Genomic DNA, 57,671 nt, shown 5'->3' with positions numbered 1-57,671 from the left:
ACTCGGAATAAGTGAAGATAAAAAAATGGTTCTTTGCTATGGTGGTAGTGGTGGATCAGAAGAAATTAATGATGCAATGAGACTTGTAATAAAAAATATGGTAAAAGAAGACATTGCATTTATATTTGCAACTGGAAAACTATATTATGATGAGTTTATAGGGTCTTTAGGAGAAATTTCTTTAAAACCTTATCAAAGAGTAATGCCTTATTTGGATAATATGGCTGATGGACTTTCTGCAAGTGATATAGTAATAGGAAGTGCCGGGGCAATATCTTTGGCAGAGATAACAGCTCTTGGAAAACCATCTATTATAATACCGAAGGCTTATACTGCTGAAAATCATCAAGAATATAATGCTAAGAGTATAGAATCTCAAGGTGCAGGAATTGCCATATTAGAAAAAGATTTAACTCCTGAAAAATTAAATGAAGTAGTATTTAAATTGCTGGGAGATAGGGAATTACTAATAGATATGGCAAACGCAAGTAAATCTATTGGAAAACCTCAAGCAATAGATTTAATATACGATGAAATTATGAAAGCATATAATGAAAAACAACAAAATAATATTCATAAAAAAGAAAAGAAAGAATCAAAGGAAATAGCTAAAGAAACAAATGCTACAGATGAAACTAAGGAAATAAAAACAATAGGAATAAAGAAAAAGTAACATATACCCCCTCTAACTCATAATATCTAATAATAAGGGATTTAATATTATGATTAGGGGGGGTTCATTTTGTCTAAATATCTAATAACTGGTGGAAACAAAATACACGGAACCTTAAGTATAAAAGGGGCGAAAAACTCCATTTTACCATTAATGGCTGCATCTTTATTGAATGAAAATATTAATATTATTCATAACGTTCCATTAATAGCTGACGTATATACAATGATAGATATATTAAAAAGCATAGGGTGTAAAATTGATTTTAACGACCATGTATTAGTAATAGATAGCTCTAGTCTGACATCAAACGAAATAGATGAAGGATATGTTAAGAAAATGAGATCTTCTATTATTGTACTTGGGGCTATGATTAGTAGATTAGAACATGTTAAAATATATGAGCCAGGGGGTTGTGCAATAGGTAAAAGACCCATAGATTTACATCTAAACTCTTTGAGAAAACTAGGAGTGAAAATAGAAGAAGGTTTGATTATAAACTGCGAAAGAAAAGAAATTATAGGCAGCGATATAATTCTTGATAGTCCTAGTGTAGGTGCTACTGAAAATATTATTTTAGCGGCAGTTAAAGCTAAAGGAATAACTAGAATATATAATGCAGCAAAAGAGCCGGAAATTGAAGATCTTCAAGATTATGTGAATAAAATGGGAGGCAAGGTTAGTGGAGCTGGAAGTGATTTTATAGAAATACAAGGTGTGGATAAATTAGATAAAGTAGAACATACGGTTATTCCTGATAGGATTGCAATAGGAACTTATATGGTAGCTAGTGCAATTACAGGGGGATGTTTACAAGTAGATAAAATAGTAAGAAGGCATATGGAGCCTATAAATAACACTTTAATAAAGGCGGGGTGTAATATTGAATATACTGATAATGGGCTTATTTTAATCCCACCAAACAGAATTAAAGCAATAAATTTTTTAAAAACAGATACCCATCCTAATTTTCCAACAGATATGCAGGCCCAAATGATGACTCTTATGACATTGAGTGATGGAAATAATATTTTTTATGAGACGATTTTTGAAAATCGTTTTATGCATTGTAGTGAACTTAATAAAATGAGAGCAGATACGGAGATAATAAGTACTCATTTATGCAAAGTAAAAGGAGTTAATAAATTATATGGTGCTAAAACTAAATCACCTGATTTGAGAGGTGGAGCAGCTTTGATTTTAGCAGCACTTGCTGCTGAGGGAGAGAGTGAAATTAGTAATATATATCATGTGGAAAGAGGATATGAAGATATAGAAGGAATATTAAACAACTTAGGAGCAGATATTAGGAAAATATAAAGGGTCTTTTAGACCTTTTATATTTTTTTGTAGTAATTTGCTAATTAAAATGAAAAACTTTTGTAGGAGTTTTAAGAATGAAAGAAGTATTTTATATATAATATAATAATAAAAATTAAGGAGGGGTGTGTTTGAAAAAAAGAAGAAAGATAAATACTAATAAACTTATGGGGATTTTATTTTTTTCTTTGCTATTAACATTAGGAACATGTTTCTTCTTAAAGAGTGACTTCTTTTTTTTAAAACAAGTTTTGATAAATAATAATAAATATTTATCAAAAGAGGATGTTAATAAACTGCTAAATCTAGAAGAAAATAAGAATATTTTTTTCTATGATTTAACAAAATTAGAGAACAAAGTTAAAGAAAGTGCCTATGTTAAAGATTGCGAAATTAAAAGAAAGATACCAAACAAGCTTATAGTTAATGTGAAAGAAAAGAATATTATTGGACCTTTGTATAACGGCAAGTCTTATTGCTATATAGATGATCAAGGAAAACTTGTAGATGAATTAAAAGACATAAAAAATAATGACGTGGTTATTGCTATTTCTTATACGCTAAATAATGAAACATTAAAATTTGATAATGAAAACGATAAGGATAAACTTATAACATTATATAAAAAGCTAGATGAAGAAAATATATTATTACAAATCAAAACAGTTAATTTTACAAAAGAAAAAGAAATTATTATGAATGGTAAAACGGGTCTTACTATATGTCTTAATAAAGACAATAATATAGAAAAAAATATAGTAAAGCTTAGTAAAGTAATGATAGATTTACAGAATAGAAAAGAACTTTATGGCAAGGTAGATTTTACTTATGACAATTATTTACTATATAGTCCATATTCAAATTAATAAAATTATTTAAAAAATAGAAAAAATGCATTAATATTGTGAAAAAATCACTTGAATATTACTATAGTTTCACAGTAAAATTTAAAGTAGGTAAATGTTGTAAATTAACGACAAAAAATGTTTTCACAAGCATAATAGATAAATATTTGAAATTTTTCATAAAATTAGGAAATATCTATTTTCAAATCGTTGCTATTAAGAGTATAATAATATAGAGAATAAGACGCTTTTATATTATATTATTTTAAGGAATATTTATCCATATTATTTGATAATATACAGAAGAGATTGTTAAATATCTATTATACATGTTTAAAAACAAGAGTGAAATTGGTATTTTTATGGAATAAGATAGTAATTTAACAAAAAATACAAGTAAAATGGTATAATCATAATACATGACTGTTTAATTCAGAAGATAGGGAGGTTAAAAAATAATGAATAATAATAGAATTGATATAGAAACTGACAACAATGATGCTGTTATAAAAGTTATTGGTGTTGGTGGCGGTGGAAACAACGCTGTTAACAGAATGATAAGAGAAGAAGTAAAAGGAGTAGAGTTTATTTCTATAAATACAGATAAGCAAGCACTATTATCGTCTATGGCAGAAAACCAAATTCAAATCGGAGAAAAGTTGACTAGAGGATTAGGTGCGGGGGCTAAGCCAGAGGTAGGAAAAAAAGCTGCTGAAGAAAGTAGAGAACAAATAGTAGGATTACTTGACGGAACAGATATGGTATTTGTTACTGCAGGTATGGGTGGAGGAACTGGAACAGGTGCTGCGCCAATAGTTGCAAAATTAGCTAAGGAAATGGGGATACTTACTGTAGGTGTTGTAACAAAGCCTTTTGGATTTGAAGGTAAAATAAGAATGAAAAATGCTGAAGAAGGTATAAAAGATTTAAAAGCTAATGTGGATACATTAATAACAATACCTAATGATAGACTTTTACAAATAGTACAAAAGAATACATCAATGGTGGATGCGTTCTCTATAGCAGATAACGTATTAAAACAAGGTATACAATCTATATCTGACTTAATAAAAATGCCAGGTCTTATAAACTTAGACTTTGCCGATGTTACTTCTATAATGAAGGACAAAGGATTAGCTCACATGGGTATAGGTACTGCTAGTGGAGAAAATAGAGCTATAGAAGCTGCTAAAGAAGCTATTCAATCTCCATTGCTAGAAACTTCTATAAAAGGAGCTAAAGGAGTATTACTAAATGTCGCTGGTGGAGCTAATTTAACATTATTTGAAGCTAATGCAGCGTCAAGTTTAGTTACTGAATCATGTGACCCAGAAGCAAATATAATTTTTGGTACATCTATAAGAGAAGATTTAGGAGAAGATATCACTATAACTGTAATAGCTACAGGATTTGAAACTAATCCATCTCAAGGATTTGAAGATTCATTTAAAAACAGAGGTACTAATAGACCTTCAGAAATAGCAACTAAGAAAGTTACTGTAGAAGAAGTTGCTGTAACAAAAGAAGAAAAAGTAGAGGAAAAAGTGGAAGCTAAAAAGCCAACTCATGATATGGATGATGATTTACCACCAATTCCAGTTTTCTTAAGAAGAAATAGAAAATAATTTATATACATAATTGAATAAGAGGCTCAGGCTTCTTATTTTTTTGTTATAATATTTGTTCATGTTGCATATTATTAACTATAAAGAAAGTTGTTAATTATAACAAAATATGAACAATATATGTTTTTTTATACTAATTAAAAAGAAGTAAAATATTATTTAAAAAAGGAAAAAGAAGAATTTTTCCTTTTTTTGTGTTTTTTTATATTAAAGTAATTGAGTTTCGACTGTTAAAAGTGACATATTATTTTTTTATACTAGCTTATAATATAAACATAAAAAGGGGGAGTAATTAATGTATTTAGACCTTTACATTATTGAAAACCTATTAATAAATTATATTATTATAAGTTGTACTTCTATACTTACAAAAAATACAAACTCTTATAAGAGAAAAATAATAGGAGCAATAGTTGGAACTATTTATTCTGTAATTTACTTACTTCCAAGGTTTTATTTATTATATACATTACCCTCAAAAGTAATATTTATTGTAATTATAGGATTAATTTCATTCGTTTATACAGATAAAAAAGAATTTATAAGAATACTTATTATATTTTTTTTAGCGAATTTTTTTATCTGTGGAAGTACATATTTTATAATTTATTTTACAGGTATAGAACATATAAAAATTTCATTTGTGATAGCCTCAGTATATATTAGTTGTCTTATATTAAAAAAAATATATTCGGATATTACGTTAATAAATCATATTAAAGAATTTACTAAAGAAGTAACTATTTCGCTTCTTGGAGAAGAACTTAAGTGTATCGCGCTTTTAGATAGTGGAAATCTACTAAAAGATCCGTTAAGTAAAAGTGATGTAATTATGGTGAATTCTTCTTTGCTAGAAAAATATTTGCCTGAAAATTATAATTATGAATATGTTGATGTACTCTTAGCAGAGGACATCATCAATAATTTAAGTGAAGATATATCATCTAGGGTAAGGCTAATTCCTTATAACCACGCTACTAGTAATAAGACTAACATGATACTAGGATTTAAAGCCGACTATTTACAAATTGATAATAAAAAGATAGGAAACATTGTACTTGGTATATCTAATTTTAAAGACGACAATTATAATGCCATACTAAATCCAAGTATACTTTCTTAGATCTAAAAAACGGGGAGGGTTATAATTGAAATTAACATTAATGAAAATGAAGTGGAAAATAAACTCTTGGGTAGTGAAGATAGGATCTAAATTAGGTATAATTAAACCTAATGGCATGTATTACATGGGCGGTGTAAATATACTGCCTCCACCTTTAAAGCCAGACGAGGAAAGATTGTTAATAGACAGACTTGAAAAGGACGATAATGTAAAAACTATTTTAATAGAAAGAAATCTTCGATTAGTAGTTTATATTTCTAGAAAATTTGAAAATACAGGTATAGATGTTGAAGATTTGATATCAATAGGAACAATTGGGCTTATAAAAGCTGTTAATACATTTAAATCTAATAAAAATATTAAATTAGCAACTTATGCATCTAGATGTATAGAAAATGAGATATTAATGTATCTTAGAAAAAATAATAAGAAAAAGGCGGAAGTTTCATTTGATGAACCTTTAAACACTGATTTAGATGGTAATGAATTGTTGCTATCAGATGTACTTGGAACAGAAAATGATGAAATATATAAAATTATTGAAGAGGAAATAGATAAAAATTTATTATTTATGGCTTTGGATAAATTATCAGATAGAGAAAAGCAAATTATGGAATTAAGATTTGGTTTAAGTACAAGAGGAAATGAAAAAACGCAAAAGGAAGTGGCTAATATCCTTGGTATATCTCAATCCTATATTTCAAGACTTGAAAAGAAAATTATTAGTAGGTTAAAAAAGGAAATGAAAAAATTTGTATAAAATAAATAAAATCTCGATAAAAGTATAAAAATATATGATATGTAAATAATTTCATATAAAGAATCTTTTAAGAGAGGACTGAAACTTATGCAAATTAATAAGGTTGAAATCTGTGGTGTAAATACATCGGAATTGCCAGTTCTTAAAAATGCTCAAATGATGGACCTTCTAGTTAAAATTAAGGCAGGCGATGAAGAAGCTAGACAACAGTTTGTTAGGGGTAATTTAAGGCTAGTTCTAAGTATCATTCAAAAGTTTAACAATAGAGGAGAAAATATTGACGACTTATTTCAAATTGGTTGTATCGGTCTTATAAAAGCTATAGATAATTTTGATTTAAGTCAAAATGTTAGGTTTTCAACTTATGCGGTTCCAATGATAATAGGTGAAATAAGAAGATATTTAAGAGATAATAATCCTATAAGAGTTAGTAGATCATTAAAGGATATTGCTTATAAGGCTCTTCAAGTTAGAGAAAGATTAATTAGAAGCAATTCAAAGGAACCAACAGTTTCAGAGATAGCAAAGGAGCTAGAGCTGGATGTTGAATCTGTTGTTATGGCATTAGATGCTATACAAGATCCAATATCTTTATTTGACCCTGTATACCAAGATAATGGTGATGCCATATTTGTGATGGATCAAGTTCAGGATAAAAAAGATACTGATGAGCACTGGCTTCAAGAAATAGCATTGAAAGAAGCAATAAAAAAACTTAATAACAGGGAAAAACTTGTATTGGACTTGAGATTTTATAAGGGCCGTACACAAATTGAAGTGGCAGATGAAATAGGAATATCTCAAGCGCAAGTCTCAAGAATTGAAAAAAATGCACTAAAAAATATGAGAAAGTACATTTAATTATAATTAAATATGAAGAATAAATCCTTAGTAGAAGAATACTAAGGATTTTTTTGCATAAAAATTATTAAGAGAGAAATATATTTTTTTTGTATTTTTAAGGAGGATGTTATAATATGATAAGAGTATCTGATATAATGGATAAAGAAATTATCAATGTAAAAAATGGAAAGAAGATGGGATTTATAACGGACATAGATATAGATGTTAATGAAGGCAAAGTTATATCTTTTTCAACTACAGGAGAAGGTAGTGGAGGATTTTTTTCTAGAGGAATGGATTTAGATGTGATATTTTGGAATGATATATTAAAAATAGGTTGTGACACCATAATAGTAGATATAGGCTCAGAAAGAAAATTAGACATTGATGAAATAAAAATTTAAACTAACTTAACTAAGGAGGAAGATTATGCAATGCCCTTATTGTAACTATAAGGAGTCTAAGGTTGTAGACTCAAGACATACAGATAGTAATTCTATTAGAAGAAGGAGAGAGTGTGAATCTTGCAAGAAAAGATATACAACTTACGAAACTATAGAAACAACACCTGTTATGGTGGTGAAAAAAGATAATACAAGAGAATATTTTGATAGAGAAAAAATAAAAAATGGTCTGATAAAATCTTGTGAAAAGAGGCCAGTTTCTATTGATCAAATTGAAGGGGTAGTATCTTACATAGAAAATGAAATAAATAAAAACTATATGACTGAGATAGAAACAAAAATAATTGGCGAAATGATTATGGACAAACTAAAAGATATAGATGAAGTATCTTATGTTAGATTTGCGTCTGTTTATAGACAATTTAAAGATATAAATACTTTTGTTAATGAATTAAAAACAATACTAATGGAGAAGGATAAATAATATGAAAAACTATATAACTGTAGATAGAATAGAAAAAGAATTGGATTTTGTTAACTTAGCTATAACAACTACTGATATAGATGCAAAAAATGAAGATGATTTATTTAAGTCATTTACACAAGACGAATTTAAGTTAATAAATTTAACAAGAAATTCTCAAATTCACTCTAGTATCGTTAATAAAATTGATGAAAATAATATAGGACAAAGGCTTGAAGGAGATGCTTTAATTACTAATGTTCCTAAAGTTCCGTTATTAATATTAACAGCAGATTGTGTGCCTGTTGTAATTGTTGACCCAGTTAATAAAGCTATAGGGTTAGCTCATGCAGGATGGAGAGGTACTTATGATAATATAAGTGAAAAAACTATAAAAGAAATGAGTAAGAATTATAATTCTAATCCAGAAGACTTAATATGTGTAATTGGTCCATCAATAGGGCCATGCTGTTATGAAGTTTCAAAAGATCTAATTGAAAAATTTAACACAAATTTAGCAAATTATGCAGGAAAATTCGATATAATAAAAGATAATAAATATTATTTGGATTTATGGAAAATTAACGAACTTATGTTAAAAGATTGTAAAGTTAAAGAAGAAAATATAATAAATCTTCAAATATGTACTAATTGTAATTATGATAAGTTCTATTCTTACAGAAAGCATAATAAAACATCAAAGAGAATAGGAACAATGATTCAAATTAGATAGGGAGGAATAATAATGAGTACTAAGATTCTTGTAATTGATGATGAAGAGCATATAGTAGAGCTACTACAATTTAATTTGGAGACATCAGATTATATTGTGGACTATTCTTATGATGGATTTGATGGTTTTTTAAAAGCAAAGGAAAATAAACCAGACCTAATACTACTTGATTGGATGTTACCAAATATAAGTGGCATAGACGTATTAAAGAAAATAAGGGGAGATAAGGATCTTAAGAGCATACCTGTTATTATGCTTACAGCTAAAAATATGGAAAGTGATAAAGTTGAAGGTTTAGTAGGTGGTGCAGATGATTATATTACAAAACCTTTCAGCATTAAAGAACTATTAGCTAGAATAAGTTCTGTTTTAAGAAGATATAATATGAGTTCGCCAAGAGAAGAAGAAATATTAACGGTAAAAGATATAAAACTAGATTTAATTAAACATGAAGCAACTAAAAATGGAGAAAAACTAGACTTAACTCTTAAGGAATTTGATTTATTAAAAATTTTACTTCAAAACAAAGGAAAAGTTTTATCTAGAAACTTTTTATTAGATAAAATTTGGGGATATGAGTTTTATGGTGAAACTAGAACAGTAGATGTTCATATTAGATATTTAAGAAAAAAGATAGAAAGCTCAGATAGTAATGAGAAATATATTGAGACTATTAGAGGTATAGGATATAAAATAGAGTAAGAAATGGAGATAATATATGGAACCTATTGGTGGTATTTACTTTTTTATTATGTTACTAGCTTGTAGTGTGGCAATACTTTTATACAGATATACAATAACTATAAGAAGATTTTTAAAAAGTTTCATTAAATTATCTAAGAAAGTAAGTAATAAAGAATTTCACTCAAGACTACAAACTTCGGCTAGAGGTGAACTTGGTGAGCTTACTAGAAACTTTAATTTTATGATGGAGACGATGGAAAATACAATTGAAGAAGTTGAGTATAAACATCTTCAACTTACCTCAGTGCTTAAAAGTATTTCTCATGGAATTATAGTTATAGATATTGATGGTAATATTATTTTAATTAATGATGAAGCTCGTAGAATGATAAAAAGTAAATGTAATGGAAAAGAAGACGGGAAAAATTTAAAACAAGTTATTAATGTAGATGATATTCTAAGAGGGGTAGAACGATATATTGGAAGTAAAGAAAATCATAGTAATAATATAACCTTAGATGATGAAATTGTTTATAGAATAAAAATTGATCCTGTATATCTGCAAAACTCTAAAAATGCTATTATAGGTTCTATAATTAATATAGAAGATATAACAGAAATTGTAAAATTAGAAAATATGCGTAGGGATTTTGTGGCAAATGTTAGTCACGAACTAAAAACGCCTCTAACATCAATAAATGGATTTGTAGAGACCTTAATTATGAATGAAGACTTGCCGGTAAATAAAAGAAATAGATTTTTAGCTATAATCCAGAAAGAGTCTGATAGATTAAAAAGGTTAATAGAAGATATCCTTTTATTGTCATCAATAGAAAGCAAAAATAATTTAGTAATGGAAAATATAATTCTTTATGATGTTTTTAAAGAAGTATATGAGATGATAAATTATATAGCTAGTTCAAAAAAAATTGATTTACAATATAATTTTGAGGATAAAGAAGTAGTAGCTCAGGCCTATGGAGATTACCTTAAACAGTTACTTCTTAACTTAATAGACAATGCTATAAAATATACTCCAGAAGGAGGAAGAGTAACTGTAAACCAATTTACAAAAAATGATGAAATAGTAATAGAAGTTATAGACAACGGAGTTGGTATTCCAAAAGAAGACCAGAGTAAAATATTCCAAAGATTTTATAGAGTAGATAAGGCTAGAAGTAGATCTGTAGGTGGTACAGGTTTAGGTCTAGCTATAACAAAACATATTGTTCACTCACTGAAGGGGAGCATTGGCTTAGAAAGCGAGCTTGGAGAGGGTAGCAAATTCATAGTAAAATTACCGAAAAAAATTTCCTAGATTAGTAGGAAATTTTTTTTATTTTTTGCACAAACTAAATTTATAGATTTTTAGTAAGGAATTTTGAATTTACTATAAAAGTATTAAATTATTAGGAGGATTTAGTTTTATGAATGATAGTCAAATAAATGATGCTCTATTTAGACATGCTTTTATTACAGCTATGGTAATAGGAACTTTATGTAGATTTTTTGTACTAAGGGTTAAAGATAAACAATATCCATCAAGACCACAGGATTATATAGAACAAATAATAGTGGCAGCGCTGGCTGCATCTCTTGGTTCTGTAGCCTTGCCTGCATTAATTGATAAAGAGTTTTCGGCTTTAACTTTTTTAGCAGTAGGAATACAACAATTTCAAGGTTTATCACAACAAGAACAAATTACTTTAGAAAATATTGATAATGATGACTTGATAGATAAAGGACAGCCATATATTGATGAAATTGCATCTACTTATGAAGTGAGAAGTTATGTAAGTCTATTCTCGGCTTTAATAGCTTCTTTGATATACATATTTACATCTAGAATATATAACGATAGTGTGCTTGTTTGTACAGTTACTTCAACTGTAGGAGGTATAGTATTAGCGCTTATATTTAGAAGATTACTAAGAAGAAAAAGTGTTAATGATTTAGCAGATGTATATCTAGGAAAAATAACATTTGATGGACCACTTTTAAAGGTTAATGATGTCATTATGGGTAATATTGGTTTAAAAGACAGCAGAAAGAAATATTTAGAAAAGGGTGTTGCCATAGAAATAGTACCTAAAGATATGGGAAGCTTTGGAACAATAAATGATATAGGGCAACAAAAAGCTATAATGCATAATATTTATATTCAACTTGGTATGGATAAAGATGTGGATGACAGAGATTTACTAGCAATTTCAGAAACAGATTTAAAAAAGAAATCTGTAGTAATTGTTATAATACCTTTATTAAAAGATGAAATAACACTTATGAAAGCAGCAGGAAGTACACCAATTTTAGATACATCAAAAGGCAAACAAAGTGCCTATAAGAAAAAATCATTACTTTTTAAATAAAAGTGATAATAAGAGGTGAGTAAATGGACAACATATTTTTTATAGGGTTAACAATAGGGGTAACTTCAAGATTGATTATGTTGAATCTTGATAACAAACAATATCCAACACAACCCAATATATTAACTTCACAAATAGTATTAGCTTTTGTGGCATCTGCATTAGGGTCATTATTAATTCCAGCATTAATAAATAGGTCTTATACATCAATTACATTTTTATCTTTAGCAGCTGAACAATTTAGACAAGTAAGAAGTAGTAGGAGAAATACTTTGCAAGACTTGGAACCTACTCAGCTAGTTCCTAGAGGAAATTCATTTATTGAAGAAATAGCAAGAACTTATGAAATAAGAAATTACATGTGTATTGTAACATCTTTTATAACTGTAGCATGTTTTTATGGTTTAAATAATGAAACTAATATAAGCAATAATTCATCGACAATAATAAGTACAGTAGTTGGTCTATCAATAGCTCTTCTTCTTAGAAAAGCCCTATCAAGACAATGTATTGATGATATAGCTGAAGTATCTATTGTAGATATTAGTTTTGTAGATGGTACTTTGTTAAAGGTTGGTAATTTGAAAGGAATAACAAATGTTGGTTTAAAAAGGGATAGAGAGAGGTATTTAAAAGATGGTATAGGTATTGAAATAAGACCTAAAAATAATAGTTATACTAATGCAGGTATTCTAAGTTATCCCGGACAGAGACAGGCGATATGTTACAACCTATATTCGAGACTTGGAGTACTTAAAGAAAGTGATGAACCTGCTTTTACTCCAATACCGAGAAAAGATCCAGTCAGCCAAGCTATATATATAGCATTTATACCAATGGAAAAAGATGAGAGAAAAGTAATAGAGGCAGTTAAATCTTGTCCAATACTAGACAGTGCTAGAGGTAAACACTTAGCATTAAAAAAACTAAGAATTGAAGGAAAGGAAAGTAGATAGATGGGAAATGATATAGGCATTAATTCGTATACAATGGCAGTAATAACTACAGATAAAAATATGAGTATATCAGGAGGATGTCCTCTATTTTATGCAAATGATGATGACGATATGCAAAAGAAAGCTTTACTAGTAGCAAAATGTGTGGATGGTATGGTTCATCAAATAACTGAGGAAATTCTTATAGTAGTAAGACATTAAGGTACCTTAGAGGTACCTTTTGTTAACTTATAGGGTATAAAGCTAGATACAAGTTGACTAATTTTTTTAAATCATGTATGATTAAATGATGTATTTACATCTAAAATTAGAGAATACATTTATGTGGAAAAGTGGTGATATGCAAAATGGAAGTAAACGTAAAAAATATTAATAATATAGTAAGTAAAGTTTATAAAAATAGTATTGCAGATGAAATAGGTATTGAAGTCGGAGACATACTTTTATCTGTAAATAAAGAGAGAGTTGAAGATATAATTCAATATAGATTTTTAATAAGTGAAGAATATATTGAGTTGGAAATTCAAAAACAAAAAAATGGAAAGATATATTTATACGAAATTGAAAAAGATTATGATGAAGAATTGGGCATAGAATTTACTAATCCTATAATAGATAAAGCAAAAAGTTGTAGAAATAAATGTGTATTTTGCTTTATAGATCAGTTACCAGAAGGCATGAGAGAAACACTTTATTTTAAAGATGATGATTCAAGGCTATCTTTCTTACAAGGAAACTTCGTTACTTTAACTAATATGAGTGAGGATGATATTAATAATATAATAAGATATAGGATTAGTCCAATAAATATTTCTGTACATACTACAAATCCTGAACTAAGAAGAAAAATGATAAACAATAAATTCGCAGGAAAGCTAATAGATATAATGAGGAGACTTGCAGAAGCAGGAATTGAAATGAATGCTCAAATAGTACTTTGTCCAGGATATAATGATAAAGAAGAATTAGAAAGGACACTGGAAGATTTGTCAAGTTTACATCCTTATGTAAAAAGTGCTGCTATAGTTCCAGTAGGAATTACAAGATATAGAGATAATCTTGCTAGACTTGACATATTTGATGAAAAAAGTGCAGGACGTACAATTGATCAAATTAATAAATTACAAGAAAAATATTTGGATAAATTAAATACTAGATTTGCATTTTTATCAGATGAGTTTTATATTCTTGCAAAAAGGCCATTATTAAAATATGATGAGTATGAGGGATTTGACCAATTTGAAGATGGTGTTGGAATGATAACGAAAATGGGAACAGAAATTGTACAATATTTAGATACAATATCTGGTTCACGATTAAACAAATCAAAAAAAGTATCTATTGCTACAGGGAAATCCGCTTATGAATTTATGTGCAATATGGCTAATAAAATAATGGAAAAATTTAATAATATAGAAATTAATGTATATAGAATTAAAAATAACTTCTTTGGAGAGACAATAACAGTTAGCGGTCTTTTAACAGCTACTGATTTAATCGATCAATTGAGAAGTGAAGACTTAGGTGAAACATTGTATATTACTAGGTCTATGATGAAAGCTGATGAAGAAATTTTCTTAGACAATATAACTTTAAAAGAATTAGAAGAAAAATTGAATTTAGAAGTAGTACCATGCGAAAATAGAGGTACTGATGTAGTAGACAAGATAACTAAATAGGAAGGAGAATAAATATGGATAACAGACCCATAGTTGCAGTAGTAGGTAGACCAAATGTTGGAAAATCTACATTGTTTAATAAATTAGCAGGAAAGAGAATATCAATAGTAGAGGATACGCCAGGGGTTACTAGAGATAGAATATTTACAGAGGTAGAGTGGTTAAATAAATACTTTACTTTAATAGATACAGGAGGAATAGAGCCTGAAAATGATGATATAATATTAACTCAAATGAGAAACCAAGCTATGCTTGCCATGGATATGGCACATGTAATAGTATTCGTTGTTGATGGTAAAGGTGGAATAACTTCTGCAGATAGAGAAGTAGGTTTAATGCTAAGAAAAACAAATAAACCGGTTATCTTAGCAGTGAATAAAATTGATAATATAAACCTAGAAGATAATATATATGATTTCTATGAATTAGGACTTGGGCAACCACATCCAATATCAAGTGCAAATGCCATGGGACTTGGAGATTTATTAGATGAAATAGTGGAAAACTTCCCAGAAGGATTAAACACTGAGTATAACGAAGATATAATAAGAGTTGCTATAACAGGTAAACCAAATGCAGGTAAATCTTCTATACTTAACAAAATATTAGGAGAAGAGAGAGTTATAGTAAGTCCAATTGCAGGAACAACAAGGGATGCAGTTGATACATACTTTGAAAAAGGTGATCAACAATATTTATTAATAGATACAGCAGGTATAAGAAGAAAAAGTAAAGTATATGAAAGAGTTGAAAAATTCTCGGTACTTAGATCTATGTCTGCAGTATCTAGAGCTGATGTAGTGTTAATAGTTATAGACGCTACGGAAGGTGTTACAGAACAAGATACAAAGGTAGCAGGTATAGCTCATGATGAAGGTAAAGCTTGCATATTTGTAGTAAACAAATGGGATTTAATAGAAAAAGACAATAAAACACTTGGAAATTATACAAATGAAATAAGAGATATGTTCCCATTCATGAAGTATGCTCCAATAATATTCGTATCAGCAGTAACTAATCAAAGAATGAGTAAAATATTAGATACAGTTGATAAAGTAGCTGAGGAGCACTCTAAGCGAGTAAGTACTTCTCAATTGAATGATGTAATTGGTGAAGCTGTAATGCTTAATCAACCACCATCAGATAAAGGTAAGAGACTTAAAATATACTATGGTGCTCAAACGGGAACCAAGCCACCAAAGATTACTTTATATATAAACAGTAAAGATTTAACTCATTTTTCATACCAAAGATACTTAGAAAATAAAATAAGGGAAAACTTTGGATTTGAAGGGACATCAATGCAATTTGAATATAAAGAAAAGGATAGAAAAAGATAGAAACTTTAGGGGGTTAATATGTTAATTTATTTAATTATAATTATAATTGCCTACCTTCTTGGGAATATATCAACTTCTTATATAGTAGCAAAGAGACTTGCTGGAGTTGATATAAGAACTCAGGGTTCCGGTAATGCAGGCTCTACAAATGTACTTAGAACATTAGGTAAAAAAGCAGGAGCATTAACTTTTATAGGAGATGTTCTAAAAGGATTAGTTGCAGTATTAATAGCAAGGTTGATTGCTTATGGAGTTCATATGGACCAAAGTATTTGTGCCTATTTTGCAGTCGTTGCTGTTGTTCTTGGTCACAATTATCCTGCTTTTCTGGGGTTCAAAGGAGGTAAAGGAGTTGCCACTTCTTTAGGTTCTATGCTAGGAATGAATCCACTAGTTGCACTAATGTGTTTAGGATTTTTTATAATAATAGTAGCTATAACTAAGTATGTTTCCTTAGGCTCTATACTGGGTATTGGTTTATCTCCTATAATCATGCTTATAAATCATAATACGAAAGGTGTTTTAGTTACATTATTTTTAACCATATCAGTAGCAATAACCCATAAAGAAAATATTAAACGCTTACTAAGCGGCACAGAAAGAAAAATAGGACAAAAGAAAAATTAAATTACTATACTAGGTGGTGTTTATTATGAAGAAGATGTGTGTTATAGGTGCTGGAAGCTGGGGTAGTGCATTAGCACTTAGCTTACATAAAAATAATCATAAAGTTTTCATGTGGACAAGAGATAATGAGCAAGTTAAAGAAATAAATGATACGAGAAAAAATAGTAGGTTCTTACCAGAGGTTGTTTTCCCAGAAGACTTAATAGTTTCTAATGATTTAGGGAAAGTTATAAAAGATAGCGAAATTGTTGTACTTGCAGTGCCATCTCAAGCTGTAAGAAGTGTATGCAAGCAAATTAGACCTCTACTTAGAAAAGAGCAGATTTTAGTTGATGTGGCAAAAGGTTTAGAAAAAGGAACTGGTCTTAGACTTTCTGATGTGGCAAAAGAAGAGTTGCCAAATAATCCTTATGTAGCATTATCTGGACCTTCACATGCAGAAGAAGTTTCTAAATATATGCCAACAACTTTAGTTGCAGCTTGTGAAGAAATAAAATATGCACAGGAAGTTCAAGATGCTTTTATGAGTCGCTACCTTAGAGTTTATACTAATCCTGATATAATAGGAGTAGAACTTGGTGGAGCATTAAAAAATATTATAGCTTTTGGTGCAGGAATGTGTGATGGTTTAGGTTATGGAGATAACACAAAAGCAGCTTTAATGACAAGAGGAATTGCAGAAATCGGAAGACTTGGAGTTGCTATGGGAGCCAATGTAAACACTTTTACAGGGCTTGCAGGTATAGGTGATTTAATTGTTACTTGCACAAGCATGCATAGTAGAAATAGAAGAGCTGGTATACTTATGGGTCAAGGTAAATCTTTACAAGAAACATTAGATGAAGTAAAAATGGTAGTTGAAGGAATAACTGCCACAGAAGTAGCATATAAAGTTTCTAGAGATTTAAATATTGATATGCCAATAACAGAAGCTATATACTCAGTCTTGTATGAAGGTGCTAATCCTAATGAAGCTGTGCTAGAACTAATGACTAGGTCAAAAAAACATGAAATGGAAGAAGTAGTTAATAATGGCTTATTTAAATAATGAATATTTATTGAATAAGGTATAAATATATATGTAATAAAAAATTCCCTCCTGAAATATAATTAACTAAGAAATTATATGCAGGAGGGAATTATTATGAACAATATATATGAAGACATTGCTAAAAGAACTCAAGGCGACATATATATAGGTGTTGTTGGACCTGTTAGAACAGGAAAATCAACGTTTATTAGAAGATTTATGGAAACCCTTGTGTTACCTAACATAGAAAATGACTTCAAAAGAGAAAGAACTAAAGATGAGATACCTCAAAGTGGTTCAGGTAAAACCATAATGACAGTTGAGCCTAAATTTGTTCCAGCTGATGGAGTTGAAATAAAAATTAAAGACACTGTATCTCTAAAAGTCAGAATGGTAGACTGCGTAGGATACATAGTTGATGGAGCTTTAGGTCATGAAGAAGACGGAAAGCAAAGACTAGTATCTACACCATGGTCAAAAGAAGCTATGACTTTTGAAAAAGCTGCAGAAATAGGAACAAAAAAAGTTATTAAAGATCACTCTACAATTGGAATTGTAATAATTACAGATGGTTCTGTTACAGGAATCGATAGAAGTAGCTATATAATTCCAGAAGAAAGAGTTATAAAAGAATTAAAGACATTAAAGAAACCATTTGCAATAGTATTGAATACCAAATATCCAAATAGTGAGGAAACAGGATTTTTAAGACATGATTTGGAACAAAAATATGCAGTTCCTGTAGTGCCTATGGATGTGGATCAAATGGATGAAAAAGATATAGAGGAAGTTATGGAAACAGTTCTATATGATTTCCCATTAGCTGAAATAAGAATTAATTTACCTGATTGGGTAGAAGGATTACCTAATAATCACTGGATTAAGACTAATATAATTAATACTTTAAAACAATCAATAGAATCTATTGATAAAATAAGAGATATTGATTCTGTAGTACATGGATTTAATGAATTACCTTTCTTAGAAGATTGTGAAGTTGATGATGTAAGCCTTGGAGAAGGAGTAATAAACATTGATGTATGTACAAAACAAGAATTATTCTACGAAATATTAGAAGAACAAAGTGGATTCAAAATTGAAGGCAACTGTCAATTACTTAATTTAATTACAAAATTATCAAAGGTTAAAGTAGAGTATGATAAAATCGAAAGTGCTTTATGTGATGCAAAAACTTTAGGATATGGAGTAGTTGCACCATCTCTTGATGAACTTAGTTTAGAAGAACCTGAAATTACAAAACAAGGAAAGCAATATGGAATTAAACTAAAAGCAAATGCACCTTCTCTTCATATAATAAAAGCAGATATTTCAACAGAAGTATCTCCTATAGTTGGAAATCAAAATCAAGGAGAAGAAATGATTAAATATCTACTTGAAGAATTTGAACAAAATCCAGCTGAAATTTGGGAATCAAATATGTTTGGTAAATCATTGAATGATTTAGTTAAAGAGCAGTTACAAAGTAAATTATATACTATGCCAGAAGAGATAAGATATAAGATTCAAAAAACATTACAAAAAATTATTAATGAAGGTAGTAGTAATATAATAACTATTTTGCTATAAAAACAAATTTAATACTAAAATTAAATATTGATGTAATAAAAAGAGCTAAATTTAAAATGTGATAAATTTAGCTCTTTTTTTATTTGCAAAATATAATGATTTCATATATTTTTATTTTTTATTCCAATTTAGAATATATAGTCAAATCAGAATAGTCATACTGTAAAAAAAATTCAGAAAATTGAAAATAAAAAGAGGAAATTTGGAGTAAATATAGAATTAATCTAAATACGAGTATAAAGGTATGTGTTTTTGCATTCTTTTCAGTTATAAAACGAAGTGTCAAAAATATAATTTAATAAATATATCTTTTGCTCGCAGGTATATTAATTTTTTTAGGGATAAATTTTATTATTAGGAGGGGTTTTATGGAAACCATTGTTAATGCAGTCAACAATGTGGTATGGAGTAATTGGCTAGTTTATTTATGTCTAGGTGCAGGTATTTATTTTTCTTTTAGAACAAGATTCTCTCAAATTAGAAATATCAAAGAAATGGTACATTTATTATTCGCAGGTGAAAAATCTGAACAAGGTATTTCGTCTTTCCAAGGTTTCTGTACTGCACTAGCAGGACGTATAGGAACAGGTAATATAGCAGGTGTTGCTACTGCTATTGCTTGGGGTGGTCCAGGAGCATTATTTTGGATGTGGGCAATAGCATTCTTAGGAGCAGGTTCAGCATTTGCAGAATCTACATTAGGTCAGTTATATAAAGAAGAGCATGAAGGTGAATACTGTGGTGGTCCAGCTTACTATATAGAAAAAGGCTTTGGCAAAAAAGGATGGACAAAAGTGTATGGTATGGCTTTTGCCATAGTTACACTTTTAGCAATGGGAATATTAATGCCAGGTGTTCAATCTAACTCAATAGCAGTATCTGTTGAAAATGCATTTGGATTGAGTACATCAGTTACAGGTATAGCATTAGTTATTTTAGTTGGTATAGTTATATTTGGTGGAATTAAAAGAATAGGTGCTGCTGCAGAATTTATAGTTCCTTTCATGGGTGGAGCATATATATTAATGTCAATAATAATAATAATAGTTAATATAGGACATTTACCAGGAGTTATAGCTACAATATTTAAATCAGCATTTGGTTTTGAACAAACTTTTGCAGGTATATTAGGATCTACTATAGCTTGGGGTGTTAAACGTGGAGTTTATTCAAATGAAGCTGGTCAAGGTACTGGGCCACAAGCATCTTCAGCAGCTGAAGTATCTCACCCTGCAAAACAAGGTTTTGTTCAAGCTTTCTCAGTATATGTTGATACATTATTCGTTTGTTCTGCTACTGGATTTATGATATTAATAACTGATAACTATACTACTTTCAATGCTACTGGTGAAGTTATATACAATGCGGGACCTCAATATACTGTTGAACAAATAGGGCCTGCTTATACACAAGGTGCAGTTAATACATTAATAAGTGGATTTGGTGCAGCATTTGTTGCTATAGCATTATTTTTCTTTGCATTTACAACTTTGATGGCTTATTACTATATAGCTGAGGTTAACTTAAACTATATGATTAAGAGACTTACTGGTAAAGGAAATAAGATGGCAACTCATGTATTAAAAATTGTAATGTTGCTAATGATATTCTTTGGATGTGTGAAGAGTGCAGGACTTGCATGGACAATGGGTGATATAGGTGTTGGACTTATGGCTTGGCTGAATATAGTAGCGATACTTCTGCTATCAAATATAGTAATGAAGTGTTTTAACGACTACGAATCCCAATTGAAATCTGGTAAGTCTAGTGAAGAAATTTCATTTGACCCAGTATCACTGGGAATTAAAAATGCTGATTTCTGGGAAAATAGAAACAAGCAAAAAGTAGACTAATATGAATTGAATTTTATTAATTATAAATGTAAATAAATAATAAAAAAGATGGTTCTTTATTTATAAAGAACCATTTTTTTATATTAATACAAATTTTTTATATTTTTTAGAATAATATGTGAAATAATTAATATTATTGGTTATAATCTTATATATAATAAAGTAATAATATTGAAATTCATTATATAGAAGTTAAATTATTTGACAATATAATTTATAATGCTTAAAATATAGTTAAAATGGATTGATTATACTTTATGTTTTATATTTCTCAGGGAATATACATAATTCAATTTGTACATAAAATGTAGGAGGAAAGAAAATGTTAGATATCAAAAGGATAAGAGAAAATCTAGAAGATATTAAAAAAGCAATGGATAGAAGGGGCGAAAAAGAATTCGACCTTGATGCTGTTGTTGAACTAGACGATCAAAGAAGAGAATTATTAAAAGAAGTTGAGACTTTAAAAAGCGAAATGAACGTTGAACAAAAGAAAATACCTCAACTAATGAAAGAAGGAAAAAAAGAGGAAGCTGAAGCAGAAAAAGTTAAGCTTAAAGAATTGTCTGAAAACATAAAAGTTTTAGATGAAAAAGTTAAAAAAGTTCAAGATGAATTACAATATAGATTACTTAGAATACCAAATGTTCCAAATGCAAACGTTCCTCAAGGGGATACTGATGATGATAACGTAGAAGTTAGAAAATGGGGAGAGCCAAGAAAGTTTGATTTTGATTTCAAAGCTCACTGGGATATAGGTACTGACTTAGGAATATTAGATTTTGAAACTGGAGCTAAAATAACTGGTTCAAGATTTACATTATATAGAGACAAAGGTGCAAGATTAGAAAGATCCGTAGCTAACTTCTTCTTAAATACAAATACAGAAGAACAAGGATATACAGAGTTTATACCACCATTTATGGCTAATACAAACTCATTTATAGGAACTGGACAGCTTCCAAAATTCGGAGAAGATATGTTCAAAGTTGAAGATACTGATTACTACTTAATACCAACTTCAGAAGTACCATTAACAAACATAGTTGCAAATGAAATACTATCATATGATGAATTACCTTTAAATTACACTGCTTATACTCCATGCTTTAGATCAGAAGCTGGTTCTGCAGGTAGAGATACTAGAGGTCTTGTTAGACAACATCAATTCAACAAAGTTGAAATGGTTAAAATAGTTGCACCAGAAACTTCATATGATGAATTAGAAAAGTTAACTGCTAATGCAGAATATTTATTACAAAAATTAAACATACCATATAGAGTTGTTAGAATATGTACAGGAGATTTAGGATTTACTGCTGCGTATAAATATGACTTAGAAGTATGGATGCCATCATACAATAGATACGTTGAAATATCTTCTTGCTCAAATTGTGAAGATTTCCAAGCTAGAAGAGCAGGTATAAGATTTAAAAGAGATAAAAACTCTAAAGCAGAATATTGCCATACATTAAATGGTTCAGGTCTTGCTGTAGGTAGAACAGTTGCAGCTATACTTGAGAACTATCAGCAAGCTGATGGCTCAGTAGTAGTACCAGAAGCATTAAGACCATATATGGGTATAGATGTTATAAAATAATTTTAATTTACATAATAAAAAAAGAGAGATTAATATCTCTCTTTTTTTATTATTCGCACTTAAATGTTTCACATGATGAAAAATGAGAATTAATCATAACATTATTTGCGGTACAACGTGTGTCCTTATTGTAAATACAATTATAAGCTTCGCAAATTATATTTTCTGGTGTTGTATATCCACCTACTTCTATAGCACTAGTAAAAAAACCAACACTATCTGCAAAATATGTTGAACAAGTAGTTTCAGATGTTTTTACTGCAGAATTACCTCTTACATTTATGTAACCAGCGCGACAATATTCATCGTAATTATGAGTACAATTGGTTGCTTTACAATATAGTTTTTTTTCAGACATATTATTTCCTCCTAATAAACACTTCGTTATCTTATTTTTATCCAAAGAAAATAAAGTATGTATAAAGATATATAATTTTTTTGAAATATATTTAAATGATATATTATAAGAATGGTTTAATTACTAGGTAAAGTTTTGATTTGAAAAGTACTTATTCACATCTATGATTAGCAGCATTTATATTAAGTTTGGAAGCTTACTTTGGAGTTATGTTATTTATTATAGTTTATAATGAACAAATTATAACAAAACCTGCCACAGGATTTGTTTTTATATCTATTATAGTTGTGATTTCTGAAACAAAGTTTAGTTTTTGTAAGAAAAAAGAAGAAATTTGCATAGAAGATAAGGATTAAAAAGTAAATCTATTTATATATTAAGAAGGATTTAAATAATATTTAAAGAAATTATAAATTAATTACTTTTAAAGAAGAATATTATTTAAATACTGGGGTGAATCCATTGAAGAAAATAAAATGTTCGAGACTTTTTATACTAGGAGTATTTATATACTTAATATTTAAAGGAATATCTTTAATAATAGGATTAAATACATCTGTACTAGTATTAAAAGATGATTTTTATACTATGAAAACAAAAGAAAAAGCTATTGTTATAAGAGATGAATATTTAATAAAAAGTGATACTAATGGAACTTTATCTTTGTTAGTGAACAGGGATGAAAAAGTTCAAAAATCTCAGAGTATAGCTAATGTATATAATAACAATATAGATGAGGATATTAATGAAGACTTAAAAAAATTAAAAGAAGAAATAAAAGATTTAGAAGGTGAAAATAATTCATTGAAAATTGGAATATTATCTGTAAAAAAAGAAGAATTAAATATATTAGAAGAAAAAATTAGATCTAATTCTACTAACTACTCTGCAAGTGAATCAGGGGTTATATCTTACAAGTATGATAACAATGAAAATAAATATGGAAGCGATTATTTAGCTAATATTACTAGAGAAGATATAGATAACGCAAGCAATAATTATATGCCAACTGCAACTGATCATGAAAAAGTAAAACAAGGCAGTATTATAGCCAGAGTAATAAATAATAATGATTGTTATATGGCGTTTGTAAGAGAAGATAATAAGTTGTTTAATGAAGGTGATAGTGTTAAAATTGAAATTAAGGACGATGAAATAAATGGTGAAATATATAAAATATGTAAGAAGGATAATTATTCTATTGTAATAGTTAAATTTACGCAACAAAATATTGGAATTTATGATACAAGAGTGGAAGAATTTGATATAATATATAAACAAATGGAAGCTTTAAGAATACCAAAAAAATCTTTAGTGAAAAAAGATAATAAAACAGGTGTATATGTAATAAATGAAGAAAATAATAAACCTGAATTTATAGAAGTTAAAGGAATTTCTTTTGAAGACGATACTTACATATATGTAGACTTTAGAAGTAATGAAGCTAGTGGAATAAATACGGTTAAATTACATGACAGAATCATTTTAAAGCCAAATTTTATTAATAAAAGAATTGCAAAGATTAACTAGTATAACTAATAAGAAGGTGGTAATTATGTCAATTAAAGATAATATAATATCCATTAAACAAAATATTGATAATATAAGAAAAGAAAGTAATAGACAAGAATATGTGAATTTAATGGCAGTTACTAAAACTGTGGATGTAGATAAGGTTTTAGAGGCTATAGATGCAGGAATTACAGATATAGGTGAAAATAAACCTCAAGAATTAGCTAGAAAATATGAAGTTATTGGTGATAGGGTTAGATATCATCTAATAGGGACTCTACAAACTAATAAGGTAAAGTATATAATTGATAAAGCTTATATGATTCACTCCTTAGATAGAATATCTTTATGTGAAGAAATTCAAAAAAGAGCTGAAAAAATAGACAAAGAGATTAGTTGCTTAGTTCAAGTTAACATATCAAAAGAAGAAAGTAAACATGGACTTGCAGAAGAATTCGTAATAGATTTTGTTAAGAATGTATCTACTAATTATAAAAATATACACATTAAAGGTTTAATGACTATGGCTCCTTTTATAGATGCTGAAGAAGAAATAAGAAAAGTATTTAAAAGTTTAAAGAATTTATCATTGAAAATTAATGACTTAAACTTACCAAATGTAGAAATGGATACTTTATCTATGGGAATGAGCCATGACTACAAAATAGCTATAGAAGAAGGGGCTACGATTGTAAGAGTAGGAACTTCAATATTTGGTCAAAGAAATTATAATAAATAGAAAATATTAGGGAGGAATATAAAATGAGTGAAGGATTTATAAAGAAGTTTAAAGATTGGATGTCGATTGATGAAGAAGAATATGATGGAGACGATGAAGGATACGAAGGTATTCAAGATGAACAAGATCAAGAAGAACCTAAATTAGAAGCTGCTAATTCTCATGTAACAAGAAGTAGTAAAGTGGTTAATATACATACTAACAGTCAAATGAAAGTGGTTATTGCTGAGCCTAAAAAATACGATGATGTAACTATTATAGCAGATCATTTAAGACAAAGAAGAGCTGTAATTGTTAACTTAGAAAGTGTAGAAGAAGAGCCAGAGCTTAAAAAATCGATATACTATTTTATAAGTGGAGCAGTATATATATTGGATGGAAGTATGCAAAAAGTTTCTAAGTCAATATTTATATTAGCACCAAACAATGTGGATATAGATGCAAATATAAAAAAAGAATTAGAAAGTAAAGCATTTTTTCCGTGGCAAAAATAATATATAAAGGAGAAAAACCATGCAAATGATAGCCGTATTGCTTATTAAGCTTTTGAACATACTAACTTGGCTTATTTTAATACAATGTTTAATGTCTTGGTTTCCAGGAGCTAGATATTCAAAAGCATATGAGATATTAAGTATGTTTACTGAGCCTTTAGTAGGTCCGATTAGAGAAGTTTTATTTAGATACATAGATATTCCAATTGATTTTTCACCAATCATAGCTTTCTTTGTAATATCAATGGTTAAAAATCTAATATATAGTTTGGTTTGGTAGAATAGATAATAAAATGGACAAATTAAAATTAACATCTCATATTAAAGATATAGACTTAAAAAATAAGATGTTTAGGATAATTGACAAAGCAAATGGCTGTTTAAAAAATTATGATGTAAGATTTAGTGATTTTCTAAATCCATTTGAAGTGGAGAATGTTAAAGCTATTTTAAATTCCAGCTATGACTTAAAATATACAGTTGATGGTGGATACGATGAAAGTGAACGAAAAATGGTATTTATTTATCCATTTTATATGGGCTATGAAGATATAAGAGAAACTTTGAGATTTATACAAATTGAAGGAAATTTTAAATTTAAATCAATCAGTCATAAAGATTATCTGGGTTCTTTGTTAAGTCTAGGTATAAAGAGAGAAAAAATTGGAGATATAATTATACATGAGAACTTTTGTCAGGTAGTTGTTACCTTTGATATATGTGATTTTATTTTAATGAACTTAGAAAAGGTTGCTAGGAATAACGTGAAATTGAAAGAGATTTCTAGGAAAGAGGTTGTATACAATCCACCTAATTATAAAGAAATTAACTTTACAGTTTCTTCAAACAGAATAGATTGTATAATAAGTGGTTTATATAATATATCAAGACAAGAAAGTGCTAAGTTGATAAGTAATGAAAAGGTTCAGGTGAATTATGAAAAAATCACATCTTGTTCAAAAGAAGTAAAATCAGAGTCTTTAATCTCTGTAAGGGGAAAAGGACGATCACAAATAAATAGTATTGGCGATTTAACAAAAAAAGGAAAAATAAAAGTTCAAGGAAAAATATTATTGTAGGAGGGAAATATATGATAACTCCAATGGACATAGAAAATAAAGAGTTTAAAAAGGGATTTAGAGGATACCATGAAGATGAGGTTGATGAATTCTTAGATAAAGTAAAAGAAGATTTTGAAAATCTATATAGAGAAAACTTAGATTTAAAAGAAAAAATAAAATTATATCAAGAACAAGTAAGTAGATATAAAACTATAGAAAAAACTTTAAATGATACTTTAATTACTGCTCAAACAGCAGCTAAAGATACTTGTGATGCTGCAAATAAGAAGGCAAAAATAATAGTGGAAGATGCTGAACTAAAATCAAAGCAAATTATAGAAAATTGTAAAGAAAGAATAGTAGTCTTAACAAAAGAATATGATGATTTAGTTAAAGAGTTTAAAATTTTTAGAAATAAATTTAAGTCTTTAATTCAAGATGAAATGACAAATATAGATGAGATATTTTTCAATGTAGATGAGCACTGCAATGAATCATTCAATATGATTGACTTACCTGAAGAGGATAATAATATTTTAGCAGAAGATGAAGTTGCGTCATCCATGGAATAAGAAAAATGTTTTAATAATAATTAGGTTGACTGAAAAGATAAGTTATTGTATACTTTAAGAATATAATTATATATTTTAAAAAGCAATGATAGAGAGAGTAAACTTTTGGATATTTTACAGAGAGTTGGATAAGCTGAGAACCAATGTATTGAACAAAGTTGAAAATCACTCTGGAGCTGCAGGCTGAAAGATTTTAATCAATTAAGCTGTGCCGGTTAGTGCCGTTAAACTATAGAGTGTTATATATACTTGCAAGTATATATAGAACTAGGGTGGTAACGCGATTTCAACTCGTCCCTTTTATTAGGGGACGAGTTTTTTTATATTCAAAATACCATATTTTTAATTAAACTAACCAAAGTTATAAATATTTGAATTGGCATTTAAGTCAATAAAAATGGGAATAATTAAATTTTATACTAATAAATGATTAAGAAAGGGTGAACTTAACATGGCAAAATTTAAGCCACTAGTAGATTCTTCAGTAAAAGATGCTGAGAGTCAAGTGTCAGAATATTGGAAACAAATAGATATACTAGAAAAAACATTAGAAAAAGGACAAAATGATCCTAGCTTTGTATTCTATGAAGGACCTCCAACAGCGAATGGTAACCCAGGTATACACCATGTTGTTGCTAGAACTTTAAAAGACTGGGTTTGTAGATATAAAACAATGAGTGGATATCAAGTTAAAAGAAAAGCTGGATGGGATACTCATGGTTTACCAGTAGAACTTCAAGTTGAAAAAGAATTAGGTTTAACTAATAAACAACAGATAGAAGAGTATGGAATAGCTGAGTTCAATAAAAAATGTAGAGAATCAGTATTTACTTACGAAAGTAAATGGAGAAACATGACTGAAAGAATGGCTTATGAAGTTGACTTAGATAATCCATACATAACATTAGATAATAACTATATAGAATCAGTTTGGTGGATATTAGATAAATTCAATAAAGAAGGATATATGTATGAAGGACATAAAATACTTCCATACTGTCCAAGATGTGGAACAGGTCTTGCTTCACATGAGGTTGCTCAAGGATATAAAGAGGTTAAAACGAATACAGTTGTAGCTAAATTCAAAAGAAAAAATGCTGAAAATGAGTACTTCTTAGCTTGGACAACTACTCCTTGGACTCTACCTTCAAACGTTGCATTAACAGTAAATGGTGAAGTAGATTATTTAAAAGTTAAAAAAGATGATGAGATATACTATGTGTCAAAACCTTTAGCTAATAAAGTTTTAGGAGAGGGAACTTATGAAATATTAGAAGAAATGAAAGGTGCTGACTTAGAAGGTGTTGAATATGAACAATTAATGCCATTTGTAACAACTGATGAAAAAGCATTCTTCATAACTTTAGGTGATTATGTAACAACTGAAGATGGGACAGGTATAGTTCATACTGCTCCAGCCTTCGGAGAAGATGACTACAACTTAGGAAGAAAATACAATTTACCAGTATTACAACCTGTTGATGAAAGTGGTAAATTTACAGCTACTCCATGGGAAGGTAAATTCGTTATGGAAGACGGATTAGACGTTGAGATAATAAAATGGTTAGCAAAAGAAAATAAATTATTCTCAAAAATAAAAGTAGAACATAATTACCCACACTGCTGGAGATGTCAAACACCACTTGTATACTACGCAAAACCAAGCTGGTATATAGAAATGACAAAACTAAAAGATAAATTAATAGAAAATAATAATAGTGTTAATTGGTATCCAAAGTTCGTTGGTGAAGGAAGATTTGGTAACTGGCTAGAAAACTTAAATGACTGGGCAGTATCAAGAACAAGATATTGGGGTACTCCACTTAACGTATGGAGATGTGAATGTGGTCATAAGCAGTCAGTAGGATCAAGAGAAGAATTAGCTGCCAAAGCAATAGAAAATATAGATCCAAAAACTGTTGAGCTTCACAGACCTTATGTTGATGATATACATTTAAAATGTGAATGTTGTGGTAAACCAATGACAAGAGTAACAGAAGTTATAGACTGTTGGTTCGATAGTGGTGCAATGCCATTTGCTCAACATCACTATCCATTTGAAAATAAAGAAAACTTTGATCAATTATTCCCAGCAGATTATATATGTGAAGGTATAGATCAAACTAGAGGATGGTTCTATTCTTTACTTGCCATATCAACATTTGTAACAGGAAAAGCTCCTTACAAGAATGTACTTGTTAATGACCTTGTTCTTGATAAAGATGGTAAGAAAATGAGTAAGTCTAGAGGAAATACAGTAGATCCATTTGAATTATTTGATAAATATGGAGCTGATGCCTTAAGATGGTATTTATTATACGTATCTCCACCATGGACTCCAATAAGATTTGACGAATCAGGTCTTAGAGAAATACAAAGTAAGTTTATAGGAACTATCAAAAACGTATATAACTTCTTTGCTTTATATGCGAATACAGATAAAGTAAATCCAACTGATTTCTTTGTGGATTATAAAGATAGACCAGAACTTGATAGATGGATATTATCAAGATTCAACCATTTAAAGAAAGAAACTGAAGAAAACTTGGAAATATTTGAAGTTAACAAAACGATAAGAAGTATACAAGCTTTCATTAATGATGATTTATCTAACTGGTATATAAGACGTTCAAGAAGAAGATTCTGGGCTACTGAGTTAACAGAAGATAAAAAAGCAGTATACAATACTACTTATGAATTATTAACTGAACTTTGTAGAATGATAGCTCCATTTGCTCCACATCTTTCTGAAGAAATATACAGAGATTTAACTAATGAAGAATCAGTTCACCTAGCTTCATATCCAAGAGCTAATGAAGAATTAATAGATTTAGAGTTAGAAGAAAAAATGGAAATAACTAAAGCTTTAGTTACTTTAGGTAGAGCATCTAGAGAAGAAAGTAAAATAAAAGTTCGTCAACCAATTCAAAAAGTTTTAGTTGATGGAAAATATGAAGCTCAAATAAGTGACGTTGTAGACTTAATAAAAGAAGAACTTAATGTCAAAGAAGTAGTATTTGCAGCAGATTTAAGCGAATATATGAACTATAGCTTAAAGCCAAACTTTAAAGCTTTAGGACCTATTTTAGGTAAGAAAATGGGAATGTTTGCTGGAGTTTTAGGAAAATTAAATGCTAATGAAGTAGTACCTAAGTTAGAATCTAGGGAAAAGGTAGCAGTTGACTTAGCTGGAGAAATATTTGAATTTGGTAAAGATGAAGTTCTAATAAATATATCTTCTAAAGAAGGGTTCGATGTATGTATGGAAAATAACATATTCGTAATTCTTGATACAAACTTAACTCCGGAATTAATAGAAGAAGGATATGCAAGAGAATTCATATCAAAAGTTCAACAATTAAGAAAATCTAATGATTTTGAAGTACTAGATAATATTGATATAAAATTCTGTGGAAATGATGAAATAGCTAAGGCTATAAGTAATTTTGACCAATATATCAAAAACGAAACTTTAGCATTAGATATAGAAAGAGTAGAAGATAATACTTTAGAAGTGTTTGACTTAAATGGACATGATACAGGAATAAAAGTTATTAGAAAATAGTAACTTAAGATAAAAATAGAACTACCTCTTAGTTAATAATTATAAAGAGGTAGTTCTATTTTTATTTGAATAATCTATTAAGAATTTAGCTATTTCTGCGTAAGGTATTTTTTCACTTTTTAAAAGTGCCTGTATTACTAGTCCATCTACTACAGACATTAATAAGAAAGAAGCGCCTTTTGCATGTGATTTATCGCTTATAATTTGAGTCATTTGATTTTCCAAAGTATTTCTCCATTCAACATATTTAAGACCAATTCGATCTCTTAATGCATTATTGCCCATTATTGCTTCACAAATTAAATACATATGAATTCTACCAGTACTTTCAATGTTTGAAATGTTTTTAAGCACCACTAATACAAATTCTTCTGTAGTAAAATGAAAATTTATTTCTTTTAAACAATCTAATAATGCTTCGGATATTATACTTAAATGATTATCTGCTATATCGAATATAATATCGTCCTTTGATGAATAATGATAGTATAATGTGCCTTTACTTATGTTAACTTCTCTCGCAATATCTGCTAAAGAAGTATTATTTATACCATTTTTAGTCATTAAATCAATAGAAGTTAATAAAATCTTTTCCTTCATGTTATGATTTTGCTTGGTTCCTCTATCTAATTTCATATTATAAACCTTCCTAACTTTACTTATCTACACCTATTATAATGTTACAAAAAAATATTGTCAAACTACAAAAAACATTTTCATTCTATAAATATTGACAAAAATCCTTATAAAAGATAGAATATACTTATTGCTCGGTCAGTTGACCGATTTGATGTACTATATTTAAGGAGAGGTATTTTTGAATGAAAAATATTAAATTAATAACAGATGGTAGTTGTGATCTTTCTAAGGCAATTATAGAGAGTAGTAAAGTTGAAATAGTGGATGTAATGGTTGCTTTTGGAGATAAAAGTTACTCAACAAGAACAGATATAACTATACCACAATTTTATGAAATGATGAAAGACTATAGTGAATTACCAAAAACATCATGTCCATCTCCTAATCAATTCTTAGATGCATTTGATTGTGAGGAAGACAACATTATAGTATTATGTTTAACAAGCAAATTATCAGGAATCTATAATAGTGCAGTACTTGCAAAGAATATGTATGAGGAAGAAAACGGAAGTAAAAAGAGAATAGAGATAATCGATTCTACTACGGGATCAATCGGTCAAGCATTATTAGTATCAAAAATCGCAAATATGATAGATGAAGATAAAAATATGGATGAAATAGTAAACGCTATTGAAAAATTAAAATATGAATTAGTATTTTATGGAGCTTTACACACCTTAGAAAATGCAATAAAGGGTGGAAGAATAAATGCTCTAGCAGGAAAAATAATAGGAGCTTTAAACTTGAAAGCCATTGTTCATGTTACTGATGGTTTAGTTAAGCCTATAGATAAAGCTAGAGGAGATAAAAACTCAATAAATAAAGTTATAGATTATATAAAAAATAATGTTAACAAAACAAGTGGAACTAAACTAGCTATAGGTCACGCAAATTGCCCAGAAAGAGCTATGAAAGTAAAAGAAGTATTAGAAAATTATCATGACTTTAAAGAAGTTTTTGTAATGGAAATAGGTCCATCTATGGGTGTTTATACATCAGAAGGTGCAGTATTGGTGGCAGTTATATAGATTTAGCTTCTTGACAAATTTTTATATAAAACATATTATTAAATATATTGAAAATATCCGTTCTAATTTATTAGAACGGTTTTTTAATAATAAAATTCTTATTATTAAAAATGTACGTAAATTAGGAGGACATATGAAAAAAGTAGGAATAATCGGGGCTATGGAATTAGAGGTAACAACTCTAAGAAGTTTAATGAACATAGAAAAAACTGTTAATAAAGCAAGTTTAACATTTTATGAAGGAAAGCTAGAAGATAAAGAAATCGTATTGGTACAATGTGGAATAGGAAAAGTAAACTCTGCATTATGTGCTCAAATATTAATAAGTGAATTTGATGTAAATGCCATAGTTAATACGGGCGTAGCAGGGGCTATACACTCATCACTAGATGTAAATGATATAGTAATATCAACAGAAGCAATACAATACGATGTGGATGCTAGAGCTTTTGGTTACAAAAAAGGACAAATACCACAAATGGATAATTCCATATTTATAGCAGATGAAAGACTTATAAATGCTGCATATGAATCTTCTCTTGATCAAGTAAAAGATAAAGAGTTTAAAATAGTTAAAGGTAGAGTTGCAACAGGAGATATATTTATATCTTCTAAAGAATTAAAAGAAGAACTAGAAAATGATTTTAATGCTTATTGTGGAGAAATGGAAGGAGCTGCAATTGCTCATGCGTGTTACTTAAATAATATTCCATTTGTAATAATAAGAGCCATGTCAGATAAAGCTGATGGAAGTGCTAATGTAACATATGATGAATTTGTTATAGAAGCTGCTGAAAATTCAAAAGATATAGTACTAAAAATGCTAAGAGCATTATAGCAGAAAAGGAAGCTAATTTGGCTTCCTTTTTTTATTCTAATAGAAAAAAGAAATAATTAATAATGAAAAGGGAAAGACTAAGAAAATGAAAATTACTTAGTCTTTGTTTTGTATTTTTAAAAGTTTTCTTCATATACTAAATTTGATGTTATGAAAATATAAAAGGATGTGGAATAATGAAGTTTAAAACTCGTATATCTGCAGAAAATCTTGAAAATTATAAAAATAAAAAAGAAAATTTCAATGTTGAAGATGAAAACTATTTAGATATAGATAAGGCTGTAGAAGCCTCCTATACAGAAAAATGTAAAAAAAATACTGAGGAATATGTAAGTATTGAAGATATTGATAGACTTATCAATGGAATGTATCTAAGTGACGATTCACAAAAAGAATTAGGTATCATTAAAAGATATTTAGAAAAACTAATACTAATAATCGAAAGAAGCAGAATTAGAGACTATATGTATTTGACAGATAGTAAAAGGCGATTATTTATTATTAATTTTATTGCTGGTGTAGGAAAGGGATTTGGACAAGCAATTGGATTTACAGTTCTTACAGCTATAGTACTTGCCATGCTATTTAGTTGGGTTGATTTGCCTATTATTGGAAGATACATAGCAAAATTATTAAACATAGTACAAGAATATAGATAAAAATGAGGTGATATTATGGACTACAGAAAAAAACTAGAAAATGAAAAAGATCAAGTAAAAAAGACCATAAAGGAAATGGAAGACAATACTCTATTTGGAAATACAACTAAGCATACTAGTGAAAAATACAGTAGTGGAGAATTATCCAGTGTAGATAATCATATAGGAGATATAGGTACAGATGTATATATGCATGATATGGATAATAGTCTAATAAATCATGAAAAATATGTTTTAAATGAAATAAATGAAGCTTTAGGGAAACTTTCTGATGGCAGCTATGGTATTTGTACAAATTGTCACAAAAAGATAGAACAGGAAAGGTTAGATATAATACCAGAAACGACTCTTTGTTCTTCTTGCGCAAAAGAAATTATTACTCCACCAGATGAAAATGAACATATGGATAAAAATCCACTTAATTCATACGATAATATGTATTATAGTGAGTATATTAAAGATTTAACTGATTTAAACAAAAATGGTTTGGATGGAGAAACTGAATAAAATAAGTAAGGAGTGCTTCATATGAGAAAGACTATTTATGCATTAATTTTAGGTGCAATAGTTTTAATAGGTATAAGTATTAGAAATATATCTAATAAAGATATAGAAACAGGAATATTTGAAAATGCTTCAAAACTTGATTATGAAGATTTAATAATTAAATGTGGCAATACAAACGAGAAACTTCTTGCATTGACATTTGATGATGGTCCTGATGAAGATTTCACACCGCAAATATTAGATATTTTGAAAAAATACAATGTTAAGGCAACATTCTATGTTATAGGAGAAAAAGTTCAATACAATAAAAAAATAATAAAAAGAGAATATGAAGAAGGTCATGAAATAGGTAATCATACTTATACACATATAAATGTATCAAAAAATGGATACAACAGAATAAAAAAGGAAATTGGAGACACCCAAAGTGCAGTTAAATCTGTAACAGGAATATATCCAAAAACGTTTAGGCCACCATATAGAGCTATAAGTAAAGATATGTGCAAAATAATAAAAGAGAAAGATATGAATATAGTGCTTTGGTCTTATGTAGATGCTAGAGATTGGGAAAGTCCAGGAGTTGGTTCTATTGTAAAATCTATAGAAAGTGGTATACAAAATGGTTGTATAATATTGTTACATGACTATAATAAAATAAGAAATTCTAAGTCTCAAACAATAGAAGCTTTAGATATAATAATTCCAGATTTATTGGAAAAGGGATATAAGTTTGTTACAATTTCAGAATTAATAGAGCATTTAGAAAAAAATACAAACAATGAAAAAGTTCCTAATTAAACAATATACAATATAAAAAAGTATCTTTTAGAAATTTGTTTCTTTAAAGATGCTTTTTTTGTATAATAATAAGATAGGACTTGTTTAGGAGGATTTTGAAAATGTATGAACTTATTGTAGTTATATTAATTGGATTAGATCAAATAATAAAATATTGGGCATTAAATTATTTAAAAGGAATAGGAAGTATTTCTGTTATAAATAATATTTTTAATTTAACTTATGTGGAGAATAGGGGAGCAGCCTTTGGTATGCTACAAAATAATCAAACTATTTTTATATTTGTTGCAGCAATTGCCTCTTGTTATGGTCTTTATTACTTACATACTAAAAAAGTGAATAATCTTGGTAAAATAGGAATACTGCTAGTAATATCAGGTGCCATAGGAAATTTAGTTGATAGAGTTAGATTAGGATATGTAATTGATTATTTAGATTTTCGTATAATATGGAACTATGTATTTAACTTAGCAGATTGTTTTGTAGTAGTAGGGACAATACTACTATGTATATATATAATTACAAGTGAAGAAGATGAGAAGCAGGTGAAATAATGGATGAAATAAGAGAATTCTTAGTTCTTGAAGAAGAAGAAGGAGAAAGATTAGACGTATATTTATCAAATCAGCTAGGAGATATGTCTAGAAGTTATATACAAAAAATTATTAAAGACAAAAAAGTCAAAGTTAATGATAAAATCGAAAAAGCAAAATACTTAGTCAAAGAAGAAGATAAAATAGTAATTGAAATCCCAGCACCAAAATTATTGGAAATTACTCCACAAAATATTCCCATAGATATAGTATATGAAGATAATGATTTATTAATAGTGAATAAGCCGCAAAATATGGTTGTTCATCCTGCGCCAGGAAACTATGATAATACTTTAGTAAATGCAATTTTATATCACTGTAAAGATAATTTATCATCTATAAATGGTGTAATTAGACCAGGTATAGTCCATAGAATTGACAAAGATACTTCTGGGCTTTTGATGATTGCAAAAAATAATAATGCACATAATTACTTAGCGAATCAATTGAAAGATCACTCAATAACTAGAGAGTATGAATTTGTTTGTCATGGTGTACTTAAAGAAGATAAAATAACGGTAGACAAGCCTCTTGGAAGAAATCCGAAAGATAGATTAAAAATGGCTATAGTTAAAGATGGTAGAAGAGCGGTAACTCATTTTGAAGTAATCGAAAGATTTGAAAATTATACTTTAGTAAAAGCTACATTAGAAACAGGGAGAACTCATCAAATTAGAGTTCATGCAGCATCGTTAAATCATCCACTTTTAGGAGATCCTTTATATGGTCCTAAAAATAACAAATTAAAAGTGGAAGGGCAAACCCTTCATGCTAAGAAATTAGGATTTATTCATCCTAGTAAAAATGAATATGTAGAATTTAATTCAGAGTTACCAATATATTTCCAAAAAATACTTAATAGAATAAAGTAACGGAAAATGTAAAATATACTTGAAAAAAACTTATTAATTATATATAATAGGTGATAGTAATTAAATACCTTTAAAATGATACAGAGAGATCATAAGGCATGTAACAATAGAATTTTTTTATGTGGAAAAATACTAACTTCTTGTCTTAAGATAAGAAGTTTTTTTTATGTACAATAATATTTCTTTGGAATTTACATGGTATTTAACAAAATTATTTAAATACAAAAATTTTAGGAGGATTCTTATGCAAAAGGCAAAAATAATGGATGAAAAAGCAATAGGAAGAGCAATAACAAGAATAAGTCATGAAATTATTGAAAGAAACAAAGGAATAGAGAATGTAGTACTTATAGGTATTAAGACTAGAGGTGTTCCAGTTGCAAGTAGAATAGTAGATAAAATTGAAGCTATAGAAGGCCAAAGAATAGAAATAGGTGAAATGGATATAACTCTTTATAGAGATGATTTAAGTAAAAAACAAATTGATCCAGTTGTTAACTCAACAAAAATAGATTTTGATATTACAGATAAAATAGTCGTATTAGTTGATGATGTATTATACACAGGAAGAACAGTGAGATCAGCTTTAAATGCACTTATGGATGTAGGAAGACCTAAAGCTATACAATTGGCAGTTTTAGTAGATAGAGGGCACAGAGAGCTACCTATTAGAGCAGATTATGTAGGTAAAAATGTACCAACATCAAAAACAGAAATAATATCTGTTAAATTAAATGAGTGCGATGCAGAGGATTCAGTTAGCATAGAAGAATAAATCAACGATATAGTTAAAATCTTAGGGGGAAAAAATGAAAAAAGCCATTTTATCAATACAACATTTGTTAGCAATGTTTGGAGCTACCGTATTAGTTCCACTGCTTACGGGGTTTGATCCATCAGTAGCAATATTTTGTGCAGGAGTTGGAACACTATTATTCCATAAGTGCACAGATTTTAAAGTACCAGTATTTTTAGGATCAAGTTTTGCTTTTATATCAGTAATAAATCAAGTTGCAGAGTCTTTTAATGGAGACCTGTCTTATGCCCAAGGTGGTATAATTGTGGCAGGTCTTATATATGTAGTTATGTCAATAATAGTAAGAGTTGTGGGACCAGAAAAAGTTAAAAAATTCTTTCCACCACAAGTTACAGGAGCTATGATAATAGTAATAGGTTTAAATTTAATACCAACAGCTATAGATATGGCTATGAATAACATACTAGTGGCACTTATAACTTTAGGTGTGGCAGTAGGAATTAATCAATTTGTTAAAGGTAGCATTAGACAATTTAGTGTGATAATAGCAATATTTGTTGGTATAGTAGTAAGTAAACTTGTTGGAATAACAGACTTTAGTGCAGTAGGTCAAGCAAGTTTATTTTCTATCCCAAATTTCACCGCACCAAAGTTTTCACTAGAAGCGGTAATAATTATAGCGCCAGTAGTTTTAGCTGTATTTATGGAACACGTTGGAGATATAACTACTAATGGTGCAGTTGTTGGCAAGAATTTCTTAGAAGATCCAGGACTTCATAAAACCTTACTAGGAGATGGTATAGCAACTTTATTTGCAGGGTTTATGGGTGGACCAGCAAATACAACTTATGGTGAGAATACAGCATTACTTGCCATAACTAAAAATTATGATCCTAAACTATTAAGACTTACTGCAGTGTTTGCCATAGTAATATCTTGTGTAGGTAAGTTTGGTGCATTTTTGCAATCTATACCAACGGCAGTTATGGGTGGAATTAGTATTTACTTATTCTCAATGATTACTTTCATAGGAATAAAAACTATAAGAGACAGCAAATGTTATAAAGAAAATGGAAATCTTTCGGTAATGTTAATAATATTAGTTATTGGCCTTACTACTTGTTATGTAAAACACTTTACAGGAGTAGAAATAGGTATTAATATAGCTAGCAATGCAAAGCTAACAGGACTTAGTTTGGCGGCTTTAGTAGGTATAATTGTTAACAGATTAATAAATTATAGTGACTTTAAAAAAGAAGATGGAAGTACTATTGAAGAACTTCCAGCATAAAATAATAAATTTTAATGCTAAATCACAAATTATATCTATATATAATTTGTGATTTTTTTTATACTTATATTAATATAATTTATAGAAGATTAAATTGGGGCGTGAATTGTATGAGGATATCAAGTGTAATAATAAATAATTACAAATCAATAGGAACACAAAGAAATACATTATTGTTAGAAGATGATGTTACTGCATTAATAGGTAAAAACGATAGTGGTAAAAGTAATGTGCTTGAAATCCTAGGAGCAATTTCTTTTAGTCACTATATATTAGATGATTTTTATAAGTTTAACAATGGATTTTTAGATGAAGAGTTATCTTTAGTTGTAGAACTTAAATTTACTGAAAATGAAATAGAGCTATTAAAAGAATATAAGGATATTAAACATGATGTTACTTATTTTTATTTTTCAAAATATAGGGAAATTGAATTCAAGGGAGGGTATTCTAGGTTATTTAATGAGGATATAGAGCTAATTAAATCAATTAATTATTTGAAAAGTGAACTGATTTTGTATTTACATGAAAATTATTATGATAGCATGGACAGTGAATTTTTGAGTGAAGTAGCTAAATATATTAGTATAATGGAAAATATTGATAATACTGTTTGGATTAAGTATAAGAAGACACTTAATAAGTTACTCTATATTCTAAATTCTTATGAGGGAGACTACATTTGTGTTAGTGAAGAAGATGATTTTTCTGACAATATACAAATGGATGATAAGTCTAATATGATTTATGATGAAAAAAGATATACTCTTATAAGGCATTTAGAAATTGTTAAAAGTAAAATAAGAAAAAAATACTCACTTTTACCCATATTTTATCATAGAAAAAATGAAGAGGAATTGCAAAGTGAATATCAATTGGAAGAAGTAAAAAAACAAATAAAAGATAGAAGGGGAGCTTTATATAAATTTTTATTAGCAAGCGAAATAAATACACAGGAATTTTTACTTGCCATGGAAAATGATGACGATAATCAATTAGAACTATTTAGAAATAAAATAAAAGAAAAAGTTAAGTACAATATACAAAAAAGATTTAATGAATTTTATTGTGAAGAAAATGTTCAAATTAAAATATCTTTTAAAAATGATTTTATAAAAATACTTGTGAAAACAAATGAAATTACAACTAATATTAGCGAAAGAAGTAATGGGCTTAAATGGTATTTGAATTTATTTATAGATATATTAGCAAATAATATAAAAGATACAAATGTAATTTACTTACTAGACGAGCCGGGAGTATATCTTCATGTAAATGCTCAAAGAGAACTACTAAGGTTATTCTATGATTTATGTAAAAATAATAATCAAGTAGTTTATTCCACACACTCACCTTATATGATAGATTCCAATAATATTATAAATATAAGGGCAATAGAAAAAGATGAAAAAGGTAATACAAATATTTACAATACTGCTTATGATAATAAATTGAATAGTGTATCAAAAAGAGAAACATTAAGTCCATTAGTTCAAGCTATAGGTGCAGATTTAAGATTTAATATTGGGCCACAAGGAGGAAAATTAAATATTGTAACAGAAGGCATAACGGACTATATGTATTATACGGCAATGCTATATTATTTTAATGTGCCCGAGGAAAAAATGCCATATATTATCCCAGCTGTTGGCGCAGGGAATGTAAATGTAATTGTGTCAATATTAATTGGTTGGGGATGTGATTTTAAGGTAATATTAGATTATGATAAGGCTGGATTTGTAGAATGTGACAAATTAGTAGAAAACTTAAATTTAAAAATAAATAAAGATATATTTTTTGTGAATTGTAATGATACTTACGATAACAAGGATAAGGATATTTATAAATATGCAGAGTTTGTAGAAACTCTTATTAGTGAAGAAGATAAGAATAAATTTAGTATAAATTATACTGATAATAAAACCATGGCAGCTAAAGAATTTTATGATAAAGTAAAATGTAAATCAATAAATTTAAGTAATAAGACAGTGAATAATTTTAGAAAATTATTTGAAATAATGGGAGTTATATAATCTAACAATAAAGGGCTTAGAGAGTAAGCCCTTTTAATTATTTACACTTTGTGCTTTTTACACTACTATATAAACTATATATTTTTTTGCCATCAACGACTTTATAAGCCCTAATTTTAAAATAGTATGCTTTTCCTTTTTTTAAATTATTTTTCGTAAAGCTTGTATTTTTAGTGGTACCAATGGTTTTAAAAGTTCCATTTTTAGAAGTTGACATACGCACTTCATAGGCTGTAGTTCCTTTACTTATTTTTGTCCAACTTGACTTTATAGATTTTGAAGTAGTTGAACGTAAAGATAAGTTTGGTTGAGATGGTCTTGTTGTAGCTTTTAATCTTGGCGAATAGTTGCCATAATGTTTTACACCATTGATAGATTTAAAAGCTTTGACTTTATAATAATAGTTTGTTGCTGATGCTCTATTAGTATCTGTATAAGATATTATAGAATTACCGTAAATTGTATTTACTAGTTTGTAAGTGTCTGTTTTTGTATCAAGTCTATAAATTCTGTATCCATCTACTTTGCTTAATTTGTTCCAAAATAATGTTAAAGAATTAGCATTTCTAGTTTTTAAATTAAGATTAGTTGCGGTATTTACTTTAGTAGATTCTGTAAATTCATCTGAATAAGGCCCATAATAAGTTTCATTTCCTACTACCTTGTACCCTCTTATTTTATACTTATAAACCGTTGCATCAGATAGTTTCGTATCAGTATAAGAAGTAGTTGAATAATTGTCTATTGTTTTTAGAAGTTTATAAGCGTTAGATTTTGAATCGTATTTATAGACCTTATATCCAGTTATATTATCGAATTTAAACCATGACAAAGCAAGAGAATTCGTAGTTTTTGTTGATAAAGAAAGGTTAGAAATTTTTTTTGGTATTATTTTAAATGTTAAGTTTTTTTCTCCTGTGTAATTGCCCATTCCTTTTATTAAAATTTTTGCAGTTCCAATATCTTTATTATCAGAATAAGTAAGAGTATAATCTTCATTTACTTTTAGTGATTTATTGTTGGAAGTAACCGTGATACTAGGTTTTATAGCACTTCCAGTATATGTTTTTGAGCTTATTTCATTTATTGTAGATGAAGACAAGTCAATTTTATTACTTGGTATTTGGTTATTCGTTGGTTTTAAATAAGTATAGTTCATGTCAAAGTAAGCTGGCTTACTGGATGAACCAATACCATTAATTTTACCTTTTTCTGTATATTGCCACATTATATATGGTTTATTATATGTACAAGCAGATGAGTATTGCGCAATCCATAAATTATTGGCAAATAACATATCTTCATAAAAATATTTGTCTCCAAAGTCTTTATTAGTATATATACCATTTAAATATCCTGCTTTTTTTATTGTAGTTAAAAAAGTATCTGCCATTTTAGATGATAAACTCTTTGTAATTTTTATTCCGCGTTTTTTAGCATAATCTACGCTAGCATATTCATAATCATAAAATACAGGGTAAGTTATTTTATTTCGATAAGGAGCAATGGTTTCTAAACACTTTGTAGCTTCTTCCCTAGCTTTATTTACAGAAGTAGCATAACTAAACCAATAAACACCAATTTTTAATCCAGCATCACAGGCACCTTTCATATAAGAATGAAATTGTGGATCTACAGTTTCATTTCCAAATCCCCCTCGTATTATTACATAATCTATTCCATCGGCTTTTACTTTCTTCCAGTCTATAGTTCCATTCCATTTACTTACATCAATTCCTTTCTCTAGAGGACTTAACTTAATGTAAGATGCTGATACATATCCCGTTATATTGTCAGTTGATATTTTATACCAATTATTATCCCTACCAAGTATGTCTACGTTAGTACTATTATCTAATGTACCTACAATGCTATAAGATGATGATGGGCCACTTCTTACATTTAGTGTGGTTTTAGTCACTGTTCCCAATCCTATAGAATTATTCTTATTCAAAGTTTTAGTTTCTAAATTTGGTACTTGATTTTGAAGTGAATATGTTTCTCCCATGTTGCGATGTGGGATAGTTTTTGGATCAGGTTGTGCAGTAGAAGATTGGCTTTCTAAAGAATTACTACTAATACAAATATCCTTACTTGTTTCCACTGTATTTATTTCCTTACCATTACTTATGAACAATATATTTTGAAAAATCATGGCGATTGTAAGTGATATAGCAAGAAATGATCTTGTTATTTTTTTCATAGATTCCCCCCTATACAAAAATTTTATTTTGAAATTTTAATATATTAACTTATAATAAAAATTACTGTAAATTAGATAAATTTAGACAAAATATACTATTATAATTAAAATATATAGTAAGTCAGTAAGATTGTAAATAATATAACGAAAATAAGAGGAAAATGTTTTAGAGTGTTAGTTGATTATATTTGTGTCATTATTTTTTTCAATCATAATTATTTTATAACCACGGTAAAGTAACTCTACCATTAATTTTATACAAATAGAATTTGTATAAATATATAAAAAGGCAATAAGCCTGAAAACTTATTGCCTTTTTAGTATTATTTTTTTAATTTTACCACTATTTCTTCTGTTGGAGTAACATAAATCGTGCTATTAGTTTCATAAATAACCATGCCAGGTTTTGATCCACTAGGCTTTTTTACATGTTTTTTCATAGTGTAATCCACAGGAACTTGAGAAGACATTCTGCCTTTACTATAGAAAGCAGCAAGCATGGCAGCTTCATATAATGTTTCATCAGAGATTTTTTTTCCTGCACATTTAACAATAACATGAGATCCAGGTATATTTTTAGTATGCATCCAAATATCTTCTGGATCAGCAATTCTTAATGTTAAATAATCATTTTGTTTATTATTTTTTCCAACTAAAATTGTAAATCCATCAGAAGATGTAAACTGATTAGGCTTTGTTGTAAGATTTATATCTTTTTTTGCCTTATATCTATAAGGAGCTTTAGCATATCCTAATTTAATTAATTCATCTTTAATATCTGCTAATTCATCTAGATTTTCGCAGTTTTCAATTCCAAGCATTATGTTTTCTAAATACTCAATTTCCTCATTACAAATAGTGATTTGAGAAGTTAATTCTATTTTTGCCGTTTTTAATTTGCTATATTTTTTAAAATATTTTTGAGCATTTTCAGAAGGAGTTAAATTTCTATTTAAAGGTATTGTTATATTTGAATAGTTTTCATCATAGAAGTTTGCTACTTCTACACTTTCCATACCTTTTTCTATCATGTATATATATGAAGTAAGTAACTCTCCTTTTACTTTAAATTCATCAGCATTATCTGCATCTCTTAATTCTTTTTCTATTTTCTTTTGTTTATGATAAAGTCTATCTAATTTAATAGAAATACTTTTCCTCAAATCAGAAGTCTTTTGATGAACTCTATCCTTAAAATCTTTAGTTTTGTAGTAATCCTCAATAATTTGGGATATAGAATCATTTTTTATGAATTTGTTTCCTGTTAAGAAGGTAAGATCTATACAACTAAAATCAATTACTTTATCTATACTTTCATCTATAGCAATGCAAGGGTCATAGTTGTCGTTTTTTATTTTAGTAAATAAATCAGAAAAAACTTTATATAAAACAGATAATTCATCACGAGTTTTATCCTCTGCTTTTTCATTAGGATTTAAATTAGCTCTGTAACAAATTTCTTTAGCTACAGATGGACTTATTCCTAAAAATTTATTGTAGATACATTTGTATATAGGTCCATCGAATTCTCTTAAATTATTGATAAAGCTTTTTATAGATGCTCCCTTTACAGGGTTAATTTTATTTTGTGCTGGTGGAAGTTCATAAGTTATATTAGGAAGTAACTGGCGAACTCTACTTATACTAGGGGGAATTCTTTTTATAGAATCTATTATTTTGTTGTTTTGAGTTAAAATTATATTACTATGTCTTCCCATTATTTCAATATAAATATCTTTTGTTGTTTTTTCCTTTAATTCATCGAAAGATTCAATGCTGATTTTTATTATTCTTTCAAAATCAACTTGAGAGATTGCTGTAACTATACCGCCTTGTATGTATTTTCTAAGTAACATACAAAACATTGGTGCCTTTATTGGATTTTCTTTTTTATAATCATTGGCTATATAAACTCTAGGGTTTGATGCACTAGAACTTAATATTAATTTAAAGTTTTCTTTATTGTTTCTTATATATAAGATTAATTCATCATTTTCTGGTTGATGAACTTTATCAATTTTACCGCCTACAAGCTTTGTACTAAGCTCATAAGCCAAGCTATGAATAACTAAACCATCTAATGCCATAATACTCTCCTTTCAAACATAAGTAATAAACTTATTATTACATATTATAACCAAGATGTGAATAGTGGGAACATAAAGTTTTGCATAAATATGAAAATGCAATAAAATTATAACTAAGAAGAAATGTTGGAGGTGATAAAATGGGAGAGTTAAGTAAACTACTTAATATAGGAAAAGTATTAGAAAAGCAGTTAAATGAAGTTGGAATAAATAGCATTGAAAATCTAAGGGAAATAGGAAGTAAAAAAGCTTGGATAAAAATTAAAAGTATAGACGAAAGCACTTGTTTAAATCGACTATGCGCCTTGGACGGTGCTATAAGAAATATTAGATGGCATGACTTAGATGAAAGTATTAAGAATGACTTGAAAGAATTTAAGAAAAATTATGATAAAAACAATTTATAAGAATTATTATATAATGAAGGTAAGGGACGTATTCATATTTATTTTTTTAAAAAAATATTGTATAATATGAAGTTAGAACTGTTTGTATAAAAGGGGAGATATAAATGAAGTTTTGGAAATTACAAGGTATAGGTAATGACTTCATAGCAATTGATGGCAGAAATGACAGTATAGAAAGTGGTAACTACGGTAAATTAGCAAAGAAAATTTGCCATAGAAAATTTTCAGTTGGAGCTGATGGTTTACTAGTTGTAAAAAATAGTAATGTGGCAGATATAGAAATGGTATACTATAATTCTGATGGAAGTCGTGCATCTATGTGTGGAAATGGGCTTAGATGTTTTGTTAAATTTGTTTATGACAATAATATAATTAAAAAAGAAGAATTTAATGTTTATACATTAGATGGAATAAAGAAGATAAAGATTAACATTAAAGACAATAAGATAGATACAATTACAGTTAATATGGGTATCGGAAGCTTTAAACCTGATGATATACCTGTTGATACTCAAAAAGAAGTTTTTATAAATGAAAATATTCAAATATTAGATAAAAAATTTACTATTAGTTCTATGTTGATGGGAGTTCCTCATACTATTGTTTTTGTAGACGATATAAATATGGGAGATATACATAAATATGGGCCATTAATAGAAAAACATGAAATTTTTCTGGAAAAGACTAATGTGAATTTTGTGAAAGTTATAAATGAATCAAACATATTAGTTAGAACATGGGAAAGAGGTTGCGGATATACATTAGGTTGCGGTACGGGAATGACAGCGTCAGTTATTATAAGTAATTATTTAAATAAAGTATGTAAAAACGTAAATGTTATTTCTGAAGGTGGTAGTATAAAAATAGATCTAGTTGATGAAAAAGCTTATATGAGTGGAAGAGCAGAAAAAATATGCGAAGGAATTTTGGAGGTATAAAATATGGCTATAAGTATGACAGGTTTTGGTAGGGGAGAATTTAAAAATGATAATTATCATTTTTTGGTAGAGTGTAAAACTATAAATCACAAATATTGTGATATAAATGTCCGCCTACCTAGAAAAATATCTTTTTTAGAAGATAAAATAAGAAACTACGTAAAAAATTTTGTTAAAAGAGGAAGAGTAGATTTATATATAAAGCTTGACTTAATCGGTTCTGAGGATGTAAACTTAAAGTTCGATAATAAATTGGCTACTCAATACGTAAATATTTTAAAAGAAATAAAAGAAAAATTTGATTTACAAGATGATATAAGTGTTATGAGCGTGGCAAAGTTTCCTGATATTATAAAATGTGAGGAAAAAGAAGAAGATGAAGATTTATATTGGAGCATGTTAAAAGAAGCACTTGATATTACCTTAGAAAAACTTGGACAAATGAGACAAGAAGAAGGTAAAAAACTTGCAGAAGATACGTTAAAAAGATGTGATGCATTAAGTGATTTAGTAGATCAAATAGAGAAATATTCAGATACTATTGTAGATGAATATAAAGAAAAGTTAAATGCCAGAATTGGTGAAATATTAGAAAATCCAAGTATAATAGATGAAAATAGATTGGCTCAAGAAGTTGCAATATTCGCAGATAAAAGCTCTATAACAGAAGAAATTGTTAGATTTAGAAGTCATATTGAACAACTTAAAAATACTGTAGTTAAAAATGATTCTATAGGTAGAAAAATTGACTTTTTAATTCAAGAAATGAATAGAGAAGTTAATACAACAGGATCAAAATCATCTAATATAAATATAACTAATTTAGTAGTAGAAGTTAAAAGTGAATTGGAAAAAATTAGAGAACAGATACAAAACATTGAGTAGCATTAAATGTGATAAATGCTATAAAAATGTAGAATACTAATAGATAAGTTGAAAGGATGAAATATTAATGGTTATAAACAAGAAAGGTCTTTTATTAGTTGTATCGGGGCCATCTGGTGCAGGCAAAGGCACAATTTGTAAAGTATTAATGAATAAAAATAAAGATTTAAAACTTTCTGTATCAGCAACAACTAGACAGGCAAGAACTGGTGAAGTTGAAGGTGTAAACTACTTCTTCTTAACACATGAAAAGTTCAATGATATGATAAGTAAAAATGAGTTTTTAGAATATGCAAATACTTATAGTAACTTCTATGGAACACCAAAAGGACCAGTTATGGAGTGCTTAGAAAAAGGACAAGATGTTGTCCTTGAAATAGAAATGCAAGGAGCAAGACAAGTAAAGCAAATTTATCCAGAGGCAATTTTAATATTTGTTTTACCGCCAACTCTTAGCGAACTACAAAGTAGATTATCTTCTAGAGGAACAGAAACTGAGGAGCAAATGCAAGAAAGATTAAGCTGTGCTTTTGAGGAAATCAAACAAATTAAAGATTATAACTATTTTATTTTCAACGAAACTAATAGAGAAGTTGAAGCTGCAATAGAAATTGAAAACATTATAAGCGCTGAAAAAAATAAAGCTACAAGATATGAAGATGAAATAATAAGAAAATTTAAGGAGGAATTATAAAATGAAACCATCTATAAATGAAGTATTATCAAAGATAGACAACAGATATTATTTAGTAGGAACAGTAGCAAAAAGGGCAAGAGAAATAGTTGATGGGAATGAGCCATACATTGATAGTAAAATAAACAAAGGGAAACCAGTAATGCTTGCTACTGAAGAAATATCAGAAGGAAAAATAACTTATAGATTATTAACTGAGGAAGAAATAGAAATACAAGAAGCATTACATGCAGAAGAACAAAGTAAATTAATCGAGGAGTAAGTTATGTTAAAGAATAAAACTGTAGTAATTGGTGTTAGTGGTGGAATAGCAGCATATAAAGCATGTGATATTGTAAGTAGACTAAAAAAACTAAATGCAAACGTTCATGTAATTATGACCAAGGGTGCAACTGAATTTGTTACACCTCTAACCTTTCAATCATTAAGTCAAAATTATGTAGTAAGTGATATGTTTGAAGAACCAAAAACTTGGGATGTTGAACATATATCTTTAGCAAAAAAAGCAGATGTATTTTTAATTGCACCAGCTACAGCTAATGTAATTGGAAAAGTAGTAAATGGTATATGTGATGATATGTTAACAACTACAGTGATGGCAACTACAGGAAAAGTACTCATAGCACCTGCTATGAATACTAATATGTATAAAAATCCGATTCTTCAAAAAAATATTAATACATTAAAAGAATTAGGTTATAATTTTGTTAACCCAGAAAGCGGTAGACTTGCTTGTGGTGATGAAGGAGAAGGAAAACTTGCTTCTCCAGAAGTTATTGTTAATGAAGTAATAGAACTACTTAACGATGAAGATAAAGATCTACAAGGCAAAAAAATATTAATAACTGCTGGACCTACAGTAGAAAGTATTGACCCAGTAAGATATATAACTAATAGATCTACAGGAAAAATGGGATATGCTATTGCAAAGATAGCTGCTAATAGAGGCGCAGATGTAACTTTAGTTAGTGGACCAACAAATATAGAGGTACCATCTAACATAAAAAAACTAATAAGAATTCAATCTGCACAGGATATGTATAATGCAATCATAGATAATTTCGATGAAAGTGAAGTTATAATAAAAAGTGCAGCTGTTGCAGACTATAAACCTAAGACTTATAGTGATAAAAAAATAAAAAAAAGCAATGATGATTTAGTTATAGAATTAGATAGAAATAAGGATATTGCTTATGAGTTAGGAAGAATTAAAAAAGATAAAATTTTAGTTGGATTTGCTGCTGAAACTAATGACCTTATTGAAAATGCCAAAGGTAAAGTTAACAAGAAAAACTTAGACTTTATTGTTGCCAATGACTTAACAGAAGAAGGTGCAGGCTTTGGTAGTGATACAAATATAGTAAAGATAATTGACAGAGAAGGCAACATAAATAAGTATCCTCAAATGAAAAAGGATGAAGTTGCAAATGTTATATTAGATAAAGTAAAATCATTATTAGAAAAGTAAGCATCTATTTATAGATGCTTATATTTTTAAGCAAGGAACTTGTAGTTTCGATATGATCAAAGCGAATTTTAAGGAGCAATCTATGGATAGTGAAAAATACGCAAAAGTTATAGTGAAAAATAACAGCATTTATACAGATAACTTATTTACATATAAGATACCAGAGTTTTTATTGGAAGATATTCAAGTAGGGCATAGGGTTTTAGTTCCTTTTGGAAGGGGTAATAAGCCTATAGAAGCCTATGTATTTTTGATTGTCGATAAAGTAGAAGACAATATAGAGCTTAAAGAATTATTTGATATTCTTGATGAACACCCTATTTTTAAAGAGGAAGATATAAATTTAATTCATTGGATAAAAAATAGATATTTATGTACTTATATGGATTGTATATCTTTACTTCATCCTAAAGGATATAAGGTAGACAGTTTTAAAGAAATAAGTTTATCGAAAGAAATTAATGATTTAAATGCTAATGATTTATACATTAAAATAGATAGCTTAAGTAAAAACAGACAATTTGTTATAAATAAAATAATAGAAAATAAAAATAAGATAAAATTAGATAAATTAATAAAAGAAAAAGCTATAGAAGAAAATATTAACCCTAAGGATTTAAAACTTTCATCTACTTTAAATAATCTTTTAATAAAAATGAAGGAAGAGAATCTAATTGATATAGATTGGAATTATAAAAGTAAAAAAAATGAAAAGAAAATTTGCTATATTTCCTTGAGTATGGAACCTAATCTTTTAGATGAATATATTTCATACAATAAAATTCGATTGGGTGATAAACAAAGAGATATTATAGAATTTTTAAGATATAATGAAGAAATAGAAATTAATGATTTAATTAAATTATTAAAAGCATCTAAATCAAGTATAACTTCTTTGCAAAATAAAAACCTAATAGTGTTTAATATAAAAGATTATTATAGAAGTCCTAAAGGTTATTATTATGAAAATAAAAAAGAAATTATACTCAATGAAGAACAAAAAAAAGCTGTTGATAAAATTACTTCACAGATGTTTGATGAAAATAAAAATCCATATATGATTTATGGAGTAACTGGAAGTGGTAAAACAGAAGTTTATATGGAAATAATAGATTATGCTTTGAAACAAGGTTTAGACAGTATTTTTCTTGTTCCAGAAATTTCTCTTACTCCTCAGACTATATCTAGATTAAAAAATAGATTTGGCGATATAGTAGGAGTTTTTCATAGTAGATTGTCAGAAGGAGAGAAACACGATGTCTTTAAAGCTATAAAAAATGGTAAAATAAGAATATTAATTGGTGCTAGATCAGCTTTATTTGCACCATTTAATAGTCTAGGGGTAATAATAATTGATGAATTTCATGAAAATGCCTATAAATCAGAAAAAAATCCAAAGTTTTCTGCTATTGAAGTTGGAAAATATATGGCTTTAAAAAGAAATATTACCTTAGTTCTAGGTTCTGCTACTCCATCAGTTGAAGAATATTATAGAGCTATAAATAATGAGTATAACCTAATTACTATTAAGGAGAGAGCAAACAAAAAGCCTCTTCCAAAAATAGAGCTGGTTGATATGAAAAATGAATTAACCTTAGGCAATAGGAGTATGTTTTCTTATGATTTACAAAATGAAATTAAAGAAACTTTAGATAAAAATCATCAAGTTATATTATTTTTAAATAGAAGAGGATATGGTAATTTTGTTTCTTGTAGAAAATGCGGATATGTGTTTTCATGCAAAAACTGCGATATATCATTAACTTATCATAAACACCAAAACATTGGGAGATGCCACTACTGTGGATATGAAGAAATAATACCTAAAACTTGTCCAGAATGTGGAAGTGATTATGTTAAGCCTTTTGGAATAGGCACAGAAAAAGTTGAAGAGGAAATAAAAAGGCTTTTTGAAAATGCTAAAGTACTTCGTATGGACAAAGATACCACATCTAAAAAAGGTGAACTAGATAATATTTTAAATAAATTTAAAAACAAAGAAGCTAATGTACTAATTGGAACTCAAATGCTTAGTAAAGGTTTAGATTTTGAAGATGTAACTTTAGTTGGTATTTTATCAGCAGATATGATGTTAAACTTTCCGGATTTTAAAAGTTTTGAAACCACATTTCAATTAATAACTCAAGTATCGGGGAGAGCTGGTAGAAGTGATAAAGAAGGTAAAGTAGTTCTTCAAACATACGATACAGACCACTATGTAATTAGAAGAGCTTTAAATTATGACTTTGAAGGTTTTTATGAAGATGAAATAAAAGTAAGAAAAATCTTCAACTATGCACCATTTAATAATATGATAAGTGTAGTTGTTAGTGGAAAAAGTGAGAAATTAGTTGTGAATAATATAAAAAGTATGTACAACTCATTAACTTATTTATTGAAGGAAAGAGGAGTAGAAGATTTTGATTTTATATTAGGACCAAGTCCTTGTGCGATTTCAAAAATTAATCAAAACTATAGATATCAATTATTATTTAAAGATGATAATATTGAAATTAATTTATTAAAAGGTATAATAAAATATATATGTATAACGAAAAAAGAAATTGTGTTTGATAAAGATGTGAACATTTCTATAGATGTTAATCCAAACAACATTCTTTAATTAGAGGAGGAAGAATTATGGCAATTAGACAAATAGCTAAAATAGGAGAGCCAGTACTTAGAAAAAAATCAAAGGTTGTAGAAAAATTTGATCAAAAATTAATAGATTTATTAGAAGATATGGCAGATACTATGTACGAAGCAGATGGTGTTGGTCTTGCAGCACCACAAGTTAGTATATTAAAAAGAGTAGTAGTTATTGATGTAGGAGATGGCTTATTAGAGCTTGTCAATCCAGAAATAATAGAAACTAGCGGAGAACAGATAGATGCAGAAGGTTGTTTGAGTGTTCCAGGAGAAAATGGAGAAGTTAAAAGACCATACGTAGTTAAAGTAAGAGCACAAGATAGACATGGGAATACTTTTGAAATAGAAGGAGAAGAGCTACTAGCTAGAGCTTTCTGTCATGAAATAGATCACTTAAATGGAGTATTATTTGTAGATAAAGTAGAAAAATAGTAGGAGTGATATAAATGAAAATAGTATTTATGGGAACACCAGACATTGCAAAAGGATGTCTAGAAAAATTAATAAATGAAAAACTTAATGTAGTAGGAGTAGTGACTCAAGCTGATAAGCCTATTGGAAGAGGTAAAAAAATGGGTATGCCGCCAGTTAAAGAATTGGCATTAGAACATAATATACCTGTATACCAACCAGCAAAAGCTAGAGATGAAGAGTTTATAAATACATTAAAAGAAATAGAACCAGATTTAATAATAGTTGTGGCTTATGGTCAAATTCTTCCTAAAGCTTTGCTTGATATACCAAAATTAGGTTGTGTTAATGTTCACGTATCATTGCTTCCAAAATACAGAGGTGCAGCACCAATCAACTGGGTAATCATAAACGGAGAAGAAAAAACGGGTGTTACTACAATGTACATGGATGAAGGATTGGACACAGGAGACATAATACTTCAAAGTGAATTTGCATTAAGTGATGAAATAACAGCAGGTGAGCTTCATGATATGATGATGGAGCAAGGTGGAAATCTTTTAATCGAAACCATTGGAAAAATAGAAAAAGGATGTGCACCAAGAATAAAACAAAATGACGAAGAGTCTTCATATGCACCAATAATGAATAAATCTTTAGGAAATATAGATTTTAAAAAGACTGCAAAAGAGATTCATGATTTAGTTAGAGGTGTTAATCCTTGGCCAAGTGCTTATACAACTTGTGAAGATAAGACTATGAAAATTTGGAAAACTAAAGTTTTAAATGAAAGTAGCGACAAACCATGCGGAACAATTCTAAAAGTTGATAAAGAAGGTATAAGAGTATCAACAAGTGATAATGTTCTATTAATAGAAGAGATACAAATGCCAAATAAAAAAAGAGTGGCAGTTTGCGAATATATAAAAGGAAATAAGATTGAAGAAAATATTATTTTAGGTTAGGTTTATTATGACTGATACAAAAAAATATGTTAAGGTAGTTAATGTTTTTTTAATAAATGTTATTTTAGGTGCCTTAATTATTCATTTATTTTTATCTAAATATATAAATATACTTTCTTTAGTGATAAATCTCATGGTCATTGGAATAATATTATTAATATTATTTTCTACTATGATAACTTATTTTATTTTGAATGATAAGGAAGTTAATAAATATTTAATGAAAATAAATTATACAATTATAAGATGCATATTTCCTATTATAAGCAATATGGGAAAATTTGTTGGTATATCAAAAGATGAAATAAGAAAAATATTTATTAAAATAAATAATGCTTATATTTATAGTGATAAATATGGTTTTAATAGTGAGAGTTTAATAATTTTAATACCACATTGTATTCAAAATCATAATTGTAAATTAAAAGTTACAAATGATATTGAAAATTGTAAAAAGTGCGGTATATGCAAAATAAAAGAACTATTACAGATAAAAGAAAAATATAATACAAAAGTATTTATAGCTACAGGAGGAACACTAGCAAGGAAAATTATTATTGATAATAAACCTAAAGCAGTAATAGCAGTTGCTTGTGAAAGAGATTTAACATCAGGGGTAAGAGATGTTAAGGGTATTCCAGTTCTTGGAGTTTTCAACTCTAGACCTAATGGACCTTGTATAGATACAAATATTAATATTAAAGAAATAGAGGAAGCAATTAACTTCTTTACAAATAAATAAGGAGAGTGTTTAAGATGTCAATGTATGGATATAGTGGTTTGGGTTATTATAGATTTGATCCAACGATGTTTTTATTGATACCAGCTATATTGCTAACTCTATATGCTCAATATAAGGTAAGTTCTACAACAAATAGATTTTTTAATGTAAGAGCAAATAGAGGATATACTGGTGAAAATACAGCTAGAAAAATATTAGATAGTAACGGATTATATAACGTTAGAATAGAAATGGTTGGAGGAAGACTAAGTGATCATTATGACCCAAGGTCTAAAGTCTTAAGACTATCTCAAGATGTTTATAATGGAACATCTATCACATCTGTGGCTGTAGCTGCTCATGAATGTGGTCATGCTATACAACATGCTCATGGATATGCACCTTTAAACATAAGAAGTAGTTTAGTGCCTGTTGTGAATTTTGCTTCAAACATGTCTTGGATACTTATAATGATAGGATTTTTTACAACAAGAGGAATATTCTTACAAATAGGAATATTATTATTCTCTGCTTCAGTATTATTTCAAATAGTAACACTACCTGTAGAATTCAATGCTTCAAGTAGGGCCTTAACTCAGATTACATCTCTAGGAATTGTAGACGATAGAGAAGTAAGACAAAGTAGAAAAGTACTTCAAGCAGCAGCCTTAACGTATGTGGCAGCAGCAGTTACTGCAATACTTCAATTATTAAGATTGCTAATGATTGCAAATAATCGTGATGATTAATATTTAGGTCCTAGTTTACTAGGACCTGTTTTGCTTTAAGCAACATAGTTGCTTGAAGTAGTAACAAAGGTCAATCGTTGGCCATATGAGCGAAGTGAATTTAAAAAAATAAAATAAATCAAAAATTAATTAAATTTTGATAAATAAGGAGAAAATTATGAACGCAAGAGAAATAGCATATAAAGTTCTTTTAGATATAGAAAAAAACAAGAACTATTCAAATATGGCCATAAATAAACACTTTAAAGATGTGAAGTTATCAAATCAAGATAGAGGATTGGCGACGGAAATAATATACGGTGTAATAGAAAATAAATATTATATAGATTACATGATTGATAAATTATCAAAAGTAAAAACGAATAAAATGGAGATATATGTAAAAACATTACTTAGAATGGGAATATATCAAATAATGTTTTTAAATAGTATATCCGATTATGCTGCAGTAAATGAAACAGTAAATTTAGCTAAGAAGAAAAATTCTAAAGTATCAGGGTTTATTAATGGAATACTTAGAAACGTTATAAGACAAAAAGAAACTATAGGAGAAATAAAAATTAAAGATGATATAGATTACCTAACTGTTAAATATTCTTATGATAAGTGGATTATAAGAAATTGGATGATACATTTTGGAAAAGACTTTACAAAAGAGCTGTTAGAGTCTAATAGCCAAAGACCAAGTATATATTTAAGAACAAATACTTTAAAAATAACTAGAGACGAATTAATAGAAAAGTTGGAGCAACAAAATATTAAAGCTTCTAAGGTGAATGTGGTAGATGAAGCTATAAAAGTAGAAAACTTAAAAGATATAGAAAATAATACTCTATATAAAGATGGATTATTTACAGTACAAGATATAAGTTCTATGCTTGTGGGAAAAGTTATGAATCCAAAAGAAAATTCTTTGGTTTTAGATGTATGTAGTGCGCCTGGTGGGAAAACTACACATATGGCTACATTAATGAATAATACTGGACAAGTAGTATCTAGAGATATTTATGAACACAAATTGAAATTAATAAAAGCATCGAGTAAAAGGCTTAATCTGACTAATGTAGAGGTGCAAGAGTTTGATGCCTTATCTTTAGATAAAGACAGTATAGGAAAATTTGATTATGTTTTAGCAGATGTTCCATGTTCAGGACTAGGAATAATTAGAAGAAAACCAGAAATAAAATACAAGGAAAAAGAAGAGTTTAGAGATTTGCCACCAATTCAAAAGAAAATACTTGAAAATGCATCTAAGTACGTGAAAAAAGGTGGAACTTTAATATATAGTACTTGTACTATACAAGATAATGAAAATATTGATGTGATAAATGAATTTTTACAAAAAAATAAAAACTTTGAATTAGCTCCTATAAATGAAGTTAAGATAGATTTAGATAACCAAGAAAAAGGCTATATGAAAATTTATTCTAATGTTCATGAAATGGATGGTTTCTTCATATCAAAATTAATTAGAGTAAGGTAGTGGTGAAATGACAGAAAATAAAGTGGCTTTAAAAAATATGACAGAAGATGAGTTAAAAGAATTTTTAAAAAGTATAGGAGAAAAACCATTTAGAGGTAGCCAAATATTTTCTTGGATATATAAAGGTGCTAAAGCTTTTGACGATATGAATAATATACCGAAAAGTTTAAGAGAAAAATTAGAAGAAGTATCTTATATAGGAAATATAAAACAAGAATTATCATTAAGATCAAAAATAGATAAGTGCAAAAAATATTTATTTGAATTAAATGATGGAAATGTGGTCGAAACAGTTATGATGGATTATGGTGATAGAATAACTGTGTGCATATCAAATCAAGTAGGGTGTAGAATGGGATGTAAATTTTGTGCATCCACATTAGATGGTTTAATTAGAAACTTAGAACCTTGGGAAATTTTAGACCAAATTATGAAAGTTCAAGAAGATACCAATAAAAGAGTATCTAATATAGTTTTAATGGGAAGTGGAGAACCTCTAGATAATTTTGAAAATACTAAAAAGTTTTTAAAATTAGTAAATGAAGAAAATGGATTAAATATAGGGTATAGACATATAACTTTATCTACTTGCGGTGTTGTACCTAAAATGTACGAATTTGCAGATTTGCAATTACCTATTAATTTGGCTCTTTCCCTGCATTCTCCTTTTGATGAAGAAAGAAAAAAAATAATGCCAGTTGCCAATGCATATAAGATAGATGATATAATAAAAGCATGTAAGTACTATATTCAAAAAACTAATAGAAGAGTAACCCTTGAATACTCATTGATTAAAGGCGTAAATGATTCTAAAAAAGAAGCTGATGCAATTGTAAAACTTTTAAAAGGAATGTTATGTCATGTTAACTTAATTCCTATTAACAAAGTAGAAGAAAGAGATTTTGAAAGACCTGATAAAACTTATATTTATAAGTTTAGAGATATCCTAGAAAAAAATAATATTCCAGCAACAGTTAGAATATCTATGGGATCTGATATAGGAGGAGCTTGTGGTCAGCTTAGACGTAAACACAAGTAAATAAGGAGGGTAATTGCTATGATTTATAATTGTGACTCTCATATGGGAAAAGTTCGAAAAAATAATGAAGACTACTGTATGGGGGATATTTTACAAACAGATGATGATTGTATAGGAGTATTTGCTTTAGCTGACGGTATGG

General features: G+C 28.3%; 58 protein-coding genes and 1 other annotated feature (2 of these 59 cut by a window edge). Of the genes, 54 read left to right on the top strand and 4 right to left on the bottom strand.

All coding sequences use genetic code 11. The features are described 5' to 3' along the window. The 22 genes from murG to serS all read left to right on the top strand — a co-directional run. On the top strand, window positions 1–673 hold the 3' portion of the coding sequence (gene murG / locus TEGL_RS14840) for an undecaprenyldiphospho-muramoylpentapeptide beta-N-acetylglucosaminyltransferase (protein WP_018589854.1). Its footprint begins 545 nt before the window's first position; only the last 673 of its 1,218 coding nucleotides appear in the window; its start codon lies off the left edge, out of view; its stop codon occupies window positions 671–673. Between the two features lie 69 nt (window positions 674–742). Continuing rightward, complete coding sequence (gene murA / locus TEGL_RS14835) at window positions 743–1,993, top strand: UDP-N-acetylglucosamine 1-carboxyvinyltransferase (protein ID WP_018589853.1); 1,251 nt, start codon at window positions 743–745, stop codon at window positions 1,991–1,993. Window positions 1,994–2,124: 131 nt separating this feature from the next. Next, the gene (locus TEGL_RS14830) at window positions 2,125–2,859 is read left to right on the top strand and encodes a cell division protein FtsQ/DivIB (RefSeq protein ID WP_018589852.1); all 735 of its coding nucleotides are present in this window, start codon (window positions 2,125–2,127) and stop codon (window positions 2,857–2,859) included. Between the two features lie 437 nt (window positions 2,860–3,296). After that, a complete protein-coding gene (gene ftsZ / locus TEGL_RS14825; RefSeq protein WP_018589851.1) occupies window positions 3,297–4,463 on the top strand; it encodes a cell division protein FtsZ in 1,167 nt (388 codons plus the stop codon). A gap of 295 nt (window positions 4,464–4,758) precedes the next feature. Then, window positions 4,759–5,586, top strand: coding sequence for a sigma-E processing peptidase SpoIIGA (locus TEGL_RS14820; protein ID WP_018589850.1), 828 nt, complete (start codon window positions 4,759–4,761; stop codon window positions 5,584–5,586). A gap of 40 nt (window positions 5,587–5,626) precedes the next feature. Next, entirely contained in the window at window positions 5,627–6,346 is a 720-nt protein-coding gene (gene sigE, locus TEGL_RS14815; RefSeq protein ID WP_051082119.1) for an RNA polymerase sporulation sigma factor SigE, read from the top strand. Between the two features lie 87 nt (window positions 6,347–6,433). Beyond that, on the top strand, window positions 6,434–7,207 hold the full coding sequence (sigG, locus tag TEGL_RS14810) for an RNA polymerase sporulation sigma factor SigG (RefSeq protein ID WP_018589848.1): 774 nt from the start codon (window positions 6,434–6,436) through the stop codon (window positions 7,205–7,207). Window positions 7,208–7,323: 116 nt separating this feature from the next. Next, on the top strand, window positions 7,324–7,593 hold the full coding sequence (locus tag TEGL_RS14805) for a YlmC/YmxH family sporulation protein (RefSeq protein WP_018589847.1): 270 nt from the start codon (window positions 7,324–7,326) through the stop codon (window positions 7,591–7,593). A gap of 25 nt (window positions 7,594–7,618) precedes the next feature. Beyond that, window positions 7,619–8,077: a transcriptional regulator NrdR gene (gene nrdR / locus TEGL_RS14800; RefSeq protein WP_018589846.1), complete on the top strand. Its 459-nt coding sequence runs from the start codon at window positions 7,619–7,621 to the stop codon at window positions 8,075–8,077. A 1-nt stretch (window position 8,078) separates the two neighbouring features. Continuing rightward, window positions 8,079–8,789 (top strand): peptidoglycan editing factor PgeF, encoded by a 711-nt coding sequence (gene pgeF, locus TEGL_RS14795; RefSeq protein ID WP_018589845.1) that lies wholly within the window; start codon window positions 8,079–8,081, stop codon window positions 8,787–8,789. A gap of 12 nt (window positions 8,790–8,801) precedes the next feature. Next, window positions 8,802–9,491, top strand: a complete 690-nt coding sequence (locus TEGL_RS14790; RefSeq protein WP_018589844.1) for a winged helix-turn-helix domain-containing protein — start codon at window positions 8,802–8,804, stop codon at window positions 9,489–9,491. Window positions 9,492–9,507: 16 nt separating this feature from the next. Further along, window positions 9,508–10,791 (top strand): HAMP domain-containing sensor histidine kinase, encoded by a 1,284-nt coding sequence (locus TEGL_RS14785; protein ID WP_018589843.1) that lies wholly within the window; start codon window positions 9,508–9,510, stop codon window positions 10,789–10,791. A gap of 109 nt (window positions 10,792–10,900) precedes the next feature. After that, window positions 10,901–11,842: a YIEGIA domain-containing protein gene (locus TEGL_RS14780; protein ID WP_018589842.1), complete on the top strand. Its 942-nt coding sequence runs from the start codon at window positions 10,901–10,903 to the stop codon at window positions 11,840–11,842. Between the two features lie 23 nt (window positions 11,843–11,865). Further along, the gene (locus TEGL_RS14775) at window positions 11,866–12,798 is read left to right on the top strand and encodes a YIEGIA domain-containing protein (protein WP_018589841.1); all 933 of its coding nucleotides are present in this window, start codon (window positions 11,866–11,868) and stop codon (window positions 12,796–12,798) included. Then, window positions 12,799–12,999: a capping complex subunit for YIEGIA gene (locus TEGL_RS14770; protein WP_018589840.1), complete on the top strand. Its 201-nt coding sequence runs from the start codon at window positions 12,799–12,801 to the stop codon at window positions 12,997–12,999. Between the two features lie 146 nt (window positions 13,000–13,145). Continuing rightward, window positions 13,146–14,477, top strand: a complete 1,332-nt coding sequence (locus TEGL_RS14765; protein ID WP_018589839.1) for a radical SAM protein — start codon at window positions 13,146–13,148, stop codon at window positions 14,475–14,477. Between the two features lie 14 nt (window positions 14,478–14,491). Further along, window positions 14,492–15,817 (top strand): ribosome biogenesis GTPase Der, encoded by a 1,326-nt coding sequence (gene der / locus TEGL_RS14760; RefSeq protein ID WP_018589838.1) that lies wholly within the window; start codon window positions 14,492–14,494, stop codon window positions 15,815–15,817. Between the two features lie 18 nt (window positions 15,818–15,835). After that, window positions 15,836–16,444, top strand: coding sequence for a glycerol-3-phosphate 1-O-acyltransferase PlsY (gene plsY / locus TEGL_RS14755; RefSeq protein WP_018589837.1), 609 nt, complete (start codon window positions 15,836–15,838; stop codon window positions 16,442–16,444). 25 nt (window positions 16,445–16,469) lie between these two features. Next, on the top strand, window positions 16,470–17,492 hold the full coding sequence (locus TEGL_RS14750; protein ID WP_018589836.1) for an NAD(P)H-dependent glycerol-3-phosphate dehydrogenase: 1,023 nt from the start codon (window positions 16,470–16,472) through the stop codon (window positions 17,490–17,492). Window positions 17,493–17,585: 93 nt separating this feature from the next. Continuing rightward, window positions 17,586–19,061 carry a stage IV sporulation protein A gene (gene spoIVA, locus TEGL_RS14745; protein WP_026255030.1) on the top strand — a complete coding sequence of 492 codons (1,476 nt, stop codon included), beginning with the start codon at window positions 17,586–17,588 and terminating at the stop codon, window positions 19,059–19,061. Window positions 19,062–19,429: 368 nt separating this feature from the next. Beyond that, window positions 19,430–20,914, top strand: coding sequence for an alanine/glycine:cation symporter family protein (locus tag TEGL_RS14740; protein ID WP_018589834.1), 1,485 nt, complete (start codon window positions 19,430–19,432; stop codon window positions 20,912–20,914). A 322-nt stretch (window positions 20,915–21,236) separates the two neighbouring features. After that, complete coding sequence (gene serS / locus TEGL_RS14735; RefSeq protein ID WP_018589833.1) at window positions 21,237–22,514, top strand: serine--tRNA ligase; 1,278 nt, start codon at window positions 21,237–21,239, stop codon at window positions 22,512–22,514. 49 nt (window positions 22,515–22,563) lie between these two features. Here serS and TEGL_RS14730 read toward each other — a convergent pair whose 3' ends face one another. Further along, window positions 22,564–22,872 (bottom strand): DUF1540 domain-containing protein, encoded by a 309-nt coding sequence (locus tag TEGL_RS14730; RefSeq protein ID WP_018589832.1) that lies wholly within the window; start codon window positions 22,870–22,872, stop codon window positions 22,564–22,566. A gap of 209 nt (window positions 22,873–23,081) precedes the next feature. Between TEGL_RS14730 and TEGL_RS14725 the strand changes: the two genes are divergently transcribed. From TEGL_RS14725 to ileS, 8 genes are all read left to right on the top strand, one after another. Next, window positions 23,082–23,228 carry a hypothetical protein gene (locus TEGL_RS14725; protein ID WP_018589831.1) on the top strand — a complete coding sequence of 49 codons (147 nt, stop codon included), beginning with the start codon at window positions 23,082–23,084 and terminating at the stop codon, window positions 23,226–23,228. Between the two features lie 106 nt (window positions 23,229–23,334). Beyond that, complete coding sequence (locus TEGL_RS14720) at window positions 23,335–24,402, top strand: HlyD family efflux transporter periplasmic adaptor subunit (protein WP_018589830.1); 1,068 nt, start codon at window positions 23,335–23,337, stop codon at window positions 24,400–24,402. Window positions 24,403–24,427: 25 nt separating this feature from the next. After that, window positions 24,428–25,123 (top strand): YggS family pyridoxal phosphate-dependent enzyme, encoded by a 696-nt coding sequence (locus tag TEGL_RS14715; protein ID WP_018589829.1) that lies wholly within the window; start codon window positions 24,428–24,430, stop codon window positions 25,121–25,123. A 23-nt stretch (window positions 25,124–25,146) separates the two neighbouring features. Continuing rightward, window positions 25,147–25,617 carry a cell division protein SepF gene (locus TEGL_RS14710; protein ID WP_018589828.1) on the top strand — a complete coding sequence of 157 codons (471 nt, stop codon included), beginning with the start codon at window positions 25,147–25,149 and terminating at the stop codon, window positions 25,615–25,617. A gap of 19 nt (window positions 25,618–25,636) precedes the next feature. Further along, window positions 25,637–25,897 carry a YggT family protein gene (locus TEGL_RS14705; protein WP_018589827.1) on the top strand — a complete coding sequence of 87 codons (261 nt, stop codon included), beginning with the start codon at window positions 25,637–25,639 and terminating at the stop codon, window positions 25,895–25,897. Window positions 25,898–25,910: 13 nt separating this feature from the next. Continuing rightward, window positions 25,911–26,696: an RNA-binding protein gene (locus TEGL_RS14700; protein ID WP_018589826.1), complete on the top strand. Its 786-nt coding sequence runs from the start codon at window positions 25,911–25,913 to the stop codon at window positions 26,694–26,696. An 11-nt stretch (window positions 26,697–26,707) separates the two neighbouring features. Next, the gene (locus tag TEGL_RS14695) at window positions 26,708–27,250 is read left to right on the top strand and encodes a DivIVA domain-containing protein (RefSeq protein WP_018589825.1); all 543 of its coding nucleotides are present in this window, start codon (window positions 26,708–26,710) and stop codon (window positions 27,248–27,250) included. Window positions 27,251–27,326: 76 nt separating this feature from the next. Continuing rightward, window positions 27,327–27,552, top strand: a binding site (T-box leader). 149 nt (window positions 27,553–27,701) lie between these two features. Next, window positions 27,702–30,815 carry an isoleucine--tRNA ligase gene (gene ileS, locus TEGL_RS14690; RefSeq protein WP_018589824.1) on the top strand — a complete coding sequence of 1,038 codons (3,114 nt, stop codon included), beginning with the start codon at window positions 27,702–27,704 and terminating at the stop codon, window positions 30,813–30,815. A gap of 39 nt (window positions 30,816–30,854) precedes the next feature. On the opposite strand, the gene TEGL_RS14685 is transcribed toward ileS, so the two are convergent. After that, entirely contained in the window at window positions 30,855–31,451 is a 597-nt protein-coding gene (locus TEGL_RS14685; protein WP_018589823.1) for a TetR/AcrR family transcriptional regulator, read from the bottom strand. Window positions 31,452–31,636: 185 nt separating this feature from the next. Here TEGL_RS14685 and TEGL_RS14680 point away from each other — a divergent pair, with 185 nt between their 5' ends. From TEGL_RS14680 to TEGL_RS14635, 10 genes are all read left to right on the top strand, one after another. Further along, a complete protein-coding gene (locus TEGL_RS14680) occupies window positions 31,637–32,482 on the top strand; it encodes a DegV family protein (RefSeq protein ID WP_018589822.1) in 846 nt (281 codons plus the stop codon). A gap of 133 nt (window positions 32,483–32,615) precedes the next feature. After that, window positions 32,616–33,320, top strand: a complete 705-nt coding sequence (locus TEGL_RS14675) for a 5'-methylthioadenosine/adenosylhomocysteine nucleosidase (RefSeq protein WP_018589821.1) — start codon at window positions 32,616–32,618, stop codon at window positions 33,318–33,320. 176 nt (window positions 33,321–33,496) lie between these two features. Continuing rightward, the gene (locus TEGL_RS14670) at window positions 33,497–33,979 is read left to right on the top strand and encodes a DUF5665 domain-containing protein (RefSeq protein WP_018589820.1); all 483 of its coding nucleotides are present in this window, start codon (window positions 33,497–33,499) and stop codon (window positions 33,977–33,979) included. A 15-nt stretch (window positions 33,980–33,994) separates the two neighbouring features. After that, the gene (locus TEGL_RS14665) at window positions 33,995–34,486 is read left to right on the top strand and encodes a TraR/DksA C4-type zinc finger protein (RefSeq protein ID WP_018589819.1); all 492 of its coding nucleotides are present in this window, start codon (window positions 33,995–33,997) and stop codon (window positions 34,484–34,486) included. A 21-nt stretch (window positions 34,487–34,507) separates the two neighbouring features. Further along, a complete protein-coding gene (locus TEGL_RS14660; RefSeq protein WP_018589818.1) occupies window positions 34,508–35,284 on the top strand; it encodes a polysaccharide deacetylase family protein in 777 nt (258 codons plus the stop codon). Between the two features lie 101 nt (window positions 35,285–35,385). Then, on the top strand, window positions 35,386–35,838 hold the full coding sequence (gene lspA / locus TEGL_RS14655; protein WP_018589817.1) for a signal peptidase II: 453 nt from the start codon (window positions 35,386–35,388) through the stop codon (window positions 35,836–35,838). Further along, on the top strand, window positions 35,838–36,749 hold the full coding sequence (locus TEGL_RS14650; RefSeq protein ID WP_018589816.1) for an RluA family pseudouridine synthase: 912 nt from the start codon (window positions 35,838–35,840) through the stop codon (window positions 36,747–36,749). Before lspA ends, TEGL_RS14650 begins: the two co-directional genes overlap by 1 nt. 244 nt (window positions 36,750–36,993) lie before the next feature. Next, window positions 36,994–37,524, top strand: coding sequence for a bifunctional pyr operon transcriptional regulator/uracil phosphoribosyltransferase PyrR (gene pyrR / locus TEGL_RS14645; protein ID WP_018589815.1), 531 nt, complete (start codon window positions 36,994–36,996; stop codon window positions 37,522–37,524). Window positions 37,525–37,558: 34 nt separating this feature from the next. Beyond that, window positions 37,559–38,797 carry a uracil-xanthine permease family protein gene (locus TEGL_RS14640; RefSeq protein WP_018589814.1) on the top strand — a complete coding sequence of 413 codons (1,239 nt, stop codon included), beginning with the start codon at window positions 37,559–37,561 and terminating at the stop codon, window positions 38,795–38,797. 110 nt (window positions 38,798–38,907) lie between these two features. After that, the gene (locus TEGL_RS14635) at window positions 38,908–40,830 is read left to right on the top strand and encodes an AAA family ATPase (protein WP_018589813.1); all 1,923 of its coding nucleotides are present in this window, start codon (window positions 38,908–38,910) and stop codon (window positions 40,828–40,830) included. A gap of 37 nt (window positions 40,831–40,867) precedes the next feature. Here TEGL_RS14635 and TEGL_RS14630 read toward each other — a convergent pair whose 3' ends face one another. Further along, on the bottom strand, window positions 40,868–43,033 hold the full coding sequence (locus TEGL_RS14630) for a GH25 family lysozyme (protein WP_018589812.1): 2,166 nt from the start codon (window positions 43,031–43,033) through the stop codon (window positions 40,868–40,870). 323 nt (window positions 43,034–43,356) lie between these two features. Beyond that, window positions 43,357–45,120 carry an Rqc2 family fibronectin-binding protein gene (locus tag TEGL_RS14625; RefSeq protein ID WP_018589811.1) on the bottom strand — a complete coding sequence of 588 codons (1,764 nt, stop codon included), beginning with the start codon at window positions 45,118–45,120 and terminating at the stop codon, window positions 43,357–43,359. A gap of 140 nt (window positions 45,121–45,260) precedes the next feature. On the opposite strand from TEGL_RS14625, the gene TEGL_RS14620 reads away from it, so the two are divergent. The 14 genes from TEGL_RS14620 to TEGL_RS14555 all read left to right on the top strand — a co-directional run. Further along, a complete protein-coding gene (locus TEGL_RS14620) occupies window positions 45,261–45,527 on the top strand; it encodes a TfoX/Sxy family protein (protein ID WP_018589810.1) in 267 nt (88 codons plus the stop codon). 104 nt (window positions 45,528–45,631) lie between these two features. Then, window positions 45,632–46,465: a diaminopimelate epimerase gene (gene dapF / locus TEGL_RS14615; protein WP_018589809.1), complete on the top strand. Its 834-nt coding sequence runs from the start codon at window positions 45,632–45,634 to the stop codon at window positions 46,463–46,465. A 3-nt stretch (window positions 46,466–46,468) separates the two neighbouring features. Further along, entirely contained in the window at window positions 46,469–47,350 is an 882-nt protein-coding gene (locus TEGL_RS14610) for a YicC/YloC family endoribonuclease (RefSeq protein WP_018589808.1), read from the top strand. 67 nt (window positions 47,351–47,417) lie between these two features. Further along, window positions 47,418–48,044 carry a guanylate kinase gene (gmk, locus tag TEGL_RS14605; RefSeq protein WP_018589807.1) on the top strand — a complete coding sequence of 209 codons (627 nt, stop codon included), beginning with the start codon at window positions 47,418–47,420 and terminating at the stop codon, window positions 48,042–48,044. A 1-nt stretch (window position 48,045) separates the two neighbouring features. Beyond that, complete coding sequence (gene rpoZ, locus TEGL_RS14600) at window positions 48,046–48,306, top strand: DNA-directed RNA polymerase subunit omega (RefSeq protein WP_018589806.1); 261 nt, start codon at window positions 48,046–48,048, stop codon at window positions 48,304–48,306. Window positions 48,307–48,309: 3 nt separating this feature from the next. After that, entirely contained in the window at window positions 48,310–49,512 is a 1,203-nt protein-coding gene (gene coaBC, locus TEGL_RS14595) for a bifunctional phosphopantothenoylcysteine decarboxylase/phosphopantothenate--cysteine ligase CoaBC (RefSeq protein WP_018589805.1), read from the top strand. 82 nt (window positions 49,513–49,594) lie between these two features. Continuing rightward, window positions 49,595–52,135, top strand: coding sequence for a primosomal protein N' (gene priA / locus TEGL_RS14590; RefSeq protein ID WP_018589804.1), 2,541 nt, complete (start codon window positions 49,595–49,597; stop codon window positions 52,133–52,135). Window positions 52,136–52,152: 17 nt separating this feature from the next. After that, entirely contained in the window at window positions 52,153–52,593 is a 441-nt protein-coding gene (gene def, locus TEGL_RS14585) for a peptide deformylase (RefSeq protein WP_018589803.1), read from the top strand. Between the two features lie 14 nt (window positions 52,594–52,607). Then, the gene (fmt, locus tag TEGL_RS14580; protein ID WP_018589802.1) at window positions 52,608–53,537 is read left to right on the top strand and encodes a methionyl-tRNA formyltransferase; all 930 of its coding nucleotides are present in this window, start codon (window positions 52,608–52,610) and stop codon (window positions 53,535–53,537) included. A gap of 7 nt (window positions 53,538–53,544) precedes the next feature. Continuing rightward, the gene (locus tag TEGL_RS14575) at window positions 53,545–54,279 is read left to right on the top strand and encodes a DUF116 domain-containing protein (RefSeq protein WP_018589801.1); all 735 of its coding nucleotides are present in this window, start codon (window positions 53,545–53,547) and stop codon (window positions 54,277–54,279) included. A gap of 20 nt (window positions 54,280–54,299) precedes the next feature. Beyond that, window positions 54,300–55,007 (top strand): zinc metallopeptidase, encoded by a 708-nt coding sequence (locus tag TEGL_RS14570; protein WP_026255025.1) that lies wholly within the window; start codon window positions 54,300–54,302, stop codon window positions 55,005–55,007. A gap of 157 nt (window positions 55,008–55,164) precedes the next feature. Beyond that, complete coding sequence (rsmB, locus tag TEGL_RS14565; RefSeq protein ID WP_018589799.1) at window positions 55,165–56,490, top strand: 16S rRNA (cytosine(967)-C(5))-methyltransferase RsmB; 1,326 nt, start codon at window positions 55,165–55,167, stop codon at window positions 56,488–56,490. 7 nt (window positions 56,491–56,497) lie between these two features. After that, window positions 56,498–57,529, top strand: coding sequence for a 23S rRNA (adenine(2503)-C(2))-methyltransferase RlmN (gene rlmN / locus TEGL_RS14560; RefSeq protein ID WP_018589798.1), 1,032 nt, complete (start codon window positions 56,498–56,500; stop codon window positions 57,527–57,529). An 18-nt stretch (window positions 57,530–57,547) separates the two neighbouring features. After that, window positions 57,548–57,671 carry the beginning of a Stp1/IreP family PP2C-type Ser/Thr phosphatase gene (locus tag TEGL_RS14555; protein ID WP_018589797.1) on the top strand. The gene runs 626 nt beyond the window's last position, so the window shows 124 of its 750 coding nt (coding positions 1–124); it begins with the start codon at window positions 57,548–57,550; its stop codon lies off the right edge, out of view.

Origin of the sequence: Terrisporobacter glycolicus ATCC 14880 = DSM 1288, from assembly GCF_036812735.1 — a bacterium.
Taxonomy (GTDB): domain Bacteria; phylum Bacillota; class Clostridia; order Peptostreptococcales; family Peptostreptococcaceae; genus Terrisporobacter; species Terrisporobacter glycolicus.
This window is presented reverse-complemented; position numbering and strand designations above follow the sequence as displayed.

Bases quoted from the DNA above. Each gene is read 5' to 3' on its own strand.
- ftsZ (WP_018589851.1), top strand. From the start codon at position 3,297: ATGAATAATAATAGAATTGATATAGAAACTGACAACAATGATGCTGTT.
- TEGL_RS14820 (WP_018589850.1), top strand. From the start codon at position 4,759: ATGTATTTAGACCTTTACATTATTGAAAACCTATTAATAAATTATATT.
- sigE (WP_051082119.1), top strand. From the start codon at position 5,627: ATGAAAATGAAGTGGAAAATAAACTCTTGGGTAGTGAAGATAGGATCT.
- sigG (WP_018589848.1), top strand. From the start codon at position 6,434: ATGCAAATTAATAAGGTTGAAATCTGTGGTGTAAATACATCGGAATTG.
- TEGL_RS14805 (WP_018589847.1), top strand. From the start codon at position 7,324: ATGATAAGAGTATCTGATATAATGGATAAAGAAATTATCAATGTAAAA.
- nrdR (WP_018589846.1), top strand. From the start codon at position 7,619: ATGCAATGCCCTTATTGTAACTATAAGGAGTCTAAGGTTGTAGACTCA.
- pgeF (WP_018589845.1), top strand. From the start codon at position 8,079: ATGAAAAACTATATAACTGTAGATAGAATAGAAAAAGAATTGGATTTT.
- TEGL_RS14790 (WP_018589844.1), top strand. From the start codon at position 8,802: ATGAGTACTAAGATTCTTGTAATTGATGATGAAGAGCATATAGTAGAG.
- TEGL_RS14785 (WP_018589843.1), top strand. From the start codon at position 9,508: ATGGAACCTATTGGTGGTATTTACTTTTTTATTATGTTACTAGCTTGT.
- TEGL_RS14780 (WP_018589842.1), top strand. From the start codon at position 10,901: ATGAATGATAGTCAAATAAATGATGCTCTATTTAGACATGCTTTTATT.
- TEGL_RS14775 (WP_018589841.1), top strand. From the start codon at position 11,866: ATGGACAACATATTTTTTATAGGGTTAACAATAGGGGTAACTTCAAGA.
- TEGL_RS14770 (WP_018589840.1), top strand. From the start codon at position 12,799: ATGGGAAATGATATAGGCATTAATTCGTATACAATGGCAGTAATAACT.
- TEGL_RS14765 (WP_018589839.1), top strand. From the start codon at position 13,146: ATGGAAGTAAACGTAAAAAATATTAATAATATAGTAAGTAAAGTTTAT.
- der (WP_018589838.1), top strand. From the start codon at position 14,492: ATGGATAACAGACCCATAGTTGCAGTAGTAGGTAGACCAAATGTTGGA.
- plsY (WP_018589837.1), top strand. From the start codon at position 15,836: ATGTTAATTTATTTAATTATAATTATAATTGCCTACCTTCTTGGGAAT.
- TEGL_RS14750 (WP_018589836.1), top strand. From the start codon at position 16,470: ATGAAGAAGATGTGTGTTATAGGTGCTGGAAGCTGGGGTAGTGCATTA.
- TEGL_RS14740 (WP_018589834.1), top strand. From the start codon at position 19,430: ATGGAAACCATTGTTAATGCAGTCAACAATGTGGTATGGAGTAATTGG.
- serS (WP_018589833.1), top strand. From the start codon at position 21,237: ATGTTAGATATCAAAAGGATAAGAGAAAATCTAGAAGATATTAAAAAA.
- TEGL_RS14730 (WP_018589832.1), bottom strand. From the start codon at position 22,872: ATGTCTGAAAAAAAACTATATTGTAAAGCAACCAATTGTACTCATAAT.
- TEGL_RS14725 (WP_018589831.1), top strand. From the start codon at position 23,082: ATGTTATTTATTATAGTTTATAATGAACAAATTATAACAAAACCTGCC.
- TEGL_RS14715 (WP_018589829.1), top strand. From the start codon at position 24,428: ATGTCAATTAAAGATAATATAATATCCATTAAACAAAATATTGATAAT.
- TEGL_RS14710 (WP_018589828.1), top strand. From the start codon at position 25,147: ATGAGTGAAGGATTTATAAAGAAGTTTAAAGATTGGATGTCGATTGAT.
- TEGL_RS14705 (WP_018589827.1), top strand. From the start codon at position 25,637: ATGCAAATGATAGCCGTATTGCTTATTAAGCTTTTGAACATACTAACT.
- TEGL_RS14700 (WP_018589826.1), top strand. From the start codon at position 25,911: ATGGACAAATTAAAATTAACATCTCATATTAAAGATATAGACTTAAAA.
- TEGL_RS14695 (WP_018589825.1), top strand. From the start codon at position 26,708: ATGATAACTCCAATGGACATAGAAAATAAAGAGTTTAAAAAGGGATTT.
- ileS (WP_018589824.1), top strand. From the start codon at position 27,702: ATGGCAAAATTTAAGCCACTAGTAGATTCTTCAGTAAAAGATGCTGAG.
- TEGL_RS14685 (WP_018589823.1), bottom strand. From the start codon at position 31,451: ATGAAATTAGATAGAGGAACCAAGCAAAATCATAACATGAAGGAAAAG.
- TEGL_RS14680 (WP_018589822.1), top strand. From the start codon at position 31,637: ATGAAAAATATTAAATTAATAACAGATGGTAGTTGTGATCTTTCTAAG.
- TEGL_RS14675 (WP_018589821.1), top strand. From the start codon at position 32,616: ATGAAAAAAGTAGGAATAATCGGGGCTATGGAATTAGAGGTAACAACT.
- TEGL_RS14670 (WP_018589820.1), top strand. From the start codon at position 33,497: ATGAAGTTTAAAACTCGTATATCTGCAGAAAATCTTGAAAATTATAAA.
- TEGL_RS14665 (WP_018589819.1), top strand. From the start codon at position 33,995: ATGGACTACAGAAAAAAACTAGAAAATGAAAAAGATCAAGTAAAAAAG.
- TEGL_RS14660 (WP_018589818.1), top strand. From the start codon at position 34,508: ATGAGAAAGACTATTTATGCATTAATTTTAGGTGCAATAGTTTTAATA.
- lspA (WP_018589817.1), top strand. From the start codon at position 35,386: ATGTATGAACTTATTGTAGTTATATTAATTGGATTAGATCAAATAATA.
- TEGL_RS14650 (WP_018589816.1), top strand. From the start codon at position 35,838: ATGGATGAAATAAGAGAATTCTTAGTTCTTGAAGAAGAAGAAGGAGAA.
- pyrR (WP_018589815.1), top strand. From the start codon at position 36,994: ATGCAAAAGGCAAAAATAATGGATGAAAAAGCAATAGGAAGAGCAATA.
- TEGL_RS14640 (WP_018589814.1), top strand. From the start codon at position 37,559: ATGAAAAAAGCCATTTTATCAATACAACATTTGTTAGCAATGTTTGGA.
- TEGL_RS14635 (WP_018589813.1), top strand. From the start codon at position 38,908: ATGAGGATATCAAGTGTAATAATAAATAATTACAAATCAATAGGAACA.
- TEGL_RS14630 (WP_018589812.1), bottom strand. From the start codon at position 43,033: ATGAAAAAAATAACAAGATCATTTCTTGCTATATCACTTACAATCGCC.
- TEGL_RS14625 (WP_018589811.1), bottom strand. From the start codon at position 45,120: ATGGCATTAGATGGTTTAGTTATTCATAGCTTGGCTTATGAGCTTAGT.
- TEGL_RS14620 (WP_018589810.1), top strand. From the start codon at position 45,261: ATGGGAGAGTTAAGTAAACTACTTAATATAGGAAAAGTATTAGAAAAG.
- dapF (WP_018589809.1), top strand. From the start codon at position 45,632: ATGAAGTTTTGGAAATTACAAGGTATAGGTAATGACTTCATAGCAATT.
- TEGL_RS14610 (WP_018589808.1), top strand. From the start codon at position 46,469: ATGGCTATAAGTATGACAGGTTTTGGTAGGGGAGAATTTAAAAATGAT.
- gmk (WP_018589807.1), top strand. From the start codon at position 47,418: ATGGTTATAAACAAGAAAGGTCTTTTATTAGTTGTATCGGGGCCATCT.
- rpoZ (WP_018589806.1), top strand. From the start codon at position 48,046: ATGAAACCATCTATAAATGAAGTATTATCAAAGATAGACAACAGATAT.
- coaBC (WP_018589805.1), top strand. From the start codon at position 48,310: ATGTTAAAGAATAAAACTGTAGTAATTGGTGTTAGTGGTGGAATAGCA.
- priA (WP_018589804.1), top strand. From the start codon at position 49,595: ATGGATAGTGAAAAATACGCAAAAGTTATAGTGAAAAATAACAGCATT.
- def (WP_018589803.1), top strand. From the start codon at position 52,153: ATGGCAATTAGACAAATAGCTAAAATAGGAGAGCCAGTACTTAGAAAA.
- fmt (WP_018589802.1), top strand. From the start codon at position 52,608: ATGAAAATAGTATTTATGGGAACACCAGACATTGCAAAAGGATGTCTA.
- TEGL_RS14575 (WP_018589801.1), top strand. From the start codon at position 53,545: ATGACTGATACAAAAAAATATGTTAAGGTAGTTAATGTTTTTTTAATA.
- TEGL_RS14570 (WP_026255025.1), top strand. From the start codon at position 54,300: ATGTATGGATATAGTGGTTTGGGTTATTATAGATTTGATCCAACGATG.
- rsmB (WP_018589799.1), top strand. From the start codon at position 55,165: ATGAACGCAAGAGAAATAGCATATAAAGTTCTTTTAGATATAGAAAAA.
- rlmN (WP_018589798.1), top strand. From the start codon at position 56,498: ATGACAGAAAATAAAGTGGCTTTAAAAAATATGACAGAAGATGAGTTA.